The following is a 57,671-nucleotide window of genomic DNA, read 5'->3' as shown; positions in this document are numbered from 1 at the left end:
GTGACTTTGAAAGTATGTTAGTGGATGAATTGGCTAAAGAGGATACACCTGAAAAAGCTCCTCCTGTTATGGAAACATTATTAAACATAATTCCAACTAATCCAATTAAAGCAATGGCTGAAGGGGAAATGCTGCAGATCATTTCATTTTCCGTCTTACTTGGATTTGCCATTAATGCTTTAGGTGAAAAAGCAGGTAAAGTAAAAACTCTGCTTGAACAAGCGAATGACATCGTAATGCTGCTAGTAAATATCGTAATTAAAACAGCTCCTTATGGTGCATTCGGTTTAATCGCCTCAGCAGTTGGCGGACTTGGGTTAGATGCTATTAAAGCAATGGGAGCATACTTTTTAGTTGTCATTTTAGCTTTATTTATACATTTCTTTGTCACCTATGGACTTGCTTTATTTTTCCTAGGGAAAATCAATCCCATTATATTCTTTAAACGTTTTTCTCCAGCTATGAGTGTCGCTTTTAGTACATCAAGTAGTAATGCAACATTACCGATGTCCATGGATGTCGCACAAGAAAATCTTGGTGTGCCAAAGAGGATCAGTAGTTTCGTTCAACCTTTGGGAGCGACCATCAATATGGACGGCACCGCAATTATGCAAGGTGTTGCCACCGTGTTTATTGCTCAAGTATACGGCATTGATTTAACGTTGACACAACTTTTGACTGTCGTTGGTTTAGCCGTTGTGGCAAGTATCGGTACAGCTGGTGTTCCAGGGGTAGGGTTTATCCTGCTTGCCATGGTATTAGGACAGGTCGGCCTTCCAGTTGAAGGAATTGCCTTAATATTAGGGATAGACCGTTTACTAGATATGACTAGAACAGCTGTCAATATTACTGGAGATGCCGCTTGTGCTTATATTGTGGCAAGATCTGAAGATGGAGAAGTAAAGATACCAAAAGAACAAAAAATATAAATCAAAAGCCATTCCGGAGCGAAAATTTGGAATGGCTTTTTTTATTATGCTAACTTGAGACCAATAACACCGATTATGATTAATGAAAGCAAAAAAATACGAATCCTATCTTTTGATTCATGAAAGAAAATCATTCCAAGAATTACACTACCTGCCGAACCTATCCCTGTCCAGACAGCATAAGCAGTACCCATCGGTATTTCTTTCAAGGCAAGGGAAAGAAAGTAGAAGCTAGACATTCCAATTACAACAAAACTAATAGAAGGAATAAATCTTTTGAATCCTTCTGCTAATTTTAGTGATGCAACTGCTCCGATTTCACATATGCCGGCAATAGTAAGAAAAATCCATGCCATTTTATTTCCCCTCCTCTACAACTTCTTTTTCCGCTACATCATCAGAAGTAGTCATTTTTAATCCGATAATACCAAGTAACATAAGGCTTAGAAAGAAAAGTTTGGAGGGGCTTGCTGACTCTCCAAAATATAAAATTCCTACAATAGCAGTACCAGCTGCACCAAGTCCTGTGAATATGGCATATGCAGTTCCTATTGGCAAAAATTTTAAGGACTTAGAAAACAAGTAAAAACTTATTGCTAGTGTAATTAGGGTTATGATACTTGGTATTAGAACTGTGAACCCATCGGAATATCTTAGTCCTAATACCCAAATTATTTCGAGTATACCTGCGATAAAAATAAATATCCATTGCATGGCTACCTTCCTCCTATCTCGGTTGCTTTCCAAAAATGTTCAAAAGCATGCTCGACTTTCTTGTCGAATTCAGAACTTGAATATAAGAACCGTTGAAGAAACAATCCATCAATTAAGCAATAATATGCGTCAATTAGAGGGTCCAATGGTTGTGGAGGCACTTCACCATTGTGTTGTCCTTTTGAAAAGATTTTGGACAAAATTTCAGTTGTATAGATTTCTGTTTGGAGAAATTGTTCATGGATGGATGAACGAAATTTCTCTTCTGGAAAAAGAAGAGTTCGCTTATACAATAAACCCAACGTGTCATCCTTCCAGAAATCTACCATATTAGTTAGAAAGCGATACAACAATGCTCTTGTCGAACTCGATTCCAACTCGGCAGCATCAATTTTGACCCGTTCAATAAAATTGTCCATTAGGTCTTGCAGAATTGTTATATACAGATCATCTTTATTTTTGAAATGAGCATACAGAGATGGCTTTTTTATACCGACTAGAGATGCTACCTCATTTAAAGATGTACCAAAATATCCTTTTTGAGCAAAAAGCTGGAGTGCGTGCTGCTTTATGCGCTCGGCTGTGGAACTAGACATTATTCTTTCCCTCCTGACTCGCAACTACCTACCGTTCGTTAGGTTGACTGTAAAACACAGTATATAATAACTGACTTAAAAAATCAATGAGTTTTATATTGGACAAAGTGGGTATTTATTAGGTAAGAGATGAGGGAGGAATTGATGTGAATAAGAGGTTGAAGGCCAAGTTGGAGAAGAGGCAGGCTCTATTTAAATCCCAGACAGAGCATAGAGCCATTGGGAAAACAGAACGTTTAGCAGCCTCTCGACAAGGAGCTAATAGCAATACACATCGACTATCAACAAGAGAATCACAATAACAAAAACACACCGCAGTTGACTGTGGTGTGTTGCTATTTTTAGAAGTCTATCTATTTAGTTACATCACACGCATTGGAAAGAACGAATTCGATTTGAGTCTATTCCATAGTACATCCATGTAAAGAAGAACCAGCGGTAGCCAGCTACCGACCTTCTTCCAATAAAGGTAGGGTAGAACCAGAATTGCTCTCCATTATTTAACCGAACCCATGTATAGCGGTATAAACACCCATAAAATGCGCCAGGGTCCACTGCCAATGCTGTTGGTCCACCTGGTGCGCCTAAACTAGCAGTTTGAGGTGGAGGCGTGGATGGTGGAGGTCCTGGTGGCGGGCCACTTCCAGGACCTCCACCAGATCCTCCTCCAGGCGGCCCGAAACCAGGGCCTCCACTTGGTGGTCCAAATCCTGGTGGTCCACCAGAAGGCGGCCCAAAACCAGGTCCTTGCCCTCCACCGGGAGGCGGTCCGAATGGTGGAAAACTAAGTTGACGATAAGGATACATAGGATTGCTCCCTTCTAATAAATTCTCTATACGGTATGCAGGCGCCCAGAGGTTGGTGAATTTTAAATTTCCCAAAAAAACATCAGGTTCCAAAGCGGAACCTGATAGATAGAAAGCAATATATACATTTTTGTTATTTTGCAATTAGTACTGGACAATTAGCCGTATTGGTGACTTTATCACTTACACTTCCTAGTATTAATTTCTTTAATCCTCCAAGCCCTCTGCTTCCTATAATGATTAGGTCATTGTTATTTGTGTCGGCATAGTTGCAAATGGTTTTCGCAGGATCTCCTTGCATTACTTCAACGGGTGCTTCTACTCTTTCTTGAGCAAGTAAGGAATGCACTTCGCTAAGAGATTGAGAAATGTAATCTTCATCAGCAATAGCAACACGTTGCTGACTTGGCACCGTTTCTTTTACATTATTTGTATAAATATTCAATCCATCCACATTGCCCATTCCACCAGCAGGAAGTGTGTCAGGTCGTGTAGCAGGTATAGGGACATTTACAGATGTTTCTTCTAACACATGTAAAATGGTAAGGTGTGAGTGTAGCTTTTTTTTCATATCTATCCCCATTTGTACTGCTTTCAAACTGCTCTTGGAACCGTCGTAGGCAATTAAAATATTATTGAAAGTTTCCATTCTCCATCGTCTCCTTTTTAATTATTTTAAGTAAGCTTATTGTTGTAAATTAAGTACCCTCAGCAACAACTTTTAAAACTAGGAAGAAGTGATGGGAATCATGACATACTTGCTCTACTTAGCTTGAATAGGAATATGCTCAAACTTTCTTACATTAAAAAGCCCTGTGTCAGTTAACTTCAATTCTGGGATAACTGGAAGACTTAAAAAAGAGAGTGCAACAAAAGGGTTAAAGCTTTTTTGACTGCCGATAAGGTGAAGGGCATCGTGAAGCTCTTTTAAAGAAGAAAGAGTTTTTTCTGTAGTCATATTCGCCATCAAGCCCGAAATTTCTAAGGGCAATGAGGCTACTACCTTTTCATTACAAACCACCACTAATCCTCCACTAATCTGTTCTATTTCCTTGACTGCAACTAACATATCTTCATCACTGGTGCCAACTGTAACAATATTATGAGAGTCATGTGCTACGGTGGATGCTATTGCCCCATTCTTTATCTGAAACCCTTTAACGATTCCAAGACCAACATGGCCGAGACAATTATGTCTTTCAATTACTGCAAGTTTTAATTGATCCTTATCAATGCTGGAAACAAATTCCTTGTTATGGGCTGTTACAGATTCTGTTATGTGCTTGGTAACAAGGCTATTGGGAATGATTTCAATAATGTTGCATGGTTGATCGCTTCTCACACTTATTTTTAGATCATCTTTAATAATAGATTTCATATTTACAGAGTTCTGCAAAAGATCTGGAACAGGAATAGGTAATAGTTGGCCTTTCGCTTTTGCTCTTATGCCATTCTTATAGACATCTTTAATAGTGAAGTTTTCGAGGTCTTCAATGAATAATAGATCTGCACGATATCCTGGTGCCACCGCGCCTCTATCCGTTAATGAAAAACATTCTGCCGCATTCAGAGTCGCGATTTGAATAGCTAGCAGAGGGTCAAGTCCTTCCTGTATGGAGAGGCGGACGTTATAGTCAATGCTCCCTTCGTTTACTAAATCATCAAGGTGTTTATCGTCCGTACAGAATAGAAATCTTCTTGCATTTCGTTCGTTTACGAGAGGAATCAAGGCTCTAACGTCTTTCGCGACAGTTCCTTCCCGCATCATGACATACATTCCACGCTTAAGTCTTTCCTTTGCTTCTTGTGCCGTAACGCATTCATGATCAGTTTTTATGTTGGCGGATGCGTAAATATTTATGTCTTCAGGAGCAAGACCTGCGCCATGTCCATCGATTTTTTTATTATGCTTAGATGCTTGTGTCAATTTTGCTATCATGGCTGGGTTACCGTCACGGACTGCAGGGAAATCCATCACTTCGGCCAAACCAATGACTCTGTCATTTTCATAAAATGGAGCAAGGTCTTCTGCTTGAATGGTGGCTCCATTATGCTCTAAGGATGTAGCGGGAACACAAGAAGGCAGCATGAAGAATACATCAACTGGGGCTTTCTCTGTAGCATCTAACATGAACTGAATTCCGGCTGTTCCACTTACATTTGCAATTTCGTGAGGGTCTGTCACGATGGTTGTGACTCCATGTTCTAAAAGGGTCTTGGTGAAATGGTGGGGATGTATCATGGATGATTCCATATGAACATGACCATCAATAAGGCCGGGGCAAATAAATGCGCCTTTAGCATCTACCTCTTCGTTCCCCTCAAATTTACCTAACCCGATAATCATGTCATCTTTTATGGCAATGTCTTCTTCAATAATCTCTAAATTAAAAACATCTATTATTCTGCCATTTTTAATAACAAGATCTGCTTTTGTCTTTTTTGCTGCTGCCTTTATCATAGATTCTATGTTTAGTGTCATTTTATTCCCTCCAAAATAGATAAAACTCCAAGTTATAACTTGGAGTTTGACCATGGAGAATACCCCTCAATCTTCTTTTCACTATTTAAGCAGTTACAATTAAGAAGGGGGATTCTCGTAGTCAAACTCTTTACGGTAGTTTGGTAGAAACTTATGGACCATATCTCCAAGATTATACGAGTAGTTCAATTTGAGTATTTTTCCCATTATAGTGGGGTGGAGGAATCAACGTCAAGTCTCTATCTTTAGCCGGAAAATTTTGAATATGAGAATAGAGGTTCACTTTTGTTGAAAAAGGGTATGTAATAGTGTTTAAGTAGGAGGAATGGTATGATCTACAATGACGAAGGGCTCATACGTATTCTAATGTTGTCCAATCTTTAATATGCATATCACCCTAAAAAAGAGAGGGCGGCATCCGAATAACTATAATTAGTTTTGTTGCATATAGGGGGTTCTTATGGCTGAAAGAGCAAGAAAGTATAAACGAAAAATGAGCTTGAGGGCGGTATTTCTTATTGCTGGGTTACTGGCTCTCATCATATTGCTTGGCATGCAATTATATATTAATACAAGGGATGTCAGTGCCCTGACAGACCCACTTCCACAATCATCGGTGCTATATGACAGGCACGGGGAAGTGGCAAGCAGGATTACATCCAATCAAATTGAAGGTGTCCCTTCAGATGAAATTCCGGAAGTGATGAAACAAGCGGTTGTAGCGGTTGAGGATCAGCGGTTTTATGAGCATGATGGGTTTGATTTTGTAGGTACTTTGCGTGCACTTACCACAAATGTGAAAGCTGGAGGCTACGTGCAGGGCGGTAGTACGATTACGCAACAACTGGCAAAAAACGTCTTTTTATCACATGATAAGACCTTAAAACGAAAAGCGGACGAGTTCTTCTTAGCTAAAAAGGTGGAAAAATCTTATTCGAAGGACCAAATCATCAGTTTATATCTTAACCAAATTTACTTTGGTGAAGGAGCATGGGGAATTAAGCGTGCTGCAGCGGTCTATTTTGCAAAAGACCCGAAAGATCTGACACTAGCAGAATCTGCAACGTTAGCCGGATTAATTAAAGCTCCTTCTGCGCTTTCGCCATTAAATAATGAGGAACGCTCCATTCAACGAAGAAACTTGGTGCTGTCACTCATGCATCAACAAGGATTCATCACAGCAGAAGAAGTGGAAGCGGCAAAAGAAGAGGAATTAAAGCTAGAAACAAGACATGTAGATCCACATAAAGGGAAATACCCAAGTTTTACGGATTACATTATTGATGAGGCCGAAAGAATGTATGGCATCAGTGAGAGTGAACTGCTTGCTGGAGGATATCGCATCTATACTACACTTGAACCCAAGGTGCAGGAAGCACTGGAAAAAGTGTATGCAGATCCAGCAAACTTTCCTACCGGTATGTCAGGAGAAGTGGCGCAAAGCAGTGGCGTTCTGCTTGACCCTAAAACAGGCGGAATTCTAGGAATGATCGGTGGCCGGGATTATCAATTCCGTGATTTTAACCGGGCATCCAAGCTTAAGAAACCACCTGGATCAACAGCCAAGCCTTTACTTGTTTATACACCGGCCCTTGAAGAGGGATATGATGTGTATGATATGTTAAACGACTCACCAACTGATTTTGGAAACTATACCCCACAAAATCATACTTTGGATTACCGCGGAGAGGTTTCTATGTATGATGCCGTGTTGAATTCTTATAATATTCCTGCGGTTTCCCTGCTGTATGATATGGGAATTCAAAAAGGGATGGACGCAGCGAAAAAGCTATATTTACCAGTTGATGAAAAAGAAGACCGTACTTTAGGTAATATCGCTTTGGGTGGATTTCATGGTGTTTCCCCAAAACACATGGCAGAAGCGTATTCTGTCTATGCCAATAACGGTGAAATTATTGAATCCCACGGAATTGTTAAAATTGAAACGGTAACAGGAAAAGAAGTGGCTTCTTTTAAAGAGGAAAAAGAACGTGTATTCTCTGAAAAAGCTGTGCAAAAGATGAATTTTATGCTTAAAGGTGTTGTGGAAGAAGGCAGCGGGAAAAACGCCATCATTGATGGACGGGAAGTTGCCGGAAAAACAGGTTCTACCCAAACCGCTGATAATAATCACCGCGCCACTTCTAATCAATGGTTTGTTGGTTTCACTCCACAAATTGTTGGGGCGTTCTGGATAGGGTTCGATAAAGAATCCGCTGAAAACGTTCTTCCAATCATCTCTGGAGCGGGAAGTCCTTCCGCAAAAGTCTTCCAACAGGTTGTAAGTGAAGCACTTGAAGGGGAGCCGGTGGAATCCTTTAACTTGCCTGGAACTCTTCAGAAGAAGCAAGAACAAGCAAAGAAGGAACAGGAACAAGATAGAAAAAGAGAGGAATCCAAAAAAGAAGAGAAAAAGAGAGAGAAGAAAGAACGTAGCAAAAAGAAAGATCGAGATGATGATGACGAAGACGAAGATGATGACGACGATGATTAATAATGAACACCCTTCTCATGTGTGGAGAAGGGTGTTTTTTTGCAACATTAAACCTTTGTGTATAGTATGGTAATATAGGTAAATTACCAATACATAAAACAAAGAGGTGTCCCAATGAAAGCTTTAACGTTTAATAAATTTGGTGGTCCGGATGTATTACAGTATAGTGAAATCCCTCAACCATCCATCGGTGATCACGATGTGCTTGTACAAACAAAGGCGATAGGCCTCAACTTCGCTGATATTTACAGAAGAAAAGGTAATTATCATCTAGTGGGTGAGCCACCTTATATTCTTGGATATGAAGGCGCAGGATTGGTTGTGAAAGTTGGTACTTCCATAAAAGATATTAAGGTAGGAGACAGAATTGCTTTTGCGGATGTACCGCATGCCAATGCGGAACTGGTTTCTGTTCCATATGACAAAGCAATACCAATACCGGATGGAGTGACGTATGAACATGCAGCTTCTCTTTTGCTGCAAGGACTTACGGCACATTATCTTGTACATGACAGCTATCAAGTAAAAAATGGGGATACAGTTCTTGTGCACGCTGCTGCTGGTGGTGTAGGACAATTGCTGACACAACTAGTGACAATCCTTGGTGGAACTACCATCGGCCTTACTTCCACACCTGAGAAATCGGACGTTGCAAAAAAGGCAGGCGCAAAAGAGGTATTGCTTTATAAAACATCATGGGCAGAAAAAGTAAAAGAATTAACAGCTGGAGAAGGTGTAGAAGTCGTGTACGAATCGGTAGGTTCTACACTGATGGATAGTTTCCAAGCCACACGAATAGGAGGGACGGTTGTCTTTTACGGAATGGCTGGAGGAGATCCAGTACATGTTGATCCGCGTATGCTTATGGATACTTCGAAAACATTGACAGGTGGGGATTTATGGAACGTGTTAAAGACTCGAGAAATACGAATGGAAAGAGCCGCTCAACTATTTCAATGGTTACAGGAGGACAAGCTGCGTATTGAATCGCCTACATTGTTCTCATTAGAGGACGGAGCAAAAGCCCATGAATTGTTAGAGAGCAGGAAAAGTACCGGAAAAATTGTGCTGATTCCCTAACAAGTGTTCTTTCCGCTTTCCAAATACGGAATACGAATCCTACACGACCTCCATCTCCAGACGGAGAGAAAAAGACCCAAAAGTCTGTTACCAATCATTACTAATTAAAGTAAGATAACCTTAAATAATGATTGGTGGGGGAATGTAGATGAGAAATATGATGGAGATATTCAAAAAACCAAATTACAGTTTGCTGTTCTGGTCTTCTTTTACATCAACCATGGGGAGTATTGTTGGTATTGCTGCTTTGATGCTTTATTTGTTGGACCGGTATACCAATCAGCCATTTTATGCCGCTTTAACGGAATTAATGTACTCCTTGCCGACACTTGCAGTATTCTTTTTAGTAGGCGTACTAGCAGATAGAATGGATCGTCAAAAGATTGCTGTCTACAGTGATGTAATTTGTGCTGTGTTATCTCTTGCTCTCATGGGTGCGATTTACATTGATTGGATGCCGCTAGTTTTTGCACTGCTATTTTTAAGAAGTGCGGTATCTAAATTCTTCCACCCTGCGCAAGCAGCAATTATACAAGGGATACTGACAAAAGATGAGTACACGGTTGCAGCTGGCTTGAATCAGATGACAAGCAGCTTGTTCATGTTGTTTGGTAATGCCCTTGGGATCTTCATTTACTGGACGGTTGGTCTTCAGGGAGCGATATTTGTATGCTTTGTCACTTATATGGTCAGTGCGATACTAATCCATGCGTGTAAATTGGAGGAAAATGTCGTCCTTCCCAATGGACGCCACAAACTGACTCAACTAAATGTTAGGTTTGTAGCAAATGATTTTAAAGATGGAATGCTGTATATATTAAAAAATCCTTTGTTGGTCTACCTTATCATCGGCTTCTTTGTATTCGGAATTGTAAACGGTGGTCTCTCCGTTATGCCAGCTTATATACTTAAATATAAACTTGCTCCAACAGACTATGAGGAGCTGATGATGGTAATGGGAGTAGTATTTGGCATCTCGGTTATGGTCGGAAGCATTGTTGCCTCTATGTTGTCGAAAAAACTGAAACTATATCAAATGGTTCTCATAGGGTTAAGTATTTCTGGTGCATTTGTCGTGGCAAGTGGATATAGCCCAGACATATATTACTATTTGGCATTTACTGCATTAATTGGCCTAGGTCTTCCTTTTGTCAACATTGGAATTGGTGGATGGTTACCAAGGATTGTTGATCCTAAAATGATGGGCCGGGTACAGGGCTGGATTACTCCTTTGATGATGTTATCTCAATCTATTACTCTCGGAGTTATTGCGTTGACATTTCAAAAAATCCTTACAGTGGAAGGGCTTCATCTTCTTGTTGGTGGCTGTTTATTATTTGTTGGCTTTTTCTATATGTTTACTTTGCCTAAACATGCTACAGAAGAGGAAGAGACGACGGAAAGATTGGAAAATTCCGCTTCTGTGTAAAATTAATCTTTGACAAAATAGAAAAAGCAACTTAACATAGGTATCAGAAATCGCTTTCCGACAACTCTATACGAATTTACCACTAGGGGTGCCTTTATAAGGCTGAGATTGAAGTGTGACTTCAAGACTCTTAGAACCTGATCTGGTTAACACCAGCGTAGGGAAGTGGGGTCGAAACACTAAATTTTTTATCTTTAGCTATATTAGTGAATTCACCACCTTCTTTGCGCAAGCGAGGAAGGTGGTTTTTTGCATTTACAAACAATTTTAGGAGGAATCGAGAATGAAATTTTCACAGCTTGTAAGAGGAAAGGCGGATCATATTTGGGAGGCAAGCTTTCATCACCCATTTGTAAAAGGGATAGCAGATGGAAACTTATCTTTAGAGTCGTTCAAGTATTATGTATTGCAAGATGCCTATTATTTGAGCCATTTTGCAAAAGTGCAAGCTTACGCAGGTGCAAAAGCATATGACCTACATACAACGGCAAGGATGGCAGCACATGCACAAGGTACATACGAAGCAGAATTATCCTTACATGAAAACTTTTCCAAACGTCTTGGCGTGACAGAGGCGGAAAAGACAGCTTTCCAGGCAGCTCCTACAGCACACGCTTATACTTCCCACATGTATCGTGCCGTGTTGACGGGCGGTTTGGGAGAAGTGATTGCAGCCCTGCTTCCTTGCTACTGGTTATATTATGAAATCGGTGAAAGATTAAAAGATTGTACTCCAACTGAACCTATCTATCAGGAATGGATTGCAGCATATGGTGGCGAATGGTTCAGGGAGCTTGTAGAGGAGCAAATCAATAGATTGGATGAGTTGGCAGGCAAGGCGACAGAAGAAGAGAAAGCTAGGATGCTTGAATATTTTATCATCAGCAGCCAGTATGAATATTCTTTCTGGGAAATGGCCTACACCCTGGAGCAGTGGCCGGTTACAGAAACGGCAATAAAGGCATAGGAAGGGTATGCATATGAATAAAGGATTAAAACTTACAGACATATTGGTGACAGTCATTATTGCATTGGTATTTGGAATTGTATATAAAATCTGGGCTCCGGTTTATAACGTGTTGGCGCCATTTGGGTTGCAGCTTCAAGAGTTAACGTACGGGATGTGGTTTATTGCAGCCACTGTTGCTTATCTTTTGATCAGGAAAGCGGGTGTTGCTTTTCTTGCGGAAGTGGCAGCGGCATCCGGTGAATTTTTGGTCGGTTCAGAATATGGATTGATGGTTTTACTATATGGTGTGGTACAAGGCCTGTTTGCTGAGATGGTTTTCATGGCTTTCCGGTATAGAAAGTTTGATTTGCTTGTCGCATCTCTTGCAGGTGCGGCAGCAGGTGTCGGGTCGCTACTATTGGACCTTTTCAGAGGATACTTGTTTGATTATGTATGGTGGAATGTGGCATTGCTAATTTCTTTTCGATTAATCGGAGCGGTGCTTTTAGCCGGAGGTCTTGCTTATATTTTAGTAAAAGCGCTGGAGGCAACAGGAGTAACAAGTCTTCTTAGACCAGTTAACAAGGATGATTATGATTCCTTAAAGCAGTAAGGAGGCAGAAATGGAGCCGATCATACAATTAAACCATTTAAGACTGAAATATCCAGATGGAGAACGGTTATTTGATGACCTGTCCATAGAGATCAAAAAAGGAGAAAAGGTATTAATTCTAGGTCCCTCCGGAAGCGGTAAATCTACGCTTGTTCAAGTTTTGGCAGGGCTGATCCCGAATGTGGTGGAAGTGCCGATGGTTGTAGAGGAACAAACTTTACCAGAATCTTGGGGCTATGTCTTTCAAGACCCGGATACACAGTTTTGTATGCCGTATGTGGATGAAGAGTTAGCGTTTGTACTAGAAAATCTCGCTGTACCAAGAAAAAAGATGCAGAGCAAAATAGTGGAAGCTTTGAATTCGGTGGGATTACAGTTGTCTCATCCCCATACAAAAATACAACAACTCTCTGGAGGGATGAAGCAACGGCTTGCCATTGCTTCCATCCTCTCGATGGAGCCAGATGTACTGTTTTTGGATGAACCGACGGCGTTATTAGACCCAGAAGGTACCAAAGAAGTTTGGGACACCATTAAGAAAGTGGCAAATGATAAAACAGTCATCATCGTGGAGCATAAGGTGGAGCACCTACTTGGCTTTGTAGAGAGAATCATCGTATTAGATTCGCATGGGAAAATTGTTGCTGATGGCGCAAGTGCTGATATATTTCGCAATTCCACTACCTTACTGTACGAATATGGCATTTGGTACCCAGGAGCTTGGGAGAATTATTTGAACTCAAGAAAACACTTTACAAAGGTTAACATATCAATGGAACCGGTGTTAAAAGTGAAGGGACTATCAGGCTTTCGTGGTAAGGAAAAAAAGATATATGTGGATGAAGCAGAAATTCGTAAGGGCGAATGGATTTCCGTTATAGGAGAAAATGGGGCAGGGAAAAGCACCTTGCTCGAATCGTTCATGAAGTTGTTAAAGACAAAAGGTACTCTCGAAATCAATGGAGAAAAGGTGAAAAGCATTCCCTCTGACCTAATCACCTTCGTTTTTCAAAATCCTGAATTCCAGTTTGTTACTAAATCAGTGGAAGAGGAAGTAGCCTATACACTGCGGCTAAAGAAAATGAACGAAGATTTAATCATAGAAAAGTGTGAGGAAATGCTGAAACTTTTTCAACTAGAACACGTGCGTCATCACCATCCTTATCAACTCTCCCTCGGCCAAAAACGCAGGCTGAGCGTAGCGGCAGCTGTCATTCACCAGCCGAGTGTCCTTCTTTTGGATGAACCGACATTCGGACAGGACAGCAGCAATACGTTTGCCATGCTTGAATGGTTGGAAGGATTAAAAGAAGCAGGCGTTGCAATCTTAATGGTCACCCATGATGAACATATTGTCGCAGAGTTTTCGGACACGATTTGGACAGTGAAAAATGGAGTTCTAATAGATAAGAGGAGTAATGAGAGACTAAGAGGCAGGGGAGAAAAGGATGCAGTTGGAGCTATATAAAAACAAAACGTGGATGCATGAAATAAATCCAAGCTTCAAGCTGCTGGCAATGGTCCTTTTATTTATAGTTGTTCTATTCATTCATAACATCAATGTGATGCTGAACTTAACCACGATACTATTATTAGTCTATCTGTTAATGACGGGGCAAACTTATAAGCTGAAGCTTCTTTTACTTGTTCCGTTTGTCTTTTTATTTTTCACTTCGGCAATCTCCATGGTGCTGTTTGGAAAGGGTACTACAACCTGGTTAGAATTCGGATTAATAAACGTATCACAGGAAAGTTTCTACAGAGGAGTTCACTTAGGTTTACGTTCCCTTGCGTTTGCATTTTGCGGACTGATATTCGCCTTGACAACCCAGCCTGTTTTTTTATTCTATTCTTTAATGCAACAGTGGAAGCTACCCCCGAAATATGCTTATAGCTTTATGGCGGGGATTCGTCTCTTACCGTTAATCTTGGAGGAATTTCTTATCTTAAGGAAGGCGCTGATTGTTAGGGGAATAGAGCAAAAGGGCAGTTTGTTGAAAAAGGTTTATTTTTACAGCATCCCTTTACTTTCCCAGAGCATCAGACGAGCACATCGGATTGCAGTGGCTATGGAAGCGAAGCGTTTCAATAATCAAAAACATCGTACTTATTTTTATGAGTTGGGTTACTCCCGGATGGATTTGTGGTTTATGTTATTGATCCTCTTGATGATTGCTTTGTCCCTTTATCTTGGCATAAGTTTACCTTATTTACCGGTAGAAGATGTCAGGTTCAACGGATAGTATGCATTTCTTTTGAAAATTAGGAATTGTGTGCTATACTGAAGCCATCAATTGAATAACTCGTAACACTAGGGGAGTCAATAGTGACTGAGATGGAAAGAGTGATTTCCAGACCCTTTGAACCTGATCTAGTTTGTACTAGCGTAGGGAAGTGGAAATGCTCTATCATTGTTGGCTGTACTTACCACACATAGATGAGACCCACTCTTTACGTTAAAGAGTGGGTTTTTTGCTTTGAAAAATGTTTTACAAAAGGGTGAGGATCTTTGCAATTACATCTAATAACAGATGGTAAAAAAGCGAAGGAAGAGCTTGTTGCCATCTTGTGTAAAGTCAATGAGTCAGTGGATTTCATCCATATAAGAGAAAAACAACGAAGTGCAATGGAAGTCTTTGAACTAGTTGATGAGCTGATTAGATCTGGAGTCCGGCCGGAAAAAATTATTATAAACGACCGAGTTGATGTGGCCCATGTGCTTAATGTCGGCGGAGTAAATCTGGCCTATCACAGTCTTGGAGTATGTGAGATTTGCAGAAATTTCCCCAACTTAAGGATTGGTAAGTCTGTACATAGTTACGAAGAAGCAATACAAGCAGAGTTGGATGGCGCTGATTTTATCCTATATGGCCATATATATTCGACCTATTCCAAGAAGGGGATGATACCTAAAGGGCTGATGGAATTAAGAAAACTAACAAAATCTTTAAAGATACCCGTTATTGCTATAGGTGGAATAACCCCTGACAAACTTAAAGAGCTTAGGATTTCAGGTGCTGAAGGAATTGCCGTTATGTCCGGAATCATGGATGCAGAAGATATCGTTCATGCAGCGAATGCCTTTCAAACAGCATTGCTCGCCGAAAAGGAGGAGATTGGATGAATAAAAGCTATGAGGTAATTATTATCGGCGGCGGGGTAAACGGCTGTTCCATTGCATATAACCTTGCTCGTGAAGGCAAAAGTGTATTGCTTTTGGAAAGGGAAAAGCTGGCGGGGAAGGCATCGAGTGCTGCTGCCGGCATGCTTGGAGCACAGGTGGAAGTGACGGGAGAAGGAGCACTTTTTGATATTGCCAAGGAAAGCAGGGCGATGTTTCCCACTCTTCAGTGCGAATTGAAAGAGCACTCTGGTATTAACATAGAACTTGTGCAGAAAGGGATGCTGAAGATTGCAAGAAATGAGGAGGAGGCTCGGCATCTGAGAAGTATGATTGCCTTCCAACAAAAATTAGGGGAGAGGGCAGATTGGCTTGATACGGAACAACTAGCAGAAAGGGAAGGGCAACTTTCTGATGATTTGTTTGGGGCTATGGATATTCCGATGGATGGTCATGTCAATCCCGAACGGCTGACGCAAGCATTTGCGAAATCGGCTATTAACCTTGGAGCGGAAGTGAAAGAGTATGTAGAGGCGTACTCCCTAATCAAGGATGAACGTGCTGTTAGTGGTGTGGAAACTAACATCGGAATTTTTTATGGAGAAAATATAGTAGTAGCAGCAGGTGCCTGGAGTAAAAGGCTGCTTGAGGAGTGTGATGTGTATGTCCCTGCTTATCCAGTAAAGGGGGAGTGCTTTTCTGTCTTCACAGATCGACCATTGCTCACAAGTACTATATTTACTGAAAGCTGTTACGTTGTTCCGAAGAGTGGAAACAGACTGGTTATTGGAGCCACGATGATACCAGACACTTTTTCAGAAAATGTTACGGTAGGAGGGCTTTTTCAATTAATGGAAGAGGCTGCTTATGTTCTTCCGGCTTTGAAAAGTGCTACATTTGAACGTTCCTGGTCAGGGATACGACCTCAAACGGGGGATGGCCTCCCTTATCTCGGGCATCATCCGAATTATAAGAATCTCATAATCGCAACCGGTCACTACCGGAATGGGATCTTGCTTTCACCTATCACAGGAAAACTTGTAACAAAAATGATCAGCAATGACCCCATGCCTGTTTATATGGAAGCCTTCAAGATAGATAGATTAAAAGAATATGCAAAGGGTGAGTAAATTGAAACTGATTATTAATGGTGACGCTATCGAAATTCCAGCTTCAGTGAAAACCGTATCGGAACTGTTAGAACATTTTCAACTGGATCAGAAGGTAGTAATAGTGGAAAAGAATAAAGAGATTTTGCAAAAGGAACAACATGTGGCAGAGAACGTACAAGATGGAGATCAATTCGAATTAGTACATTTCGTAGGAGGCGGTTAATATGTTGAAAATTGGTTCATATTCATTTAATTCGAGGTTGTTGTTAGGAACAGGGAAGTATCCAAACTTTGATATCCAAAAGCAGGCGGTGGATGTTTCAGAATCAGAAATCCTGACATTTGCTGTCAGAAGAATGAACATCTTTGAAGCAAGCCAACCAAACTTTTTGGAAAAGCTAGATTTGGAGAAATATACGTTGTTGCCGAACACAGCAGGTGCTAAAACAGCCGAAGAAGCTGTAAGAATTGCCAAGCTTGCGAAGGCTTCGGGTCTTTGCGACATGATCAAGGTGGAAGTAATCGGTTGTTGGAAAACACTACTGCCAGATCCGGTAGAGACGTTGAAAGCCACCGAAGAACTATTAAAAGAAGGTTTTACGGTTCTACCATATACTTCAGATGATGTCGTCCTTGCTAGAAAACTAGAAGAGCTTGGTGCTCACGCCATTATGCCTGGCGCCTCCCCAATCGGCTCTGGACAAGGAATTATTAACGAGTTGAATTTGGGCTTTATTATTGAACAGTCCCATGTGCCGGTAATCGTGGATGCAGGGATAGGTTCCCCGGCAGATGCAGCGAAGGCTATGGAATTGGGGGCGGATGGAGTGCTATTGAACACAGCCGTATCAGCTGCAAAAGATCCTGTAAAAATGGCAGCGGCCATGAAACTTGCGATAGAAGCTGGGCGTCTAGGATATGAGGCTGGGAGAATGGAAAAGAAACGTTACGCAACAGCCAGCAGCCCAAGTGAAGGATTAAGTGTTGGGTAATGGACCGATATTCACGACAGACTCTGTTCGCACCGATTGGATTGGACGGCCAAAAAAACATCGGTGACAAACACGTGTTGCTCATCGGGGCAGGTGCGTTGGGAACAGGTAATGCAGAGGCACTAGTTAGAGCCGGAGTCGGAAAGCTCACAATAATAGACAGGGATTATGTGGAGTGGAGCAACCTGCAACGCCAACAGCTTTATTCGGAGCAGGATGCACAGGAAAAGCTACCGAAAGCAGTGGCAGCAAAAGAACGTCTGCTCCAAATCAATTCAGAAGTGGAAATAGAAGTTCAGGTTGCGGATGTGACGACAGAACTGTTGGATACGCTAGTGAAAAAAGATCGTTTTGACCTGTTGCTTGATGCGACCGATAACTTTGATATTCGCATGATTATGAATGATAGTAGTCAAAAGTATGCAATCCCGTGGATATATGGTGCCTGTGTGGGGAGCTATGGTATCACTTTTACCATTTTTCCAGGGGAAACTCCCTGCTTGCAGTGTTTGCTGAAAACTGTCCCATTAGGAGGAGCAACTTGCGACACAGTTGGAATCATTGCCCCTGCTGTGGGGATGGTTGTCGCTCATCAAGTTGCTGAGGCATTAAAAATATTATCCGGGAACCTTGGAGACTGCAATCGAAAGCTTGTTTCTTTTGATTTGTGGAAGAATCAGTATGTTTCCATGAATGTAGAAAAATTAAAGGACCCTGAGTGCCTAAGCTGTGGAGAAAACAGGATATATCCCCATCTATCTTTTGAAAACCAGACGAAAACCGCTGTCCTATGTGGAAGGGATTCTGTACAGATAAGGCCTGCGGAAACTATTTCAGGAGGCAGGAGTCTAAAGGGAGTAAAAGAACTATTGTCATCTCAAGGTATCAAGGTGGAAGCTAATCCATATTTGATAGCTTTTCAAGTAGAAGGCCATCGCTTGGTAGCTTTCCAGGACGGTAGAGTGCTAGTTCATGGAACAAAAGATATTGCAAGGGCAAAAACATTGTATCACCGATATTTAGGTTAGGGGTGGGAGAGGCTTATGGTAGCAAAAGTATTAACAATAGCTGGTTCCGATAGTGGCGGAGGGGCCGGCATCCAGGCAGACATTAAAACATTTCAGGAGTTGGATGTGTACGGGATGTCTGCCATCACCGCCCTTACAGCCCAAAACACATTAGGAGTACAAAACGTTTTTCCAATACCCGTCGACATGGTTATAGAGCAAATAAATTCCATTGCTGAGGACTTGCGTCCGGATGCTATTAAGACTGGAATGCTTTTCAGTGGTGACATCATAGAGGCTGTAGCCGGAAAAATTGCAGAACATGGCTGGGGGAATGTCGTGGTGGATCCCGTTATGATAGCCAAAGGCGGGGCAAGACTTCTACAAGAGGATGCTATTAGAGCCATTAGAGAAAACCTTTTACCGCTTGCAAGCGTCACGACCCCAAATATCCCTGAAGCAGAAGTGCTGACAGAAATGACGTTAGATACCATAGACAGGAGGAAGAAAGCGGCTCGAATGCTTCATAAACTTGGCTCTACCTATGTTGTCATCAAAGGAGGACATGGGAAAGAGGATGAGCTAGTCGACCTTGTTTATGATGGCAATAGATATTTTGAGATGAAAAGTATGCGAATTGATACAAGACACACTCATGGAACCGGGTGTACGTTTGCAGCAGCTATCGCAGCAGGGCTTGCGAAAGGGAGTGCTGCAGAGGATGCCATAATGACGGCAAAGCAATTTATTCATCGCGCCATTGAGGTAGAGCTTGGAATTGGTAATGGTCATGGTCCAACCAATCATTGGGCATACCGGAAAGCTGGTGTTGGGGTATGAATAGGGATGGATTGCGTATTTATTTTGTAATGGGCAGTGTAGATTGCAATGGTCGCGACCCAAGGGATGTGCTGAAGGAAGCGATCAGCGGAGGGATAACTTCATTTCAGTTTCGTGAAAAAGGGAATGGTGCCAAGGTAGGGATGGAAAAAAGGAAGCTTGCATCGGAGCTTATGGAAATCTGTAAGAGGCATAATATCGCTTTTATTGTGAATGATAACATTGATTTAGCTTTAGAGATTAGAGCGGATGGCGTGCATATTGGGCAAGAAGATACGCCATTTTCAGTGGTGAAGGATCGTCTAGCACCTGGGATGATTATCGGTGTTTCTTGTCATACTGTAGAAGAGGCTGCAGCTGCTATTAGTAGTGGCGCAGATTACATTGGAGTGGGTCCCATGTATTTTACTTCTACAAAAAAAGACATCAGGGAAGTAAAGGGCCCTGAGGTAATCAGTGAGATAAGGAACGCTGGTTTAACGGTTCCACTAGTGGGCATAGGCGGTGTAACTGTTGAAAATGCAGCAGAAGTGTTAGCCGCTGGAGCAGATGGAGTTGCAGTAATTTCTGCCATTTCAAAAGCAGAATCGGCTTTGGAAGCAGCGGCAGGATTTGGTCGTATTCACAACATTGTCAAAAATTAATCACTTATTCTACTAATCAATGATATAATAAACTTACCATTTACTTTATAACATGTTTGCATGTAGTCCCCAGCTCTTGAATTGGAGCAGGGGTATTTTTTTTTTTGTGCAAAAAAGTTAAACAAAAAAGTACTTGCTACCAAACGGCAGCAAGCACCCAATAATGATTATTTTATAGAGGCTTCTTCTTCCTTCTTCATATCGATGGAGGGCCCGAAAAATTCGAAATTAATGTTTTCCTCCGCTACACCAAGTATACCAAGCATGGTTATAATAAACTTCATGAATGGAACTGGTCCACATACATAATACAAAGCATCTTTATCTATGTTCATCGCTTTTAACATATTTTCTGTGATGTAACCTTGTTCATGGAAAGCTCCTAATCTTATATCCTCATCTGATGGATTTTCATAAACAAACAACTTTTTCGCGTTCTCCATCTTTTCAATGGATTCTCCGACTTCATCCTTGAATGCATGTACAGAGCCATTTTTGGCGGCGTGAATGAAAGTGGTCTGTCTTGATGGTTGTTCTTTGGCAATGGTCTTTAACATACTTAGCATTGGTGTGATTCCTACACCACCGCTTATTAAGTACACAGGTGTGTCTTGATTTGTTTTTAGAATGAAGTCACCAGCTGGCGCAGTCACGTCGACTGTATCTCCTATTTCCACATGCTCGTGAAGATAATTGGAAACAGCACCCGATGGATCTCCAAATTCTTTTTTTACAGAAATCCTAAATACTTCATCATTGAATGAATCAGACAAACTATACTGCCGGTTGAATAGATTCTTTTCACCAGGAATAGATAGTCTGATGGTAATGTATTGTCCAGGGAAAAAAGACGGGACTGCAGATCCGTCGGACGGCTTCAAATAGAAGGATGTAATAAGCTCGCTTTCCACGACCTTTTCCACTACTTCAAATTTTTTGAAATCCTCCCAGCCGTCCATTTGTTGCAATGCTGTCTCATACATTTCTTTCTCAACAGAGATGAATACATCCGCAATTACACCATAAGCTTCTCCCCAAGCTTCAATAATTTCACTTGTTGCCGCATCTCCAAGAACCTCTTTAATTGCTTTAAGTAAATGATCGCCAACAATAGGATAATGTTCTGGTTTAACTGCTAAGCTTCTATGTTTGTGGGCGATCTGTTTGACAGCTGGTAAAAGGACTTCCAATTGATCGATGTAAGCAGCTGCTGCGTATATCGTGTTTGCCAAAGCGGTTTGCTGGCGCCCTTTCTTTTGGTTGGCATGATTAAAAATATTTAATAACTCAGGGTGATTGGTAAATAGTGTTTTATAGAAATGCGTTGTGATCTCTTCGCCTTTTACGGCTAATACTGGAGCGGTTGATTTAACAATTTGAATAGTAGACGAGCTTAACAATGGAATGCCTCCCTTGTATAAAAGGTATATTTTATATACATCTTTAGTATAAAGTATGGTGGGGTTAAAAGTAATATATAAAATACACCTTTAACAAATTGGTCACAAGTCGGATCCAAATTCATGTACATCTTCTAATAAACGAATTTAAAGGCAAAATAAAAAGGCCCCCATAACTGGGAGCCTTTTATATGCTGTGCTATAAATTATGCTTTGTTAACGTTAGCAGCTTGGTCGCCACGGTTACCTTGAACGATTTCAAATGTAACTGATTGACCTTCTTCTAAAGATTTGAAACCTTCGCCTTGAATAGCTGAGAAGTGAACGAATACGTCGTCTCCGTCTTGGCGCTCGATGAATCCGAAACCTTTTTCTGCGTTAAACCATTTTACTGTACCTTGTAACATGTTGTTACCTCCTAGTGTGCTTACCACACAATGTATTACTATTCTTGCTCTTAGAAATATCAAGGCGAAAGTTAAATCTTAACTTTGAATCCTTACATACCGAACAAAAATAATTCCTCTTAAGAATAACAGTAAAATCCAAAAATAGCAACCCAATAGCACAAAACCTTGATCGTGCGTTAGCCTTCTATTTGGTAGGGGATTTTCCTGTGCGGGTCTGACCCCTTCTTTTAATTTAATAAATGTAACATTCGTGAAATATTTAAATTTTTTCAATTTTGGTAAATTTGGTGATTGACAATTGCTTGTCTAGGGTGGTAAGTTTAAAAAGTGGAAATTATATGAAACTAATTCAAATTTTAAGGAAAGGGAGGGTTCGATGATGATGATTAACTTTATGGCAATTGAGACGGTAGATCGTACATCCATTAATTTAATAAATCTCGTGACCTGTCCTGTCAGAAATTCGGTTATTGTATTCTAATCGAATGATCTATTCCTTTTAACGTATAGGCGTATTAGGATAACTTTGTAGGATACACAGGTCACCATTAGGGCGTGACGTGTGCTTTTTTTATGGAAAAAAAGGTGGCATACCGAGGAACGTTCGGTATGCCACCTTTTTGTTTTGATTAATTTCTATAATTTTCCAATATAAATTTTAATGGAAGGAACAACACTTCCATATAAAACAGGAGGAATACAAAATGGGAAATATTTATGTTCGGTTGATGATGTACAAAGTGGCTTCGGATGGAGGGTAGCAAGAAACTAGAAATCAGCATAGAAGGGAGAATTTATCATTATGTTTTCAGTACTAGGAAAATTGGGTTGGTTTTTTAAGGAACATTGGAAGAGGTACACAATTGCAATAGCGTTACTTATTTTTGCAGGGATTTTAGAGGTTATTCCACCAAAGATGATTGGAATGGCCATTGATGATATTCAAGTAGGCGCGTTTACGCCTGAAAAATTAATGCAATATGTAATTTTTCTAACCGTATTGGCGATAGTCATTTATGGGATCACATACACTTGGATGTATCAGCTTTTTGGAAGCTCCTTTTTGGTGGAAAGATCACTAAGATCGAAATTGATGGGCCATCTGTTAAAGATGACACCAACTTTTTATGAGAAAAACCGTACTGGTGATTTAATGGCCAGGGCAACGAATGACTTAAAAGCCATTTCCACTACAGCGGGGTTCGGGGTTTTAACGTTGATCGATTCTAGTGTGTTCATGTTGATCATCTTAGGGACGATGGGCTTTATGATTAGTTGGAAGCTAACTTTAGCAGCAATTATTCCATTACCATTAATGGCACTTGCCATGAATATTTATGGAAAGAAAATTCACCAGCGTTTTACAGAGGCACAAGATGCATTTGGTGATATGAATGACAAAGTACTCGAATCTATAGCCGGAGTTCGTGTTATACGCGCCTATGTGCAGGAACGTGCAGACCAGGGCAGATTTCACCAGATGACAGACGATGTGTATAAGAAGAATGTAAAAGTTGCCATCATCGATTCACTTTTTGAGCCGACCATTAAATTGCTTGTCGGCGCAAGTTACCTGATTGGACTTGGATATGGGGCATACTTGGTATTCCATAAATCCATCACTTTAGGGGAACTTGTGGCATTCAACGTTTATTTAGGAATGTTAATTTGGCCGATGTTTGCAATTGGTGAATTGATTAATGTCATGCAAAGGGGAAATGCATCGCTCGATCGTGTTAACGAGACACTAGCATACAAAGAGGATGTCTGCGACCACCATGAACCGATTGATGTTTCTGCACCTAAAATCATTGAATTTAATCAAGTTACATTTAAATACCCCTCCTCTACGGTGGACAATTTAAAGAATGTTTCTTTCCATTTAAAAGCAGGGCAAACACTTGGTATTGTAGGGAAAACAGGTAGTGGAAAAACAACATTGATTAAGCAGCTTTTAAGAGAGTACCCACTTGGTACAGGTTCCATCACTATTAATGGGGTAGAACTTCAAAGAATTCCATTGCACACCATTCAAGGCTGGATAGGGTATGTACCACAGGATCATGTCTTATTCTCGCGGTCTGTCAAAGAAAACATTTTATTTGGCAAAGAAGATGCAACCGATGAGGAAATTGCCCAAGCGATCAGATCGTCTGCTTTTGAAAAAGATCTAGAATTGCTTCCGGAAGGATTACAGACTTTGGTTGGAGAAAAGGGTGTTTCGTTATCAGGAGGACAAAAACAACGTATCTCCATTGCACGTGCCCTTATTGCTGATCCTGACATTTTAATACTTGATGATTCTCTATCAGCGGTAGATGCAAAAACGGAAGCAACCATCATTGAAAATATTAGAAATGAACGCGCTGGAAAAACAACCTTCATTACCACTCACCGCTTGTCAGGGGTACAGCATGCAGATTGGATCATTGTGTTGGAGGACGGAGAAATTGTAGAGTCGGGCATGCATGATCAGTTGATGGCCAATGGAGGCTGGTACAAAGAACAGTTTGAAAGACAGCAAGTTCAATCGCCAAAAGGAGGCGAGGTCTTAACATGAATGAAATGAAAAAAATAAGATCAGGCAAACGCCTGTTTCAATATGCGCTAACGCAAAAGAAAGTCATTATTATTGCATTGTTGATGCTGTCTGTTGCGGTTGCAGCTGAGTTGACAGGTCCTTTTATCGCAAAAAGGATGATTGACAATCACATTCTTGGAATTGAAAAAGCTTGGATTGAAACAGAGCAAGATGGAGAAAATCGAGTATATTTTCAAGGGAAGTACTATGGAAGAGAAGATAGGGAAGCAGTGGCTGCGACCCGTGAAAACAAGGCGAGGATTCTTCAAGTGGGAAGAGAATATTATTTCCTGGTATCTGACATCAGCTTTGATGGAGAAAGATCTGCTAAAAATGGAGAAGTAACCATTAAAAGAGGAGAAGAGGCGCAAAGCTACCCTGCTCAAAGGTTGACAAATAGGGAATTGATAAGCTTTTATCAGCCAGAAGTGAAATATATCATCTATCTTGTAGGAATATACTTTGGTTTACTTGTATTGGCCTCTTTCTTTCAATACGGGCAAAGTTATTACCTTCAGACATCTGCCAACCGCATCATTCAAAAAATGAGGGAGGATGTGTTCGGGCAGATACAGAAATTACCGATACAGTATTTTGATCATCTTCCTGCTGGGAAAGTAGTATCAAGAATCACTAATGACACAGAAACGATTAAGGAGTTATATGTAACAGTTCTTGCGACTTTCTTTTCAGGGCTGATTTATATAACGGGTATTTATATTGCTTTATTTTTACTTGACGTAAGATTGGCGTTAATTTGCTTGACTTTAATTCCAATTCTTATTGTCTGGTTTATCTTTTATCGAAAGTATGCGTCCGTTTATAACCACAAGATCCGCGCACTTCTTAGTGATATTAACGGTAATATCAATGAATCTATTCAAGGAATGACCATTATTCAAGCTTTTAGACGTCAAAAGAAAGCAACAGAAGAGTTCGAGGGATGGAATGAACAGCATTTCACTTTCCAGAATAAACTGTTAAGCCTGAATGCTTTAACCTCTCATAATCTTGTTGGAGTACTTAGAAATATTTCATTTGTCGTGGTGATTTGGTATTTCGGGGGTGCTTCATTAGGTATTGGCACTGTCGTTTCCTTAGGAGTGCTTTATGCTTTTGTCGACTACTTAGGTAGAATGTTCGGTCCGATTACCGGGATGGTGAATCAATTGGCAAATCTTGAACAGGCACGTGTGTCTGCGGTCCGTGTGTTTGAATTGATGGACGAAGCGGGAATTCAAGTATCCGACGTAAAACATCCACGCTACGAAGGAAATGTCTCCTTCGAGTCTGTATGGTTTGGCTACAAGGAAAATGAATATGTATTAAAGGATATCTCCTTTACAGCTTCAAAAGGCGAGACGGTGGCATTGGTCGGTCATACTGGATCAGGTAAAAGCTCCATCATGAATCTTTTGTTTCGTTTTTATGATATTGAAAAAGGTAAGATCATTATTGATGGGGAAAACATTCAGGAGCTTCCAAAACAGGCAATCAGGCAGCACATGGGAATTGTACTTCAAGATCCATTCTTGTTTACCGGTACCATTTCCTCCAATGTAAGCCTAGACGATCCAACTATTTCTGTTGATCGCGTGAAAAAGGCGCTTGAAGATGTAGGGGCAATGGACTTTATCGATGCATTACCAAAAGGGCTAGAGGAGCCAGTTATTGAAAAAGGGAGTACTCTATCTTCTGGACAACGTCAATTGATTTCCTTCGCACGTGCGTTGGCATTCGACCCGGCCATCTTAATTCTTGATGAAGCGACAGCAAGTATTGATACAGAAACAGAAGCGGTCATTCAGCAGGCATTGGAGGTCTTGAAGAAAGGAAGAACAACTTTCATCATTGCCCACCGACTTTCTACTATTAAGAACGCAGACCAAATTCTTGTTCTGGACCGAGGAGAAATAGTAGAGCGAGGGAATCATTTTGAACTGATGGAGAGAAAAGGAAAATATTATCAGATGTACGAATTACAGCAGGGTAGCAAGGACCTTGCTGTCTAAGATCATTTGGCTATGGGGGAAATTACCCTCGTAGCCTTTTTGTTATTTTTACGGATATTGGGAAAAAATAAAAAGGAAAACAAAGTCTTTGACAAGCTTCAAGACTTCTTATACTATACAGTATGTTGCTATAAAAATTAATTCATATAAGAATACTGGGGGTTTAACGGAATGAAGAAAATATTATCTATATTCACAATACTTTTACTATCTGCAGTAGTGTTAGCTGCATGTGGTACAACAAATAATAATGGTGCAACAGGAGAAGCTCCGAAAGAGGAAACGGACAATCTTCTAAGCAAGGTGGAAGAAGAAGGGGAACTTCTAGTTGGAACGGAAGGAACGTATCCTCCATTCACATTCCATGATGAGTCTGGAAAGTTGACAGGCTTTGATGTAGAAATTGCAGAAGCAATTGCTGAAAAAATGGGTGTAGAAGTAAAGTTCATGGAAACGCAATGGGATGCGATGTTTGCTGGTCTTGATTCAAAGCGTTTTGATATGATTGCCAACCAAGTGGGTATTCGTGAAGATCGCTTAGAGAAATATGATTTCTCCGACCACTATATTACATCAGCTGCAGTTCTTGTAACAAAAGAAGATAATGAAGAAATTAAAAGCTTTGAAGACATCGAAGGTAAAAAATCAGCACAATCTCTAACAAGCAACTATGCCGATATCGCTCGAGAATATAAAGCGGAAATAGAAGGGATAGAAGGGTTTAACCAAGCGATTGAATTAATTAACTCGAACCGTGTTGATGTTACAATCAATGATAAATTATCTGTTCTTGATTTCCAAAAAAATCGCCCAAATGCAGCAATAAAAATTGTTGATGAATCAGAAGATGCAGCACAAAGTGGTATGATGTTCCGAAAAGGCAGTGACGAATTGGTCGATGCTGTAAACAAAGCTTTGGCTGAAATTATTGAAGATGGAACGTATGAAGAAATTTCCGAGAAATGGTTTGGTGAAAATGTACTTAACTAGTATCCTGACAGATCCAGAACGTTTAGATAGATGGATGACAATCGCACAAAGCTCCCTTCTTCCTTTGTTGAAGGGAGCTTTGTCTAATACCATCCCTTTGACGCTACTTTCATTCAGTTTTGGACTGATGATTGCTATTTTAACGGCTTTGGCACGTATTTCTCCTATTAAACCATTACAAATTGTAGCTAGGATCTACGTATCGATTATTCGAGGAACCCCTCTTTTAGTGCAATTATTTATTATTTTCTATGGATTGCCTTCCATAGGGGTTACCATTGATTCATTTCCTGCAGCAGTTATTGCGTTTTCCTTAAATGTTGGGGCATATGCATCGGAAATAATCCGAGCAGCAATTCTTTCAACGCCAAAAGGACAATGGGAAGCGGCTTATTCCATGGGGATGAGTTATCCTCAAGCTCTGAGAAGAATTATTCTACCCCAGGCGGCACGAGTTTCTATTCCGCCATTGTCCAATTCATTCATTAGTTTGGTGAAGGATACCTCTCTTGCTTCCTTGATTCTTGTAACAGAGATGTTTAGGGTAGCACAACAAATTGCTGCAACCAACTATGAATTCTTGTTGCTATATGCACAAGCAGGAGCCATCTACTGGGTGATCTGTTTTTGCTTATCTCTTGTTCAAGGAAGAGTAGAACATCGTTTGGACAGGTATGTTGCGAAATGATTGTATTACGAAAACAGCCATTGATAAAGGAGCTCAAGATATGATTTCAGTACAGAGCTTATACAAGCAATTTGGAGAGTTAGAAGTTTTAAAGGGTATAGAGTTAAATGTGGAGCAGGGGAAGGTGGTAGTGGTAATCGGGCCATCTGGTTCAGGGAAAACCACCCTCCTGCGGTGCTTAAATATTTTGGAAACTCCTACTTCTGGTAAGGTGGAAATTGATCACCAATCGCTTGATTTCTCCGAAAAGGTGTCATCAAATAAGATTGCCAGTTTTAGAAGGCTAACAGGAATGGTATTTCAAAATTACAATCTATTTCCCCACATGACGGCACTTCAGAATGTCATGGAAGGTCCAATAACAGTGAAAAAAGAAGCAAAATCAAAGGTGGAAGAACGCGCCAAAAGACTACTTGATAAAGTAGGGCTTGGAGATAAACTGGACTTTTATCCTTTTCAGCTTTCCGGTGGTCAGCAACAACGTGTAGGAATAGCCCGTGCACTAGCTATGGAACCGAAAGTGATGCTATTTGATGAACCTACTTCCGCATTAGATCCCGAACTTGTCGGTGAAGTGCTAAGAGTAATGAAGGAACTGGCACAAGAAGGGATGACAATGGTGGTAGTTACCCATGAAATGAAGTTTGCCAAGGAAGTGGCTGATGAAGTGATTTTCATGGATGATGGAAAAATTGTAGAAAAAGGGACTCCTATTGAAATATTCGAGAACCCAAAGACAGATAGAACAAAGCAATTCCTGCGAATGATAGAAAGTGGAGTTTAATGGAACAAAGAATCCCCGTTACTTTTTTAAGTGACGGGGATTTTATTATTTAAACTTTTTCATATAGTCTGTATCAATCCTATTTTTAAGCTTCCATGCAAGCTTGTTGTGAGCGCTAAAGCATCCGTATTGGAGTAAGGCTTCTTTATCTCCTGTTGATAGTAACGATAGAAAATGACGTTGAGGAGTGAATGTAGAACATTCTTCTCCATTTAAGTAGCTTGTGATGTTTTTCCAAAGCAACTCAGCTTGCCTTACTGCATAAACCCCGTTTTTAGGAAGGTCAGGAAACGCTTCTATCGTTATACAATCACCTGCTCCAAAAATAAACGGCAACCCTTTAGCTTGAAGGGTCTTCTCCGTTAACAGGAAGCCATTTTGGTCACAAGGAAGCGAATTATTCTTAAAGATGCCACTAGAACTTGGACCAGTCAACCACAGCACTCGGGAGTGAGGGAGGCTTCTTCCTTTTTGTGTTATTACATAACTCCCATCCATTTCCGCTACATTATCATCCTCGATTATGGAAAGTTCTTTTCTTAAAGCAATTTCTCTTATTAAGGTGGAGGCTTTGCTGGAGGAAGAGGGCAACAGCTTAGAGGAAGTAATCAGCGAAACGTTAGTAGGAAAGCCGTTTTTCTTCCTCCAAGCAGTAATGGCTAAAGCAATTTCTATCCCAGAAGCTCCGCCCCCGACAACTACGGGATATTTAACATCTCGGTATTCCTTAAGATTGTCTGCAAAAAGGTAATTTGGCTTGATTGGAACAAGATATTCCTTAAAAGAGGGTGGTCCCTTTATGAGTGAGCCCGTATCAAATGAGGCCACACTGTAAGAAATTTTGGTCCCTGCCTTTGTATGAAGTGTTTTATCAGAAACAGAAACCTCCGTAACTTTATCTTCTATAAATGTTACGCCTGCTTTTTCAGCCATGTTTTTAATATCAATTCTTATTTCATCCATGGGGTACAAGCCTTCCGAATAACCTGAGAACATACCAGAGTAATATTGATACCGATCAGGTGATATTAATACAACGTTCTGATTAGGAGACTTGTGCATTTTTATATCTAATAAACATTTTAAATGGGCGTGGCCTCCACCAACTAGAACAATATTCAACCGCTATCCACACCTTCATATTCTTATTTTACTGATATTTTAACTTAGAGTGGTTCTAATAGCCAAAAATAAGCAAGGCACCCCAATACTGAGGTGCCTCAAGCCATACATATAAAATTATGTTGCTACTTAAAACGAAAACTTATCTTCCGCCTAGGGATTGCTCAGCCATTTGAACTAGACGCTTAGTGATTTCTCCACCAACAGATCCGTTAGCGCGAGCAGTTGTTTCTGGACCAAGATTTACACCAAACTCAGTTGCGATTTCGTACTTCATTTGGTCGATAGCTGCTTGAGCTCCAGGTGCTACTAATTGATTAGACGAATTGTTTCTGCTTGCCATGATGTGATTCATCTCCTCGTAATATAGTTTTGGCTGGACCAACTGGGATTGCACCAGTAAGTGCAGAGGTCTCTGCTGCCGTCTAGGCTTGGTCCATTGATTGATAAGTTGTTACTTGTATTATAGGAATTTCATAATATCTTTATCCATTTATTTTTAGGTAATTTATGGATTTTTTCTATTTCAGTATTCAGGCATATTTGAAGATAAGATGTAAAAATTAATGAAAAGCAGAAAATGCAAGGAAATGGAGGGGCTTTTATGGAGATTTGTCCGCTATGTAATGGGTTGGAAGATTATCAAGGCAATTGCGCGTCCTGTGGCAGCATGGTTGTAGATATGGGGAAGGTCACAGATTATTTGGATGACTATAGTGCGTATATGGAAATAAACTTGTTGAAGATGGTGGATGGAGATTTAAAGAGTTTGGAAAATCATGTATGCTTACATTTGTTGCATTGCCCCGTTTGTCAAAAAGAGCATATCATATCTATACAAGAATAAAAAAACAGGTCGGTTAGGACCTGTTTTCGAAAAGTATTATTTAGAACGTACACGAGATTCTGTTTCAATGTCGAAGAAGTGGCATTTGTTCATGTCTAACGCAAGTTGAAGCTTTTGTTGAGGCTTCACGTCTGTACGGGAATCAACACGTGCTACGAAATCTTGACCGTTAATTTGAGAATATAGCATAGATTCGGCACCAAGAAGCTCAGATACTTCAATAACAGCTGTAATGGTTGTTCCAACAGATGATTCAATGAAAACTGGCTCATCGTGGATATCTTCTGGACGAATTCCAAGAATGATTTCTTTTCCTACATAGCCTTGGTCACGTAGAACTTTCATTTTTCCTTCTGGTACAACAATTTTTTGTTCACCGATTAGGAATGTTCCATCTTCAAGTTTACCGTTGAAGAAGTTCATGGCAGGAGAACCAATGAATCCGCCTACGAATACGTTTTCAGGGTTTTCGTAAACTTCTTTTGGTGAACCAACTTGCTGGATGATCCCATCTTTCATTACAACAAGGCGTGTTGCCATTGTCATCGCTTCAGTTTGGTCATGCGTTACATAGATTGTTGTCGTTTGAAGGCGTTGGTGAAGCTTAGAGATTTCTGCGCGCATCGCTACACGTAGTTTTGCATCAAGATTGGATAACGGCTCATCCATTAAGAATACTTTTGCATCACGGACGATTGCACGACCTAATGCTACACGCTGACGCTGACCTCCGGATAATGCTTTTGGTTTTCGGTCAAGGTATTGTTCCAAGCCAAGGATTGCTGCAGCTTCTTTTACGCGGCGGTCAATCTCTTCTTTAGGGAACTTACGTAATTTTAATCCGAATGCCATGTTGTCATATACATTCATGTGTGGATATAGGGCATAGTTTTGGAATACCATTGCGATGTCGCGGTCTTTTGGTGCAACGTCGTTCATTCTTTTGCCATCGATTACGAAGTCACCTTTTGAAATTTCCTCAAGCCCTGCAATCATACGTAGAGTTGTGGATTTACCGCAACCTGATGGACCTACGAATACGATAAATTCTTTATCTTTGATGTGTAGGTTGAAGTCTTTAACTGCTGTTACGTCGCCTTCATATACTTTGTAGATATGGTCAAGTTGTAATTCTGCCATGTTTGTTTCCCCCTATGAAATCGTTTTCTTAATCTGTTATTAGTTTACCGAAAACGCATACATTTCGTAAATGTACAAGTTGCACAAAAAAAAGCAACGTCTTTGTGCAACGTTACTTAGAGGTGGTGGAGAACGGTTGGTATCCTTTCCTCGCGGTCCGTTAGTCCCTTTCTCCGTTGGAAGCCCTTGAAAAAGTCCACTCTTTGGTTTACCGCCGCTGTTGATTTCCGCAAATGGCTTCGCTTTCCTGGGGACGCTGCTGGAGCCTCCTCGGCAATGCCAGGCCACTGAAAAGCACATGGTTTTATTTTTCTCTTAAACACCGCTGTTGATTTCCGCAAAAGGCTTCGCTTTCCTAGGGGCACTGCTGGAGCCTCCTCGGCTACGCCTGCGGGGTCTCCACCTAGCGCTAGCTCCCTCAGGAGTCTTCGCCTTTTGCTCCAATCCACAGCTAGGATTCGTAAAAAACTTTACGATATCAGTTTTTAAGTGGTCTCGCTACGCCTGTGGGGTCTCCACCTAGCGCTACCTCCCTCAGGACAAGGAAGGCTTGGGCAGCGAAACAAAGTATAGCATTTTCAAGGAGTCTTCGCCTTTTGCTCCAATCACCAGCTAGAAGTCACCAAGTACTTTTTGAAATCAGTATTTCAGTACTCTCCTCCGTTGGTTTCTATCATGTCCCTCTATCGTGCGGGAGTCTGCGCGCCTACCACTTGAATCAACTAGATTTTGAATTGAAACGCACTACTTTCGATGATAATGATTGCTAGATAGGCGGCCATAGCGCCTTGGAAGTTTTTGATGTCTATGCCTGTCCGTTCTATAAATTTATCGATTCGGTATTGGAGACTGTTACGGTGCATGAATAGTTTCTTGGCTGTTAATGACACATTCATATTATTTTCTATAAAGACTTTTACGCTTTGCAAAAGTTCTTTTTCATCATCTATCATCGTGCCAAAGATCTTTTTGATATAAATGATTTGTTGGGCATCTATGTGTTCTGTCAGCATAAAAGGGAGAGCGTGTTGGAATGTATGTATGTTTGCCTGTTTCCTTGCTTTTAAGGACCGTACAAGGCAATTTTGCTCAAAGCGAAATAAGTCTGCCAGTTTTTCTTCTAAATTGGTGTATGCTCCGATATAAAACTTTACATTCGTATAGAAGTCAGAGGCAGTGATATCAATTATATCAGGGAGAGGAACCGTTTCCTCTTCTTTCACATCAGATAGAAAGTCCACAATTACCCCGGAAGTAAAGTTTTTCCATACAATCTCTAAGTCGCTATCAAAAAACGCAACCAGAGCTTCTTTCCATTCTTCCTTGTTCAATAGTGGTTCGGAGAATTCAAAATGAATGAAGCGGAAAGACCTTTGGAAGGTATAGGGTGACGTTTGGGGAGGGGTGCCAAATAATAGTTCATGCCACCACTGTTCCTTTTCACTCATGGATAGTTGATGTTCTTCTACCTTTTGCAAAAATGTTTCTAACAGCAAAATATCTTTTGTAGTCAATGCTTCTTTTTCTATTCCGTAATATTCATTTGCTGATGAAGTGAACCAAAGATAATGTGAAAAGCTGTGTGGGGAGGATGTCTGGATAAGAGCGTCCCTAAATATTTTTTTTAATTGGTTGTACATGTTTAATCCCTTTCCTTCTAAGCTATTCATTCTATTATATCGAAGAGAACACGGGAAACAAAGGAATAAAAAACTCCTCCGAAAAAGGGAAGAGTTTAATCGTTATTCTTTAGGTGGTTCTTCTTTTTCTAGATCACGTGCTTCTTCTATGTTCGTGTATTGGTCCCGTTCAAAGACAGTTCCACCAGCTAGCCCTTCATTGATATACCTGTCAATATCCATGAAATATTCATCTCTTCCTTCATATTGTGGGCCTTTATCGGTCTTTTTCTTATCTGTCATAAATAAATCCCTCCTTTTTCGTTAGTTTATCTAAAGGAGGGAAAATGATTCTTCAATCGTATACGTGAAAGAGCATCAGTTCATGAATCTGAGCTTCCACGGCTTGTTTTTCTTCTTCGGAAAAGGTCTGCGATTCTGGCCATTCTATGGAACCGTTTTTGTGATAGACGGCTTTTACAGAGTGACCTTTATAATAAAAGGAAAGGTGCCATCCAGGCAGTTGGTTATTTTGATGGAACGGTTTTAATTGAAAGTGTGAAATCATGCCTTTTCCTCCTCATGCGGTAATGACGACTTGTAACATTATTCGACATTAAGTGGAGGATTCCTGCAAAGAAAAGCCAGAACGTTCATAGAACACCTTGGTAATATTTTCAGTTGCTCGTTGCTTTATAGGTGGCTCATCAAAATCCATCGGCTTGGCATTCAATTCAAAGATGAAATGATTACCATCAGGTGTAACACCAATGTCAGCGGAAAATTCCCCAATATCATCATAAAAAGAAGAAAGCTGTTTCCCACATTGGTAAATAAGTTGTTCCATTATTTCATGATCTGTTTTAACTGGTAGCTCTTCCGTTCCCACAATTACTCCACCTGCAGGGACGTGGGTGGTTACCTGCTGTTTTTTTGCCATTCGAACACCTACTCCTGTAATAGCAAAGCGATTGCCGCTTGAATGGGCCAATACTCGGTAATCGAATTTCTTTCCTCTCATCGGCACTGTAGTGATGGCTTCTTGAATAATATAAGAATTTAAAGGTTCTTCTTTTTCAAAATAACGGGCAAGTTTACTAAGAGATGGAAAAAGGACGGTAGTAGTGGATGTTGACTTCATCAAGTACGTGTTTCCGTTTCTGGTTATAAGAAAAACTCCTTTTCCTCTCTTACTCTTTCTCTTTTTTATATATACTTCCGGATAGGTCGAGAGATACTCTGTTAATGTATCTTCCGATAAAATGTCCGTCTTGGGTACGTGATGTGCCAACATCTCGTTATCTTTAAGCTGTAAGTATAACTCCCACTTGTCAAAAAAATGTGGGTTGAAAACTGGAATATGATAAAGAGAAGTAAGCTTTTCTGTTTGCTCTAAGAAAAGTTTTTCATCCTCATATCGTGACAAACGATTATACAAAAGGTCAGGAAGTGGAGTTTGTAGCTTGATCCACTGGTCGTGCGTAGGCAGATAACAAAAACCATTAATTCCATCGTCTGTCAGTTGTTCTGGAGTAACGACTACTGATAATCCACCCGATTCTTGAAGAGTTCGTTGTATTCTTTTAAAAAGGCCAATATTCCCTATAAATCCATCCTGTTTCGGACTTGCCAAAATACCGATAAGCGGACCGGCTTTCATGTCCTTTAGCAAGAAGGGAAAGCTAATAGCTTTGCTAGTATGTTCCATTTTATATGGGACAGTAGAGTACTTTCCCAATGTCACTTTCTGCTCTGCGTCAAATCGCTGGTACCAAGTCTGGGAGGTAATCTCATAAAATAGTTCAATCATGAAAAAACACCTTCCGGATTTTTTATTGTATTCTCTGTCAAATACACGGCATACTCAATGGACAACTTACGAGTTAAGATATCTTCGTTCCTCAACTTTGGATGATAGAAAATGGAACGACCAGGCTTGGAGTTTGCTTCAAACATCCAAAGCTTGTGCTCTTTATCAAGCCCAAAATCAAAACCAATTTCTCCGATAAATCCCGGCATATGTGTATCAATGGCATTGCTGATTGTAAGGGAGGCTTGAGACAATTTATCAATGACTGCTTCTTGTTCATCTTTTTCTGGAAATATGTCCGAAATTGTCTTGATCACTCCACCGCTGTTGGCATGGGTGGTAATGCTCCCTTTGCCGCTAAGCTTGGCAGCCATCGCACTCACAACCCAATTCCCTTGTTCATCTTTATTCGTATGAACGCGAAAATCAACGAAGGAATCCTCTACTTTTAATAAAGAAATACCTTGTTGAATGAGATAAGAGGACAAGTCCTTGTTTTTAAGGACATGTGCCAACAGCGCTTCAAGAGAAGAGGAACGCTGCAGCTTATTAACAAAATCCTCATTTTTATAGCGAGCATAATAGGTTTCTTCTTCCCGGTTATAAATAATTTTGTAAACACCTAGTCCTAAACTGCCATTTGTAGGTTTTAGATATATGAAAGGATATTTAGATAATAATCTCTCCATTTTCTCAATGGACACGTTATTGTGTGTTTCTGGTAGGTAAGGGACAATATTTTCTTCAATCATAAGCTTTTGATGAATATCCCACTTGTTGAAGAAACCTGGGTTGAACCAGGGAATGGCATAATCCTTTTGCATCTTTTCTCGTGTATGTGCAAGAAGCCTATGTTTCTCTGTCCGCCTGTTAGGAAGGCGATCGTAAACAACGTGAGGAAAAGGGAGGGTCCTTTTTCTCCAACCGTGTTCTGTAAACATGAAACCTTCCATCGTTCCCTCTTCCCAATCAATATGATTAGCTCCGAAAAGAAACATATAAGCACCTACTTTTCGTTCCGTTGCCAGCAGTTTGGAGAAGAATAATGACCGTTCACCTATCGGCCTAATCATGGAACTAGTAAACCCTGCTGTGAAGATTCCAATTAGAGGGCCAAGATGAAGGGTGCCCTCATGCACAAATACATGGATATTCCCTTCATAAGGGACAAGCAACTTTTTAAACAATGATACAGAAAGATAGAGAGAATGCCCTCCATGTGAAATTCCATGACAGGCATACTGATGTGTTCCAAAAGCGATGGATTCTATGTGGTCATTGCTAATCTCATCCGGAACAAGAATTTGGTGTTCTTTTAAATCATCTCTGCATTTAACAGGTATGAGTGCTTTCAACATCATCAACTCCCGTTTGGTCACCTTTTTATTGACGACAAGTACATGCAGTACTTGCTCGGGGCTTCATAAATTTCTGTCTGAACAGAAGGAGAAGCCATTGTTACTATCTTATGACCGGGCTTTGAATTAATATCTAAAATCCATAAATTATAGTCAGGGTCGATCCCAATGTCTATCCCCAATTCAAAAAGAGGGGAAATTGTCTGGTCAATGGCAGAAGGAAGATGTTGTACAATAATCTGCAAATTTCTTTCTATTTCCTCTCTTTTTGCGCGGTGTAAGCCTTGAATAATCACTGAGAAAGGAAGCATTTCCCCACCACCTGCAAGATTGGAGGTGATATGATTCTTGGGGCCTGTCCGGATACACCGCACTCTTTCCACCCAATTGCCGGCTTCATTTTTTTGTAAAAATAACCTTAAATCAAAAGGAACATCCTTTTTATTCTGCAAAGGTAGAAATGGTTGAAAGATATACTCTGTGTCCTTCATGCGACTATGCAGCCACTTTTTCAGATGGTGATCAGTCCTAAATATATAGAGAGATTCTCCGGGCTGAATCACCTCTTTTACGATATATTGGCCATGGACCTTTTCTACCTTTATTAACCCTCTTCCTTGGGACCCATTAATGGGTTTAATGAGCCAACTATTTTTTTTTCGGAAGTGTGATAAGAAAAATGTGACGCTCGTAAGTTTTTTTGTGAGAGGAAAGAAGGGTTGAATTTCCTGTATGGGTGATAACGTGTTATAAACTTCCCATTTATTTGGTAGGCCGTATCCTAGGAACTGTATATTTTCCTGTAACTTCAAAGAGTCTGTTCCTGCTTTAAACAATTGCGCTTTCTTGGTTCCGTAATAGCAGCGGTCATAAATAAAGGAAGGAATGGGAAATGTGGAATCCAGCCATTCCTTCTTGTTGGAATTGTACGTGAGGCCTGATACGTGAGATGTCCTTTCTGCCAATTGAGTTGGTGAAAAAATGCATATCCTGACACCATTTTTAGCAGCTTGTTCAGCTATCTTTGTAAAGTAAAAAGTCGGTTGTGAAAATGAGAGGACACCTAGGGTGATCATATTATCTCTCCTTTAAGTGTTCATGTATAAGATATAAACAGTAGATTATGACGGCTTTGGCAGAAGGTCGGATGCTTCTTGCATTAATTGGTTGATCTAAATTCTTTGATGGTTTTGTATTGACCTCAATGATCCAAGGGTGGCCTGTGGTATCTATTGCAAGGTCAATCCCCAATTCTCCAAAAAGTCCATCTGAGGCAGCTCCGATTTCGCCTGCCGCTTCAAGTGCCAATTCCTTTAAAAGTTTTCGAATTTGCGTAAGTTCTCTTGTGTCAAATTTCGTTCGAAGTACTTGTTGGACGGAGAGCATTTCTCCTCCCTGAGCTAGGTTGGATACGAATGATCCGCTCTTTGAGGCCCTTGCGGTAGAGGAAGTGACCTGCCAACGATTGTTTTCAGTGCGATGACACAGATAGCGGAAGTCCACGGACCTCCCATCTATATGAAGAAGGTCTAACCCTTGCTGAAGGATATATTGCCTCTTCTTGACCTCAGGAGAAAGTCGCTTGTACAAATCCGTTATGCTGCTATATTTTTGAGATACTTGTTGTTGAAGGGAAGAGTAATCCAGTGTGTACCCATCTTGAGTTTTGCAAACTTTAAATATCTGTTTACCTTGACTGCCATTGATTGGTTTCAAAAAAAGAGTAGAATGAATTTCTAACCAAGACTCTAGCCGTTTAACAGAAAATAGTGCCGTCTCTGGCAAATAAGGAGCCAAGTGGTCTACATGGACAAGCTGTTCATGTACGGTCCACTTGTTCAGAAAGTGATCATTGAAGTAAGGAATCTCCCATTCTTGCAATTGAGCTGTAAATTCACGAAACATTTCACTCTTCTCGTTCGTACGTTTATGGAGGCGGTTGTGCACGACTTGGGGATATGGAAGCAGCGCTTTGTTCCAGTTGTTGTTCTCCAAGTAGTACCCCTCGATATGTTTTTCTTTGTATTGATCGTCAAGCGTGAATACATAGAAGATAACACCGATATCCTCCGAGTAGTTGGCAAGCTCCATGCAATACTCTTCAATAGACTTAAGATCGATACAATTTTCGCCCTTCATTCCGATTTCTGTGAGGAGAGCGATAACAGGGCCGATATGGAGTGTGTTTAATTCAGTGTTATATGTGATGAGGTAAGTTCGTTCCTCTTCAAAAAGTAACAAAGATTTCTGGATACTTCGGTCGAGTTTCAACACGTTTTCTTCTATATTGATAGTTACGATATTACATGTCATTGTATTCCGGCTACATTGAACCGTACATAAAGATATATGTTCAGGAAGCTTTAATTTTTTTGCTAAAGCTTCACTTACTTGTATAATTGGTACAGATGCATTCATTTCAATAGGTATCATTCTTGCAGCTGAAAAATTCATGTTTTTCCCTCATTTTTTGTCTAAGGTTAGGCTGTTTAGGAGAAACAGGGGAATTTGCCCCACAATCTATAGTATTGAAATGCAGATAAATCGGTGATAAGAAAGAGGTTGACGATAGATGGATATCTTGTTTGTTATTGTAATAATGATGGCGATTGGCGCCTTGATAGGAGGGGTTACCAATTCTCTTGCGATTCGAATGCTGTTCAGACCGTATAACCCAATCTTTATATTTAAAAAACGGGTCCCATTTACACCTGGATTGATACCAAAAAGAAGGTCTGAGCTTGCTGACCAATTGGGAAAATTAGTCATGGAACGCCTTTTGACGGCAGAAAGCATGAAAAGAAGATTAATGAACAGCTCTTTTAGGGAAAAGTCGGAGCTATGGATAAAAGAAGAAATGGCCCGATACCTTGAAAAAGGAGTCAGTGTCCAAGAAATACTAGAGAAGTTAGGAATAGAGGACGCACAAACCCTTTTTCAAAATAATTTACATCAGATCGTGGAAAGTAAATATGAAGAAGTAATGACACCATTGCGTTCAAAACCTATTCAACAGGTTTTTCCTGTAAACTTGTTGCACTCTGTTGAACGTAATATCCCGGCAGTTTCAGCATTCATCTTGGACAAAGCGATCTACCATTTTGAAAGTGAAGATGGGAAAAGACAGTTGTCAAAAATGATCAACGACTTTATTGCAACAAGAGGAAAATTGGGAAGTGTTGTACAAATGTTTATGGGGAACTATCCCTTAGTCGATAAGGTGCAACCTGAAATGATCAAATTCCTCAAGCACGATGGTACAAAGGATGTCCTAATCAATGTTTTGTATCGAGAATGGAACAAACTGAAGGAGATGGAGCTACAGGACCTTGAAAAAAGAGTTTCCAAAGAAGCAATTCTTACCTCTCTTCATACAGTAGTAGAACGCACAGTGAATGTTCCTAAATGGATGAACAAAACAATCAAGGAAGCGATAGAACCTATCTATCCATGGATGATGAATAAACTTATTCCTTCTGCATTTGCAACAGGAAGCGAACTCTTACTGGAGAAATTGGAAGAATTGCTTGTAAGATTAAAACTTGAAGAAGTGGTGCGAGATCAGGTTGAATCCTTTTCCCTTCAAGAAGTGGAAGAAATGGTTCTCTCCGTCTCCCGCCGAGAACTAAAACTAATCACCTACCTCGGAGCCCTACTTGGAGGCCTAATAGGACTACTACAAGGATTGCTTGTGCTGATTCTTTGAGATAGAGGATATTCCTGGAGATTGAAGTATAAGGTATGAGACTCCTTGAAAATGCTAACGCATTTTCTTCGTGCGAGGAATCGCTGCCGAAGCATTCCTTGTCCTGAGGGAGCTAACGCTAGGTGGAGACCCCGCAGGCGTAGCGAAGCCACTGAAAAAATGATAACGTGAAGTTTTTTATGATTCCTAGCTGTGGATTGGAGCAAAAGGCGAAGACTCCTGAGGGAGCTAAAGGTAGCTTGAGACCCCGCAGCGAAGCGAGGAGGCTCAAGCACCTTCCCTAGGAAAGCGAAGCCATTTGCGGAAATCAACAGCGGTGTTTAATAAAATTTCAAAATCAAGGTCTTTTTCAGTGGCTTCGAAGCGTTGTGAAGAGGCTCAAGCACCATCCCGGGGAAAGCGAATACCTGAAACGGAAATCTACAGGAGTTAGAAAAACTCTTCCCCCTTATGGTTTGAATGACTCTGTCATGTTTGTTATACTGGTCACTAGCATGCCTGAAAGATGGGCAAAAAAGGAAGGAATGACATACAAATGGCAAACAACGTATACGATGTAGCGTACAACCTAGAAACAGCAGTAAAAGAAAGTGATGAGTTCAAAAACCTTCAAACTTTATATAAAGAGGTATTCGCAGACGAAACAACCAAAAGAATGTTTGAGAACTTCCGCAACATTCAACTAGAACTTCAACAAAAACAAATGAGCGGCCAAGAGATTACACAAGAAGAAGTAGAGCAAGCACAAAAAACGGTTGCAGTCGTTCAACAAAACGAAGCGATTGCAAAACTTATGGAAGCAGAGCAACGCATGAGCATGATGGTAAGCGAATTAAACAAAATTATCATGAAGCCTCTAGAAGAATTATATAGCGACGTTGATTCCGCGAACTAATTCAAGGTAATAGCTAGAACTAAAACGCACTGTAACTAGTGCGTTTTTTTCTTGCCTGCAAACACGAAAAGTTCTAATTCCCCTAAACTCCTCATACTCATATCAATAAGTACAAACATCTTAGATAAGGAGGTCTCTCCATGATATACCGCCTGCTCGCCATCAATATAGATGGAACGCTATTGAAATCAAATGGAAGATTGGCTAAGGAAACGAAAGAAGCGATAGAGTATGTGAAAAACAAGGGAGTATATGTAACATTAGTGACCGGGCGAAACTTCGCTTTTGCCAAGAAAGTGGCTAAATCTCTTAAACTTGATACATTTTTAGTGACGCATGGAGGCTCTTTTATTGCCTCTAAACTGGAGCAACCTCTTCATGTAAAGCGGCTGTCAGAGGATAAAACATTCAATCTTGTTCAAGTGCTCGAAAATTATGATTGTACTGTAAGGATTTTGCACGAAAGATATTCCATTGGAAACAGATTGCGTGGTGCTAACAACTTGATGGCTAGAGCAGTACTTGGTTCTAGTGATCCATTAATTTACCCAATGCAATTTGTAGAATCCTTAGGGGATACGTTAATAGATAATCCAATTGCACCACCGAAAATAGAGGTTTATTTTACAGAGCCAGAAGAACGAGAAAGAGTGTTAACGACTTTGAAATCTGCGTTTGAGGGAATTGAAATTCTTGTTCATGCTGACGGGAAAGTGGATATTTTACCTGACGGTGGAACGAAGATGGATGGATTGTTAGCTCTTGGTGAAGTATTAAAAATTCCACCGCAGGAAATGGTGGTGATTGGGGATACGTTGGAAGACCTTCCTATCATTGAAGTCGCAGGACTGGGTGTAGCAATGGGGAATGCCCCAAAAGAAGTGAAACTTGCTGCTGACTGGATTACTCGGACCAATGATGAAAACGGTGTAGCCTATATGATTAAAGAACATTTCCGTAAACAGCAACGCATCGCGTTTTTAAATAAAATGAAAATATAAAAGGGAAAAGACAGACTCTTATAGTAGGGTTTGTCTTTTTTGTTTGTCATGTCTCCTTCTTTTCCAATGGTATTATCTTGATATGCATCCGCTTCATCCGTTACACTAGGGGAAGTGAAAAATTTTGCGGAAAACAAAGCAAGTGTGAAAGGTGATTAACTTGAAGATTGCTATAAAAGGATTACATGATGATAGATATCAGCGTCCGTTATCATTGATTGCGGATTTATTTTTTGAAGAAACAGAAGTGGTGCTTGGGGAAGAAGCTTCCTCAGATTTAGAGATAACATTCCAAGTTGAAGAAAGTAACACCACTTTTATTGTAAGTGGACACCTTGGCGAACTTTCTTGTTCTCATGAGAAAGACTTGAGCGAATCAGACGAAAAAGAGAGTTTTCGACGTAAAAAGCAAGCAGTGTCCTATGTTTATTTGACTCTCCTACAAGAGCATACGGGTATCATTCAGAAGTGGGGAATTTTAACGGGAATTCGACCAACGAAACTTTTACACTCAAAGCTTCAAAAGGGAGAACCAAAAGAAAAAGTACATCAACAGCTGCGAGAAGATTATTTAATTACAGACGAAAAGATAGAGTTAATGCAGCAGATTGTTGATCGCCAGCTAGATGTTGTGCCAGATTTACATGATTTGGGGAAAGAAGTCAGCATTTACATCGGGATTCCGTTTTGCCCGACTAAATGTGCGTATTGTACATTCCCCGCGTATGCGATTAATGGTAAGCAAGGAAAAGTGGATTCCTTCCTTGGAGGTCTCCACCATGAGATAGATGCCATCGGTGCCTGGTTAAAGGAAAAAGACATTAAAATAACCACTGTCTATTACGGTGGTGGTACCCCAACAAGCATAACAGCAGAAGAGATGGACATGCTTTATGAGCAGATGTATAAATCGTTTCCGGACATGCAAAAAGTCCGTGAAGTAACAGTAGAGGCCGGACGTCCTGATACGATAACGCCGGAAAAACTTGAAGTGTTGAAAAAGTGGAATATTGACCGTATCAGTATCAACCCCCAGTCTTACACGCAAGAAACATTGAAAGCAATCGGTCGTCATCATACCGTTGAGGAAACCATTGATAAATTTCACCTTGCGCGTGAAATGGGGATGAATAATATTAATATGGACCTGATCATCGGCCTGCCTGGAGAAGGAGTGGGAGAGTTCGCCCATACTCTTGAAGAGACGGAAAAGTTGATGCCTGAATCATTGACAGTCCATACATTGTCTTTTAAGCGAGCTTCAGAAATGACACAAAATAAGAACCGCTACAAAGTGGCAGATCGATATGAAATTGGCAAGATGATGGATATGGCCACAGAGTGGACGACAGCCCATAACTATGTCCCATATTATCTGTATCGCCAAAAAAATATACTTGGCAATTTGGAGAATGTCGGATATGCATTACCAGGACAAGACAGCATATATAATATCATGATTATGGAAGAAAAACAGACAATCATTGGATTAGGGTGTGGGGCATCAAGTAAGTTTGTTCATCCTGAAACAGGGAAGATAACTCGCTTTGCCAATCCGAAAGATCCTAAGTCTTACAATGATGGGTTTGAACATTATACAGATGAAAAAATTCGGATTTTGGAAGAGCTCTTTTCATCTAGAAACTAATAACAAAGCGGGGATTAAGATCCTCGCTTTTTATATTTTTAGATTCATGAGTGAATAATCATTCATTTTTAAGCGCTTTCATATTATACTAGTTATATAACTTAGAGGAGGGAATAGATGATGAAGGTTGAAACTGGTGAAGTTCTGACTTATTCCAGAACATTCACTGTCGAGGAAACACTTCAATTTGGAGAGGTTTCAGGAGACCAAGGAAGGCATCATGTTGAAAAGGATGAGCATGGTCGCTTAATGGTGCATGGCCTATTGACTGCAAGTATCGGTACCAAAATAGGGGGAGACCTAAATTACATCGCAAGAGAAATGAACATGGAATTCCTCCGTCCCGTCTTTACAGGCGACACTATCACCTGTGTAGCCACCCTCACCAATGTCCAACAACAAGAAGACTACAAACAAGTCAACGTAACATCCATCTACACCAACCAAAATGGCAAACAAGTCCTCATAGGCAACAGTAAAGGTATTATTCGAGATTAAGAGAGAAATTCCTGCGGGGGTCTGACCCCCGCACAGAACTTTAATATTTCAGAAAATTCAATCTAACAAAAGTCAAGAAAGGGTGTGCTTTCATGAGTACGGTTAATGTAGTGGATCAAGGTTCGGTTGTGGTTTTAGAGCTTAATAGACCTGAAGCATTAAATGCGATGAACGTGGAGATGTTAGGGGAATTAGAACAAGTTCTGGACGAGGTATCAAAAAATGAGAAGGTGAAAGTCCTGATTGTCAGAGGAAGTGGAAATGCGTTCAGTGCCGGCGGAGATATAAAAATGATGCTTCAGGACAATGTTGGAGGTGACTTTGATGAGGTGATGGATATGATTGGCTCCATTGTCACCAAGCTTTATACCATGCCGAAAGTGACCATCAGTGCCATTCATGGTGCAGCTGCAGGGCTTGGCCTTAGTTTTGCCCTTGCCAGCGACTTTGTGATTGCTCACACGTCCACAAAACTTGCGATGAATTTTATCAAGATTGGCTTAATCCCGGATGGTGGTGGACACTTCTTTATGGAAAAGCGTCTTGGAGAAGCGAAAGCTAAACAGATGATTTGGGAAGGTAGAACAATTTCCGCTGAAGAAGCTCAGGGACTAGGTTTAGTAGATAGCTTGGCAGGTGAACAGATGGAAGAAGAAATGTCCAAAAAGGTTGCAACCCTTCTTCAGTCACCTTTACAAGCGATGCTAGAAACGAAGATGATTTACGCGAAGCAATCCCTACCACGCCTAGAACAAATACTAGACTTGGAAAAGAATGCACAAAGTAGAATGAGACAATCAGCAGACCATAAGGAAGGAATCAAAGCTTTTGTAGAAAAAAGAAAACCACAATTCTCCGGAAAGTAAAACGGAAGAGTTGCTCCAATAATGGGGCAGCTCTTTTTTCCTTTGCCTCTTCAGCCCTTCCTCTTTACTAAGTCTACAGTCGTATAGTGAAATAATACTCCGGTACATTACCAACAAAAAGCACTCCACTTATACTAAGTTCATAAAAGAAAAACGGAGTGGTTTACGTGCAAATAATGGAAACAGGAAAAATTCCAAGAACAGGTCTAGGGATTATGGTTATTATTTTGCTAATCTATTATATAGGTGAGTTCATGGTAATTGTCGAAAATAAGGGATTGGAGAGCTTATTAGTAGAGTATGGTTCCATGGCTCAATTTCTTTTTTTCTTGCTGTGCTTGGCTCAACCGATTATTTTGCCGCTCCCCGAAGCCTTGACCATTCCTGCCGGTAGTATGGCATTTGGGGCATCCTCTTCGTTCTTTCTTGGTTTTTCAGGTACATTGACAGGAATAATCATTATGTTTTTTATTGCAAGGTCTGGCGGAGTGAAAGTGGCTTCAAAACTGGTAAAAGAAAAACATCTAAAAAGTTATCAAGAATATGTAAAGAAAAATGAGACGGTCATTTTGGCACTTCTATTCATTATTCCTGTTCTGCCTGATGAAATCATTTGTGTAGGGGCGGGGATAGGAGCTGTCTCCTTTAAAAAGTTTCTCGCTATAGCGTCCTTGTCCAAATTTTTGACTGCTTTTGTGTTGGCATATTCTGTTTCCTTGGCAAAATATCTGGACTTAACTTCTGCACAACTTATATTATCCTGTTCGGTTATGATAGGTATTGTTTTTTTTATAACGGTTGCTTTTAATCAATATTGGAACAAAAAACGCATGGAGATGTGATGCTTGTGTCTCCATGCGTTTTTCCATTATCGGTGAAACAAGACTAGTTTGCCGCTTGCGTTCGTGCAACGGTGTGTCGTGTCGAGATAGTTTAATTCTTCTAATCTCTTTTCTCCTACAGTTTTTGCTTCTTTTTCAGTTGCTGCTTCAAAACTTTCATCAAGTAGAGTTTCTCCGCTTTTACTAAAGACAGTTAACGTATATTTCCCCATTCTTTGTCCCCTCCGTGTCTTCAAAATGAATATCCATTCATTGTCTTTATTTTACTAAAAGTTTCTTTAAATGTAAAAGTTCTATGAAACTATTCCGCTTCTTAAACGTATAAGTTACTGTAGAACATAGGAGGGATAACGTAATGGCATTACAGATAGATGGTGTAACCAAAAGGTTTGGCAAGCAAGTGGCAGTCAATAACTTGACCCTTGAAATACCCGAAAGTGAAATGTTTGGCTTCTTGGGTGCAAATGGAGCAGGAAAAACGACCACTTTCCGAATGGTCCTAGGATTATTGGAGCCTACAGAAGGAAAGGTTTCATGGGCCGGGAAACCCATAACATATAAAGAGAGTCATTTGGTAGGGTATTTACCGGAGGAACGAGGTCTCTACCCAAAATTGACCGTAAAGGACCAAATGATTTATTTGGGAAGGTTGCGGGGAATGGAGAAGTCGGAAATCTTGAAACAGCTGGACTACTGGTTAGAGCGCTTCAAGGTACCACAGTACCTTAATAAAAAAGTAGAAGAGCTCTCCAAAGGAAATCAACAAAAAATCCAGTTTATTGCATCCACTATTCATAATCCGAAATTGCTTATTCTGGATGAACCTTTCAGTGGTTTAGATCCGCTAAATGTGGAACTCTTAAAAGAAGCGGTAGTGGACTTGAAAAAGCAAGGGACTTCCATCGTTTTTTCCAGTCACCGGATGGAACATGTTGAAGAGCTTTGTGAACATTTATGCATTATGCATCACGGGCAACCAGTTGTTCATGGGTCACTAAGGGATATTAAGCGTTCATTTGGAAAAAAGAATGTTATCATCCATGCTGATTTTGATTTAGGTTATTTAAACAATGTAGCAGGTGTGACCAAAACAAAGCAGACAGCAGAAGGCATCATACTCCAAGTGGAAGATGAAGATGTATCTCAGACCTTGTTGCAACAAATTACAGGTAAAGGCTATATCCGCAAGTTTATCTTGGAAGAGCCATCCTTGAATGATATTTTCATAGAAAAGGTAGGTGCTTCTTACCATGAATAAATTTTTTATTATCCTAATGCACACCTATATGAGTAAACTAAAATCTAAATCCTTTATTATCTCCACTTTGGTAACAACACTGCTTATCGTCGGTGTGACAAACATCCAGTCCATTATTGATATTTTTGATAAAGAGGAAGACAAAGTAGTGGCCGTCATAGATGAAGAAGGCGCTATAGCACCATTGTTAGAACAACAACTTGCAACAAACCCCAATACCAATTTGAAACTTGAAATGGTTTCAGATGAGGCTGATGCTGAAAGTAAAGTAACAGAAGGGGATTATGACGGACTTCTTGTCCTATCAAAGGATCCAAACGGCTTACCATCAGGGGTGTATAAAGCATCTTCTATCACTGATTCTGAAACAATGGCACAAGTGGAGGCGATGCTTCAACAAGTGAAAAATGAGCTGGCAACAAATCAGCTTGGATTATCACAAGACCAAATTGCGCAACTTTACACCCCCATTAATTTTGATGTTGTAGCTTTAGAAGAATCCGCCAAGTCTGAAGAAGAGTTAAATCAGGCACGTGGCTTAGTGTATGTTTTACTGTTTGTAATCTATTTCTCAGTCATTCTATATGCTAGCATGATTGCAACGGAAGTCGCAGTAGAGAAATCCTCCCGCGTTATGGAAATACTCATATCTTCTGCGTCTCCAATTATGCATATGTTCGGTAAAATTCTTGGTATTGCGCTGTTAAGTTTAACGCAACTGGCTTTTTGGATCATTATTGGATATTCTTCTTTAAGTAGAAATCTGGAAGGGATGACAGAAGCAGGGGGAGTATTTGAATTTTTCGGTGTAGGCGATTTGCCAATAGCAACGTTTGTGTACGCCATCGTCTTCTTCTTGCTAGGCTACTTCCTTTATGCAACATTTGCGGCATTCTTGGGGTCGCTTGTTAGCAGAATTGAAGAAATCCAGCAAATGATCATGCCAATGACATTATTGATAGTGGCTGGCTTTATGATTTCCATGTTCGGACTTGGAAATCCCGATAATTCATTCATTCAAGTAACGTCATTTATCCCATTTTTTGCACCTATGATTATGTTTTTACGAGTAGGGATGTTGAATGTTCCTATTTGGGAAATCAGTCTTGCCATCGGCCTTTTGGTAGGAACGATTGTGCTACTGGCCCTGTTTGGAGCGAAAGTGTACCGTGGAGGAGTCTTAATGTATGGGAAATCTTCTTCTTTGAAGGATATAAAGAAAGCATTGCAACTTACAAAAGACAAATAATCTTTTAACATGTGGGACCTGACATCAAAGTCCCGCATGTTTTTTTGTTTACACTGACACGAACGTGCATTCGTATTTTATTCATGATAAAATAAGGAAAAGACGTTTAGAGATGAGGGTAAATCTAGAATGAAAAAAATCCGTTTCCTGCATGCTGCAGATTTACATTTGGACAGTCCGTTCATGGGACTTAGCCATCTTCCCCAACAGCTATTTAAACAGATTAGAAAAAGCACCTTCCAATCTTTAACAACGCTCATAAACGCTGCTATCCATCACAAAGTGGATTTTGTTTTATTAGCAGGAGATCTCTTTGATTTAGAACAAAGAAGCCTAATAGCCCAAGCGACACTTAGAAAAGAATTCTTACGGTTAAATAATGCAGGAATTCAAGTGTATCTTATACACGGAAACCATGACTATCTTACTGAAGAACATACACTTTTTAACTATCCTGAAAATGTACATATTTTTACTGAACAAGTTGAACGAAAGGCATATATGAAAGACGAAGAAGAGTTTGCATGTATATATGGATTCAGCTATAAACAAAGACATTTAACGGAGAATATGACAAGTTATTACGAGAAAGAAGACAACATGATACCTTTTCACATCGGTATGCTACATGGGAATCTTTCTGGAAGAGAAGAGCATGATCCATATGCTCCGTTTACTTTACCTGATCTTCTCGATAAAGACTTTGATTACTGGGCGCTCGGGCATGTACATAAACGTGAGATACTGCACCATCATCCACCAATCGTCTATCCGGGAAATATCCAAGGTCGTCATAAAAAGGAACAGGGTGACAAAGGCTGTTATTTGGTTGACCTCTGGGAGGATGGTATTTCTGAGCTAACGTTTATAGAAACATCCTCTATACTATGGGAAGAACTCGAGATTTCCATCCATGAGTTACAAACGGTAGATCAACTGATGGAAAAAACGAAAGAAGCAGTGGATGCCATTAGGTTGGAAGGGAAGGGAAAATTACTTCGAATTACCTATACAGGGAGTGGTAACCTGCATGGTTTCCTCCAAGAAGAAACTCATAAGGAAGAACTTCAACTCCTTTTAAATGAGGGGGAAGAAAATAATATTTCGTTTGTATACATCTATACGTTGCGTGTGCGAACAGTCCTGTCCTATTCCAAAGAAGACTTGCAGGATAAAACATTTTACAAGGATTTCTACACGATGGTAGACCAAGTGGACATGAAAGAAGCATTGGCACCATTGTTACGTCACTCTGAAGCAAGCCGCTATTTAGAAACCTGGGATGAAGAAGAAATGAAAGAGATAGTGGAAGAAGCGGAACATTGGCTAATCAGTAAATTCTTAGAAAGTGAAAAGAGGTGATTAAGTTGAAAATTACGAGCTTACATATCTATGGATTTGGAAAACTAGAGAATGTGGTAATGGAAAATCTATCACCAACTATTCAAGTAATCTACGGTGGAAATGAAGCAGGGAAATCTACTGTGATGGCCTTTATTCAAGCCATTCTTTTTGGTTTTCCTGCAAAAAATCAACAAGACTTGCGTTATGTTCCTAAAAAAGGCTTTAAATATGGTGGTAAGTTGGTCGTAGAAACGAATGATGAGAGAAAGATAACGATTGAACGAGTGGCAGGGAGGTCTTCTGGAGATGTCACGGTTCAAGATGAGCAAGGCAACCCCTGTAAACTGAACGATGTGCTAGGCGGCCTTGATAAAACGATGTACAAGGGCATCTTCTCCTTTAATATCATGGACATTCAAAATCTACAGCTGATAGATTCTGAACAACTTGGCAGTTATTTGTTTTCTTCAGGTCTAATGGGAAGTGAACAGTTGCATAAATTATCTCGAGAATTAGCAAAAGACCAGGAAGAGCGCTTCAAGCCAAATGGCAGAAAGCCAGTAATCAATCAGTTGTTAACCTCCTTAAAAGAAGAAGAACGAGTGGTGCATCAATGGAAAGAAAAAATAGGACAGTATGATCGGTTGCAAAAGACCTTAAATCAATTTGATAAATCTTTGAAGGAATTACAAATAAATAAAGAGGATATAGAGCAAAAGATAAAAGAGACAGAAGCAATGCTCACTATTCAGCCATTGGTTAATAGATTAGAGATTCTTCAATATCAAATAGCGGAAGTAGGAAACGTTGAGTCATTTCCTCATGATGGTTTGGCAAGATTGGACAAATGGCAGACAGAGGTAGTTTTCTATCAATCAAAACTTGAAAAATTGAAAAAACAATTAGAGGAGAAAGAGCGAGAAATAGAACAGATAGGGGTGAATGAAGAAGTTCTTGAAAAAGAGGAAGGGATAAAAAGCCTAGTAACTTTACTTCCTACCTATCAACAGGCGAAAGATCAATTGTCTCTGTTAGCAACAGAAATATCTCAGTTAGAAAAGCGCATGGATGGGTGGAAAGAGGATCTTGAATGGTCTGAGAAAACAGATTATGAATTAGAAGCACTACATACCAGTTTAGCATCTAAGGGGTCATTGCGGGAGCTTTTAAAGAGTCATCATGAGATTCACATCCAGAAACAACGGTTGGATGAACAGTTCCAATTAGCAAAAGAGGAACTTGAGGCGCAGGAAGAACGGGTGAAAAGTCTTGAACAAGAACAACTTCCGAATCAAGAAGTCATAAAAATGAAGGAAAAGGTTGAACTAGAAGACAAGGACACTTTGCATAAAGAAATCCAGCTCACAGAGCAACTCCTTCATCAGTTAAATAAGCAGCTAGATGTTCAAAAAAGAAATAATCATAACGAAGAAAGAAAAGGTAAGCAAATCGCAGTTGTAACTCTATTGCTGGGGATTGCCGGTGCCACTTACTTTTTCATGCAAGACCAGCTTATCCCTTCACTGCTTTGTTTAATCCTATTCTCCTTGCTTTCTTTTACATTTGGTAGGAAAACTAAACATCAAAATAATCAAAATGAGCTGGTTAAAGAGAAGGATGTGCTAAATAGTAAGCTGGAATTATTAAAAGATAAGCTTTATTTTAATGATACAAACGAGAAGGTGGAAGAGTATCAAAAAGCTTTGGCAAAGAACGAACAAGTCATGCAGCTTCTGCAAAAGGAGAGGCTTCTCCTTTCCCAGTGCGATCGGACATATAATAGAATCATTCAGCAATTTGAAGAGTGGGAAGGAAAGAATTTTTCCTTTCAGGATCAATGGCATAAATGGACCTCTGCCCTTTCACTTGTCCAAATCTCACCTGCTTTTATGGAGGAGGCCTACGACAAAGTAGTACAATTGAAAGGTGCAATTTCAGATAAAAAAGAGCTAGTGGAACGGCAAAGCCACTATAAATTAGTAGTAGATAAATTTCAAAAGGAGCTAAATGCTCTGTTAAATGGAAACAATGAACCTTATCAAAGATTAATGACAGAAGATATGTTCACACAATTACGTCTTGATGTGGAAGAAAACGTTGAAAAACAGAAAAAGAAACAACGGCTTTTGGAACAAGTTGACGTCTTAACAGAAGAATTAGATGGGTTGTCCCAACATAAATCTGAGGCAAGTAAGCAAATTCAACGTCTTTACGAACAAGCAAAAGTAGAGAATGAGGAAGCGTTTCGACAAAAAAACCAACAAAATATTGAAAAAAAAGAGTACGAGAAGGAGTTAGCCCTCCTTAAAAATCAGTTAGTACAAATAGAGAATTCCTATCAATTAACCGTTAGGGAAAATAAACCGATCGATATATGGAAAGCAGAGAAGGTTGAACTAGAAGATACCCTTAAGACGATTAAAGAAAAACAGAGCCAGATTGTCGAAAATAGAACGGCAACAAAGGAAACCATTCGACTTTTGGAAGAAGCCGGTACTTACTCTGAAGCAGTACAACAATTCGAATTAACTAAAAGCAAGTTACAGGAGCATGCGAGAAATTGGGCAATCCATGCCACTGCATCCCATCTTATAGGGAAGACGATGGAATTTTACCGTACAGTCAAACTTCCAAAAGTACTTCAATTTGCATCTGATAACTTCCGCTTCCTCACAAAAGGGAACTATCATAGCATACTTGATGCGCAAAATGAACGAACGCTTCAGGTACAACATGCAGACGGGACGAAATTTGAACCAAAGGAATTAAGTCAGGCAACTGTAGAGCAGCTTTACATATCCTTACGTGTCGCTGTTGCCCAGGTATGGAGTGATGAACAGAAACTTCCATTCTTAATGGATGACAGTTTTGTTAATTTCGATGAACAAAGAACAGATCTAGCAATTAAGTTGATAAACAAACTTGCACTCCAAGGTTATCAATTCCTTTTCTTCACTTGTCATCACCATATTAAAGAAAAATTGGCGAATGATCCAAATAACGGGATATTTACTTTTTATCCTATGAAAGTAGAAGAACCAATCCTCAAAAGGTGAAAATGGTTCATCCATTGCCGAAAGGAATAGACAAGTGCTATGCTTAGAGAGGTAAAGAGAAGCAAGTTGAAAGGATAACGAAAATGAGTGAAAGTGTATTGAAAAATAATAGAGCATCACTGATACTATTAAGTTTTAATCTATTTATCGTGATGGTAGGAATAGGTTTGGTTATCCCAATTCTTCCATTTTACATCGATAAGTTTGGAGCGGACGCAAGAACATTAGGTTTGCTTGTTGCCGTGTTTGCGTTTATGCAGTTTCTATTTGCCCCTTTATGGGGAAGGCTGTCTGATAAAATTGGAAGAAAGCCTTTAATAACGATTGGGCTTTTCGGGTTTGCGATCGCTGAGTTTATTTTTGCCTATGCAAGCGGCTTATGGATGCTCTTTCTTTCTAGAATCCTAGCGGGAACATTTGGTTCCGCCCTTATGCCAACTGCAATGGCCTATGTTTCGGATGTTACTTCTTCTGAAAAAAGAGGCCAAGGAATGGGGATAATGGGTGCTGCAATGGGACTTGGTATCGTTGTTGGGCCCGGGTTGGGTGGCTGGCTTGCGGAGTATGACCTATCACTACCATTTTTAGTGGCAGGTATAGCAGCAACCATAGCGGGGATACTTTCCGTCATAATTTTACCGGAATCCTATCCAAAGCATAAAAGAGAAATGGATGCCAAAGCTTCTCAAGCTGACAAAAGAGACAATCAATTTGTAACGATGTATAAAGCTCTTAAAAGCCCTGTAGGATTTCTACTAATTCTTGTATTCATCATGAGTTTCGGATTGGCTAATTTTCAATCCATTTTCGGCTACTATACGATGGAGCGATATAACTATAACCCAAGTGAAGTGGGCTTAATCATTTTGATAGTCGGTTTGGTGGGAACAATAGTCCAAGGCGTACTGGTGGGAAGAATGACAAAGAAATTCGGGGAAGAAAGAGTAGTTACAACGGCTCTATTGATTAGTTCTTTCGGGTTTGTACTAATGACCCTCGCAACGAGCTTTTCAACAGTTCTATTAACTACCTGCATATTCTTCTTGGGAAATTCTCTGTTAAGGCCATCATTGAATTCATTTATATCTAAACTTGCAGGGAACAGACAAGGGCTTGTCATGGGGCTCAATAACTCATTCTTAAGCTTGGGAAATGTAGCAGGGCCAATATTGGCAGGTATTTTCTTTGAGATAAACATCCACATTCCATATTTATTCGGAGCGTGTATCATGCTATTCGGATTAATCGTCACCAAACTTTGGCTATCCAAAAGGGCCCATAAAATAGAAGTATCCTCATAAGGAAGATTGTGGTTCAAACCAGTTGATTGGAGGTAACTTCTGATGGAGATAGTGCTAGGTGGAGACCCCGCAGGCGTAGCGAGGCCACTGAATAACTGAAAACGTAAAGTTTTTATTGATTCCTAGCTGGTGATTGGAGAAAAGGCGAAGACTCCTTAGGGAGATAGCGCTAGGTGGAGACCCCACAGGCGTAGCCGAGGAGGCTCACGTCAGCCCCTAGGAAAGCGAAGCCTTTTGCGGAAATCAACAGCGGTAGCTAAAAAAAATTCTAAAATCAATGACTTTTTCAATGGCCCCGGCGCAGCCGAGGAGGCTCACATCAGCCCCTAGGAAAGCGAAGCCATTTCCGTAAATCAAATGCGTCGTCTAGGATAAAAAAGACAGGAGGAAGAAATAGATGAAAAAAGGTATCCTCCACTTTGAAGTGGGAGAACAAGTAGATGTTCATTTATTAATTAAAACAGCAACAAAAGGCATTGCAAGCAATGGAAAACCATTCTTAACACTAATCTTTCAAGACAAGAGCGGTGAGATAGAAGCAAAACTTTGGGATGCTTCTTCAGGTGATGAAGAGCTCTACACGCCACAGAGCATTGTTAGAGTGTTAGGGGACATTCATCATTACCGTGGTCGTAATCAACTGAAAATACGCAAAATTAAGCCAAAGGAAGAGCATGAGAATGTTAATGTCTCTGACCTAATCGAAACAGCACCACTAAGCCAAGAACAGATGATGGATAAAATAACACAGGCGATCTTTGAAATGAAAAACCCAAATATCCAAAGAATTACAAGACACCTGTTGAAAAAGCATCAAAATGAATTTTTGCAATACCCAGCAGCTACTAAAAATCACCACGAGTTTGTATCTGGTCTGGCTTATCATGTTGTTTCCATGCTAGACCTTGCAAAAGCCATAGCTAGTTTATATCCTTCATTAGACAAAGATCTTCTATATGCAGGAGTTATCCTTCATGACTTAGGAAAGGTAACGGAACTATCAGGCCCAGTGTCTACTAGTTATACAATTGAAGGGAACTTGATAGGCCATATTTCAATTATGGTAAATGAAATTGGAAAAGCAGCAGAAGAGCTAGGTATTGAAGGGGAAGAAATCATGGTTCTGCAACACTTGGTCCTAAGTCATCATGGAAAACTAGAATGGGGCAGTCCGAAACTTCCACTTATCAAAGAAGCAGAAATTCTCCACTATATTGATAATATCGATGCAAAAATGAATATGCTAGATCGTGCCCTAGAACGTGTTAAACCAGGAGAGTACACGGAAAGAATTTTTGCAATGGACAACAGAAACTTCTACAAACCTACTTTTCATAATTAAGTAATAGCCTCCCATACTCTATCATATGTATTTATTAGTAGCATATATGAAAGAGAAGGGGGGCTTTTCTATGCCATGGTGGATGCTGTTAATTGTTATCGGAATTGTTTTTAGTGCATATATGACGTTAAGGTCTGCAAAGGAAGAAAAGGAAGTAGAGGAAGCAATTATTGAAAAAGAAGGACAAGTATATATGGACAGGATACAAGAGGAAAGAGAGAAGAAGCAGGTAGTAAATGTATAGAAAAAAGGAAGCGGGGAGCCCGCTTCCTTTTTAGCTTTTTTCTTCGTTTTCGTTTTCTTTTTCTGTTTCGAATGTATCCTTAAGATTGGAATCTTTCACTTTGATATTAGCATTGTCAATTTCTTTTTGAACTACTGTATCCACAGCACCTTCTTGCTTCACCTTTGATAAGAGAACTTCTTCTTTTAACTCCGCTTTGATGTCCTCTAATGGTTGTTTTTCCTTTTTATCTGTTACTTTAATAATGTGGAAACCGTACATGCTTTCCACTGGCTCACTGATCTCGTTTACTTCGAGGCTGTAAGCTGCCTCTTCAAATTCAGGGAGCATGGCTCCAGCACCAAACCAGTCAAGGTCTCCGCCATTTTGAGCAGAACCAGTGTCTGTTGAATATTCTGTTGCAAGTTCGGCAAAGTCAGCACCCTCATCAAGCTTTTTCTTTACTTCATTCGCTGTTTCTTCATCTGCTACAAGGATGTGGCTTGCACGTATCTCCGGTTTCATTTGATCATAATATTCTTTAATTTCTTCATCGGTAACTTCTGCATTTTCCATAGCTGCTTTTTCCTGAAGCATGGAGATGCGCAAGGTTTGGCTTAATTGCTCTTCATTTTTGAAACCACTTTGAGCCATTGCTGAATCAAATTGAGGTCCAAGTTGCTGTTTTAACTCATCTAAGCGTTCTTGCAGTTCCTCATCTGTAACCTCATATTTCTCACTTAACACCTTTTCATATACCAATTCCCGAAGAACTTCTTCTCCGAAACGGTCCTTCATGGCTTCATAAAGCTCTTCCTGTGTAATGTTTCCAGCAGAGGTTTCAGCAATTACTTCCGTATTATCTGCTTTATCGTTGTTACAGGCAGACAGTGCAACAATTGAAGCGGTTGCACCTAAGGCAATTATCCATTTTTTCATTTAAGTCACTCCCATATGTAGTAAAACGTTCCAAACAATACTATAGCATATTCTTCAAATTTAATGAAATTATTTGACAACACTTTAAAGGCAGTAATTTAACTTATAAAAGTTAAGAATGTATATATCCCATTGATTTCCGTTCCAAGCGCTTTGCTTGCCTACTAGCGGTCCATTAACCTCCTCAGCTTTTGAGTGTGCGCCTGCGGAGGCTCACTTATCACTTCCTCCCGAGAGCGTCTGCGCGCCTCCTACTCCAATTAACAAAGTGACTTCATTCATTAAAAGAGTGTATGAGAAGCGCTCTAACTCAGTTAGCTGAATAAGTATTAACTTATCATTAATGGAATTTCTAGCTGTGTATTGGAGCATAAGGCGTAGACTCCAGCGGGGGAGAAACGGTAGGTTGAGACCCCGCAACGAAGAGAGGAGGCTCAAGCGCCGTCCCGCGGAAAGCGAAGCCATTTGCGGAAAGGAACAGCGGAGCATAACCAATTAACTTATAAGGTTCGGTTTTTTTAAAACTTAAGGTAAGAGCATTTTCTAAAAAAATGGGTAATGGTCCATTCCAATTTCTCTACTTTTACATATGATAAATGGAATCATGAAAACATCAACGCACTTTGTTGTTCCAGGATTTCATGTAAAAAACCTTAGAGGCAGGATAAACGCCTATGCCTCCTAAGAAATTGTTGCATAAGATATCGTAACAACTCATGAAGGAGGTGTTACTAAGATGAGTAATGCGTATGCAGGTGGCTTCGCGTTAATCGTAGTATTGTTTATCTTGTTGGTAATCGTAGGTGCAGCTTGGTTGTACTAAATACATCTTTAATTAAAAAGGAGGAACTATAATGTCAGGTGGACATTCCGGCGGATTTGCGTTAATCGTAGTATTATTTATCTTGTTAGTAATCGTAGGTGCAGCTTGGT

At 40.2% G+C, this 57,671-nt stretch carries 58 protein-coding genes, 1 pseudogene and 3 riboswitches (2 of these 62 running past the window's edge); of the genes and pseudogenes, 39 read left to right on the top strand and 20 right to left on the bottom strand.

Annotated elements, in window-relative coordinates:
• Nucleotides 1–929, top strand: partial view of a dicarboxylate/amino acid:cation symporter gene (locus tag AAV98_RS09695; protein ID WP_060665397.1) — the 3' portion only. It extends 322 nt beyond the left edge of the window; 929 of the gene's 1,251 nt are visible here — the last part of the coding sequence; the start codon falls outside the window, past its left edge; the stop codon is at nt 927–929.
• Between the two features lie 44 nt (nt 930–973).
• Here AAV98_RS09695 and AAV98_RS09690 read toward each other — a convergent pair whose 3' ends face one another.
• From AAV98_RS09690 to AAV98_RS09680, 3 genes are read right to left on the bottom strand one after another with little or no spacing between them, the layout of a single operon-like run.
• On the bottom strand, nt 974–1,285 hold the full coding sequence (locus AAV98_RS09690; protein ID WP_060665344.1) for a DMT family transporter: 312 nt from the start codon (nt 1,283–1,285) through the stop codon (nt 974–976).
• Nucleotide 1,286: 1 nt separating this feature from the next.
• Complete coding sequence (locus tag AAV98_RS09685) at nt 1,287–1,643, bottom strand: DMT family transporter (RefSeq protein WP_060665343.1); 357 nt, start codon at nt 1,641–1,643, stop codon at nt 1,287–1,289.
• A gap of 2 nt (nt 1,644–1,645) precedes the next feature.
• The gene (locus AAV98_RS09680; RefSeq protein ID WP_060665342.1) at nt 1,646–2,239 is read right to left on the bottom strand and encodes a TetR/AcrR family transcriptional regulator; all 594 of its coding nucleotides are present in this window, start codon (nt 2,237–2,239) and stop codon (nt 1,646–1,648) included.
• Nucleotides 2,240–2,385: 146 nt separating this feature from the next.
• Here AAV98_RS09680 and AAV98_RS20265 point away from each other — a divergent pair, with 146 nt between their 5' ends.
• Nucleotides 2,386–2,541 (top strand): hypothetical protein, encoded by a 156-nt coding sequence (locus AAV98_RS20265; protein ID WP_156317720.1) that lies wholly within the window; start codon nt 2,386–2,388, stop codon nt 2,539–2,541.
• Between the two features lie 64 nt (nt 2,542–2,605).
• Here the strand turns inward: AAV98_RS20265 and AAV98_RS09675 are convergent, their stop codons facing one another.
• The 3 genes from AAV98_RS09675 to ade form a co-directional block, all read right to left on the bottom strand.
• Nucleotides 2,606–3,046 (bottom strand): hypothetical protein, encoded by a 441-nt coding sequence (locus tag AAV98_RS09675; protein ID WP_060665341.1) that lies wholly within the window; start codon nt 3,044–3,046, stop codon nt 2,606–2,608.
• A gap of 133 nt (nt 3,047–3,179) precedes the next feature.
• Nucleotides 3,180–3,695 (bottom strand): universal stress protein, encoded by a 516-nt coding sequence (locus AAV98_RS09670; RefSeq protein WP_060665340.1) that lies wholly within the window; start codon nt 3,693–3,695, stop codon nt 3,180–3,182.
• Nucleotides 3,696–3,809: 114 nt separating this feature from the next.
• On the bottom strand, nt 3,810–5,582 hold the full coding sequence (gene ade, locus AAV98_RS09665; protein WP_082380852.1) for an adenine deaminase: 1,773 nt from the start codon (nt 5,580–5,582) through the stop codon (nt 3,810–3,812).
• 44 nt (nt 5,583–5,626) lie between these two features.
• Nucleotides 5,627–5,728: riboswitch (purine riboswitch) on the bottom strand.
• 260 nt (nt 5,729–5,988) lie between these two features.
• Here ade and AAV98_RS09660 point away from each other — a divergent pair.
• The 14 genes from AAV98_RS09660 to thiE all read left to right on the top strand — a co-directional run bounded on the left by AAV98_RS09660 (nt 5,989) and on the right by thiE (nt 19,809).
• Nucleotides 5,989–8,022 carry a transglycosylase domain-containing protein gene (locus AAV98_RS09660; RefSeq protein ID WP_060665339.1) on the top strand — a complete coding sequence of 678 codons (2,034 nt, stop codon included), beginning with the start codon at nt 5,989–5,991 and terminating at the stop codon, nt 8,020–8,022.
• A 114-nt stretch (nt 8,023–8,136) separates the two neighbouring features.
• The gene (locus AAV98_RS09655) at nt 8,137–9,102 is read left to right on the top strand and encodes a quinone oxidoreductase family protein (protein ID WP_060665338.1); all 966 of its coding nucleotides are present in this window, start codon (nt 8,137–8,139) and stop codon (nt 9,100–9,102) included.
• A gap of 148 nt (nt 9,103–9,250) precedes the next feature.
• Nucleotides 9,251–10,531, top strand: a complete 1,281-nt coding sequence (locus AAV98_RS09650) for an MFS transporter (protein WP_060665337.1) — start codon at nt 9,251–9,253, stop codon at nt 10,529–10,531.
• 74 nt (nt 10,532–10,605) lie between these two features.
• A riboswitch (TPP riboswitch) is annotated at nt 10,606–10,712 on the top strand.
• 102 nt (nt 10,713–10,814) lie between these two features.
• Nucleotides 10,815–11,498: a thiaminase II gene (gene tenA, locus AAV98_RS09645; RefSeq protein ID WP_060665336.1), complete on the top strand. Its 684-nt coding sequence runs from the start codon at nt 10,815–10,817 to the stop codon at nt 11,496–11,498.
• Nucleotides 11,499–11,511: 13 nt separating this feature from the next.
• Entirely contained in the window at nt 11,512–12,093 is a 582-nt protein-coding gene (locus AAV98_RS09640) for an ECF transporter S component (RefSeq protein WP_442853680.1), read from the top strand.
• A gap of 10 nt (nt 12,094–12,103) precedes the next feature.
• Nucleotides 12,104–13,561 (top strand): ABC transporter ATP-binding protein, encoded by a 1,458-nt coding sequence (locus AAV98_RS09635; protein WP_060665334.1) that lies wholly within the window; start codon nt 12,104–12,106, stop codon nt 13,559–13,561.
• Nucleotides 13,542–14,336: an energy-coupling factor transporter transmembrane component T family protein gene (locus tag AAV98_RS09630; protein WP_060665333.1), complete on the top strand. Its 795-nt coding sequence runs from the start codon at nt 13,542–13,544 to the stop codon at nt 14,334–14,336. Before AAV98_RS09635 ends, AAV98_RS09630 begins: the two co-directional genes overlap by 20 nt.
• 60 nt (nt 14,337–14,396) lie before the next feature.
• Nucleotides 14,397–14,503: riboswitch (TPP riboswitch) on the top strand.
• A gap of 99 nt (nt 14,504–14,602) precedes the next feature.
• Nucleotides 14,603–15,217, top strand: a complete 615-nt coding sequence (gene tenI, locus AAV98_RS09625) for a thiazole tautomerase TenI (protein WP_060665332.1) — start codon at nt 14,603–14,605, stop codon at nt 15,215–15,217.
• Nucleotides 15,214–16,344 (top strand): glycine oxidase ThiO, encoded by a 1,131-nt coding sequence (gene thiO, locus AAV98_RS09620; protein WP_060665331.1) that lies wholly within the window; start codon nt 15,214–15,216, stop codon nt 16,342–16,344. The genes tenI and thiO overlap by 4 nt, the downstream gene beginning before the upstream one ends.
• Nucleotide 16,345: 1 nt before the next feature.
• Entirely contained in the window at nt 16,346–16,549 is a 204-nt protein-coding gene (gene thiS, locus AAV98_RS09615) for a sulfur carrier protein ThiS (protein ID WP_060665330.1), read from the top strand.
• Between the two features lies 1 nt (nt 16,550).
• The gene (locus tag AAV98_RS09610; protein WP_060665329.1) at nt 16,551–17,318 is read left to right on the top strand and encodes a thiazole synthase; all 768 of its coding nucleotides are present in this window, start codon (nt 16,551–16,553) and stop codon (nt 17,316–17,318) included.
• Nucleotides 17,318–18,346, top strand: coding sequence for a thiazole biosynthesis adenylyltransferase ThiF (locus tag AAV98_RS09605; protein ID WP_060665328.1), 1,029 nt, complete (start codon nt 17,318–17,320; stop codon nt 18,344–18,346). The genes AAV98_RS09610 and AAV98_RS09605 overlap by 1 nt, the downstream gene beginning before the upstream one ends.
• Before the next feature lie 15 nt (nt 18,347–18,361).
• Nucleotides 18,362–19,165, top strand: a complete 804-nt coding sequence (thiD, locus tag AAV98_RS09600) for a bifunctional hydroxymethylpyrimidine kinase/phosphomethylpyrimidine kinase (RefSeq protein WP_060665327.1) — start codon at nt 18,362–18,364, stop codon at nt 19,163–19,165.
• Nucleotides 19,162–19,809, top strand: a complete 648-nt coding sequence (thiE, locus tag AAV98_RS09595; RefSeq protein ID WP_060665326.1) for a thiamine phosphate synthase — start codon at nt 19,162–19,164, stop codon at nt 19,807–19,809. The genes thiD and thiE overlap by 4 nt, the downstream gene beginning before the upstream one ends.
• 167 nt (nt 19,810–19,976) lie before the next feature.
• Here the strand turns inward: thiE and hmpA are convergent, their stop codons facing one another.
• Complete coding sequence (gene hmpA, locus AAV98_RS09590) at nt 19,977–21,209, bottom strand: NO-inducible flavohemoprotein (protein WP_060665325.1); 1,233 nt, start codon at nt 21,207–21,209, stop codon at nt 19,977–19,979.
• Nucleotides 21,210–21,415: 206 nt separating this feature from the next.
• The gene (locus AAV98_RS09585; protein ID WP_010198513.1) at nt 21,416–21,616 is read right to left on the bottom strand and encodes a cold-shock protein; all 201 of its coding nucleotides are present in this window, start codon (nt 21,614–21,616) and stop codon (nt 21,416–21,418) included.
• An 805-nt stretch (nt 21,617–22,421) separates the two neighbouring features.
• On the opposite strand from AAV98_RS09585, the gene AAV98_RS09580 reads away from it, so the two are divergent.
• The 6 genes and pseudogenes from AAV98_RS09580 to AAV98_RS09560 all read left to right on the top strand — a co-directional run bounded on the left by AAV98_RS09580 (nt 22,422) and on the right by AAV98_RS09560 (nt 28,674).
• Nucleotides 22,422–24,179: an ABC transporter ATP-binding protein gene (locus AAV98_RS09580; RefSeq protein WP_060665324.1), complete on the top strand. Its 1,758-nt coding sequence runs from the start codon at nt 22,422–22,424 to the stop codon at nt 24,177–24,179.
• A pseudogene (locus tag AAV98_RS20930) lies at nt 24,176–25,336 on the top strand (ABC transporter ATP-binding protein); the annotation flags it as partial. The gene AAV98_RS09580 and the pseudogene AAV98_RS20930, both read left to right, overlap by 4 nt.
• Complete coding sequence (locus AAV98_RS20925; RefSeq protein WP_442853682.1) at nt 25,337–26,212, top strand: ABC transporter ATP-binding protein; 876 nt, start codon at nt 25,337–25,339, stop codon at nt 26,210–26,212. It abuts the pseudogene before it with no gap.
• A gap of 171 nt (nt 26,213–26,383) precedes the next feature.
• Complete coding sequence (locus AAV98_RS09570) at nt 26,384–27,202, top strand: amino acid ABC transporter substrate-binding protein (RefSeq protein ID WP_060665323.1); 819 nt, start codon at nt 26,384–26,386, stop codon at nt 27,200–27,202.
• Nucleotides 27,189–27,890, top strand: coding sequence for an amino acid ABC transporter permease (locus AAV98_RS09565; protein WP_060665394.1), 702 nt, complete (start codon nt 27,189–27,191; stop codon nt 27,888–27,890). The genes AAV98_RS09570 and AAV98_RS09565 overlap by 14 nt, the downstream gene beginning before the upstream one ends.
• Before the next feature lie 40 nt (nt 27,891–27,930).
• Complete coding sequence (locus AAV98_RS09560) at nt 27,931–28,674, top strand: amino acid ABC transporter ATP-binding protein (RefSeq protein WP_060665393.1); 744 nt, start codon at nt 27,931–27,933, stop codon at nt 28,672–28,674.
• Between the two features lie 45 nt (nt 28,675–28,719).
• Here AAV98_RS09560 and AAV98_RS09555 read toward each other — a convergent pair whose 3' ends face one another.
• Together AAV98_RS09555 and AAV98_RS09550 are read right to left on the bottom strand one after the other, a co-directional pair.
• On the bottom strand, nt 28,720–29,796 hold the full coding sequence (locus AAV98_RS09555; RefSeq protein ID WP_156317718.1) for an FAD-dependent oxidoreductase: 1,077 nt from the start codon (nt 29,794–29,796) through the stop codon (nt 28,720–28,722).
• Nucleotides 29,797–29,938: 142 nt separating this feature from the next.
• Nucleotides 29,939–30,139 (bottom strand): alpha/beta-type small acid-soluble spore protein, encoded by a 201-nt coding sequence (locus AAV98_RS09550; RefSeq protein ID WP_156317716.1) that lies wholly within the window; start codon nt 30,137–30,139, stop codon nt 29,939–29,941.
• A gap of 261 nt (nt 30,140–30,400) precedes the next feature.
• On the opposite strand from AAV98_RS09550, the gene AAV98_RS09545 reads away from it, so the two are divergent.
• Nucleotides 30,401–30,643, top strand: a complete 243-nt coding sequence (locus tag AAV98_RS09545; protein WP_060665321.1) for a hypothetical protein — start codon at nt 30,401–30,403, stop codon at nt 30,641–30,643.
• A 36-nt stretch (nt 30,644–30,679) separates the two neighbouring features.
• Here the strand turns inward: AAV98_RS09545 and AAV98_RS09540 are convergent, their stop codons facing one another.
• The 8 genes from AAV98_RS09540 to AAV98_RS09500 form a co-directional block, all read right to left on the bottom strand.
• A complete protein-coding gene (locus AAV98_RS09540; RefSeq protein ID WP_060665320.1) occupies nt 30,680–31,783 on the bottom strand; it encodes an ABC transporter ATP-binding protein in 1,104 nt (367 codons plus the stop codon).
• Between the two features lie 722 nt (nt 31,784–32,505).
• Nucleotides 32,506–33,423: a PucR family transcriptional regulator gene (locus AAV98_RS09530; RefSeq protein ID WP_060665318.1), complete on the bottom strand. Its 918-nt coding sequence runs from the start codon at nt 33,421–33,423 to the stop codon at nt 32,506–32,508.
• A 102-nt stretch (nt 33,424–33,525) separates the two neighbouring features.
• Nucleotides 33,526–33,705, bottom strand: a complete 180-nt coding sequence (locus AAV98_RS09525) for a hypothetical protein (RefSeq protein ID WP_060665317.1) — start codon at nt 33,703–33,705, stop codon at nt 33,526–33,528.
• A 52-nt stretch (nt 33,706–33,757) separates the two neighbouring features.
• Nucleotides 33,758–33,970, bottom strand: a complete 213-nt coding sequence (locus AAV98_RS09520; protein ID WP_060665316.1) for a YheE family protein — start codon at nt 33,968–33,970, stop codon at nt 33,758–33,760.
• Nucleotides 33,971–34,018: 48 nt separating this feature from the next.
• The gene (locus AAV98_RS09515; RefSeq protein WP_060665315.1) at nt 34,019–35,212 is read right to left on the bottom strand and encodes a YheC/YheD family protein; all 1,194 of its coding nucleotides are present in this window, start codon (nt 35,210–35,212) and stop codon (nt 34,019–34,021) included.
• Nucleotides 35,209–36,573 (bottom strand): YheC/YheD family endospore coat-associated protein, encoded by a 1,365-nt coding sequence (locus tag AAV98_RS09510; protein ID WP_231687730.1) that lies wholly within the window; start codon nt 36,571–36,573, stop codon nt 35,209–35,211. The genes AAV98_RS09515 and AAV98_RS09510 overlap by 4 nt, the downstream gene beginning before the upstream one ends.
• Before the next feature lie 14 nt (nt 36,574–36,587).
• Nucleotides 36,588–37,646 carry a YheC/YheD family endospore coat-associated protein gene (locus tag AAV98_RS09505; protein WP_060665314.1) on the bottom strand — a complete coding sequence of 353 codons (1,059 nt, stop codon included), beginning with the start codon at nt 37,644–37,646 and terminating at the stop codon, nt 36,588–36,590.
• 1 nt (nt 37,647) lies between these two features.
• On the bottom strand, nt 37,648–39,024 hold the full coding sequence (locus tag AAV98_RS09500) for a YheC/YheD family endospore coat-associated protein (RefSeq protein WP_060665313.1): 1,377 nt from the start codon (nt 39,022–39,024) through the stop codon (nt 37,648–37,650).
• Between the two features lie 118 nt (nt 39,025–39,142).
• Between AAV98_RS09500 and AAV98_RS09495 the strand changes: the two genes are divergently transcribed.
• From AAV98_RS09495 to AAV98_RS09465, 7 genes are all read left to right on the top strand, one after another.
• On the top strand, nt 39,143–40,276 hold the full coding sequence (locus tag AAV98_RS09495) for a DUF445 domain-containing protein (protein ID WP_060665312.1): 1,134 nt from the start codon (nt 39,143–39,145) through the stop codon (nt 40,274–40,276).
• A 535-nt stretch (nt 40,277–40,811) separates the two neighbouring features.
• On the top strand, nt 40,812–41,171 hold the full coding sequence (locus AAV98_RS09490) for a YlbF family regulator (protein ID WP_060665311.1): 360 nt from the start codon (nt 40,812–40,814) through the stop codon (nt 41,169–41,171).
• Between the two features lie 140 nt (nt 41,172–41,311).
• The gene (locus AAV98_RS09485; protein ID WP_060665310.1) at nt 41,312–42,172 is read left to right on the top strand and encodes a Cof-type HAD-IIB family hydrolase; all 861 of its coding nucleotides are present in this window, start codon (nt 41,312–41,314) and stop codon (nt 42,170–42,172) included.
• 160 nt (nt 42,173–42,332) lie between these two features.
• Nucleotides 42,333–43,820 (top strand): coproporphyrinogen III oxidase, encoded by a 1,488-nt coding sequence (locus tag AAV98_RS09480; RefSeq protein WP_060665309.1) that lies wholly within the window; start codon nt 42,333–42,335, stop codon nt 43,818–43,820.
• Nucleotides 43,821–43,940: 120 nt separating this feature from the next.
• A complete protein-coding gene (locus AAV98_RS09475; protein WP_060665390.1) occupies nt 43,941–44,318 on the top strand; it encodes a MaoC/PaaZ C-terminal domain-containing protein in 378 nt (125 codons plus the stop codon).
• A 92-nt stretch (nt 44,319–44,410) separates the two neighbouring features.
• On the top strand, nt 44,411–45,184 hold the full coding sequence (locus AAV98_RS09470) for an enoyl-CoA hydratase (protein ID WP_060665308.1): 774 nt from the start codon (nt 44,411–44,413) through the stop codon (nt 45,182–45,184).
• A 176-nt stretch (nt 45,185–45,360) separates the two neighbouring features.
• Nucleotides 45,361–46,026, top strand: coding sequence for a TVP38/TMEM64 family protein (locus AAV98_RS09465; RefSeq protein WP_231687729.1), 666 nt, complete (start codon nt 45,361–45,363; stop codon nt 46,024–46,026).
• Between the two features lie 26 nt (nt 46,027–46,052).
• On the opposite strand, the gene AAV98_RS09460 is transcribed toward AAV98_RS09465, so the two are convergent.
• Complete coding sequence (locus AAV98_RS09460; RefSeq protein WP_060665306.1) at nt 46,053–46,238, bottom strand: YhzD family protein; 186 nt, start codon at nt 46,236–46,238, stop codon at nt 46,053–46,055.
• Between the two features lie 143 nt (nt 46,239–46,381).
• Between AAV98_RS09460 and AAV98_RS09455 the strand changes: the two genes are divergently transcribed.
• The 7 genes from AAV98_RS09455 (at nt 46,382) to AAV98_RS09425 (ending at nt 55,820) form a co-directional block, all read left to right on the top strand.
• Nucleotides 46,382–47,284: an ABC transporter ATP-binding protein gene (locus AAV98_RS09455; RefSeq protein ID WP_060665305.1), complete on the top strand. Its 903-nt coding sequence runs from the start codon at nt 46,382–46,384 to the stop codon at nt 47,282–47,284.
• Complete coding sequence (locus AAV98_RS09450; RefSeq protein ID WP_060665304.1) at nt 47,277–48,533, top strand: ABC transporter permease; 1,257 nt, start codon at nt 47,277–47,279, stop codon at nt 48,531–48,533. Before AAV98_RS09455 ends, AAV98_RS09450 begins: the two co-directional genes overlap by 8 nt.
• A 129-nt stretch (nt 48,534–48,662) precedes the next feature.
• Nucleotides 48,663–49,895, top strand: a complete 1,233-nt coding sequence (locus AAV98_RS09445; RefSeq protein ID WP_060665303.1) for a metallophosphoesterase family protein — start codon at nt 48,663–48,665, stop codon at nt 49,893–49,895.
• 5 nt (nt 49,896–49,900) lie between these two features.
• The gene (locus AAV98_RS09440) at nt 49,901–52,933 is read left to right on the top strand and encodes an ATP-binding protein (protein ID WP_060665302.1); all 3,033 of its coding nucleotides are present in this window, start codon (nt 49,901–49,903) and stop codon (nt 52,931–52,933) included.
• A gap of 83 nt (nt 52,934–53,016) precedes the next feature.
• The gene (locus AAV98_RS09435; RefSeq protein ID WP_060665301.1) at nt 53,017–54,234 is read left to right on the top strand and encodes an MFS transporter; all 1,218 of its coding nucleotides are present in this window, start codon (nt 53,017–53,019) and stop codon (nt 54,232–54,234) included.
• A gap of 397 nt (nt 54,235–54,631) precedes the next feature.
• Nucleotides 54,632–55,576 carry a 3'-5' exoribonuclease YhaM gene (gene yhaM, locus AAV98_RS09430; RefSeq protein WP_060665300.1) on the top strand — a complete coding sequence of 315 codons (945 nt, stop codon included), beginning with the start codon at nt 54,632–54,634 and terminating at the stop codon, nt 55,574–55,576.
• Nucleotides 55,577–55,646: 70 nt separating this feature from the next.
• On the top strand, nt 55,647–55,820 hold the full coding sequence (locus tag AAV98_RS09425; protein WP_010198295.1) for a sporulation YhaL family protein: 174 nt from the start codon (nt 55,647–55,649) through the stop codon (nt 55,818–55,820).
• A 30-nt stretch (nt 55,821–55,850) separates the two neighbouring features.
• Here AAV98_RS09425 and AAV98_RS09420 read toward each other — a convergent pair whose 3' ends face one another.
• On the bottom strand, nt 55,851–56,738 hold the full coding sequence (locus tag AAV98_RS09420) for a peptidylprolyl isomerase (protein ID WP_060665298.1): 888 nt from the start codon (nt 56,736–56,738) through the stop codon (nt 55,851–55,853).
• A 736-nt stretch (nt 56,739–57,474) separates the two neighbouring features.
• Between AAV98_RS09420 and AAV98_RS09415 the strand changes: the two genes are divergently transcribed.
• Both AAV98_RS09415 and AAV98_RS19955 read left to right on the top strand, forming a co-directional pair.
• Entirely contained in the window at nt 57,475–57,561 is an 87-nt protein-coding gene (locus AAV98_RS09415) for a YjcZ family sporulation protein (RefSeq protein WP_060665297.1), read from the top strand.
• Nucleotides 57,562–57,592: 31 nt separating this feature from the next.
• Nucleotides 57,593–57,671, top strand: the 5' portion of a protein-coding gene (locus AAV98_RS19955; RefSeq protein ID WP_082380849.1) for a YjcZ family sporulation protein. 8 nt of this gene lie beyond the right edge of the window; 79 of the gene's 87 nt are visible here — the first part of the coding sequence; the start codon lies at nt 57,593–57,595; its stop codon lies beyond the right edge, outside the window.

The organism is Bacillus sp. CHD6a, assembly GCF_001293645.1.
In the GTDB taxonomy this organism is placed as follows: domain Bacteria; phylum Bacillota; class Bacilli; order Bacillales; family Bacillaceae_I; genus Sutcliffiella_A.
The sequence above is the reverse complement of the archived record's forward strand: the minus strand, read 5'-3'. Positions and strand labels throughout refer to the sequence as shown.

Bases quoted from the DNA above. Each gene is read 5' to 3' on its own strand.
- AAV98_RS09690 (WP_060665344.1), bottom strand. From the start codon at position 1,285: ATGGCATGGATTTTTCTTACTATTGCCGGCATATGTGAAATCGGAGCA.
- AAV98_RS09685 (WP_060665343.1), bottom strand. From the start codon at position 1,643: ATGCAATGGATATTTATTTTTATCGCAGGTATACTCGAAATAATTTGG.
- AAV98_RS09680 (WP_060665342.1), bottom strand. From the start codon at position 2,239: ATGTCTAGTTCCACAGCCGAGCGCATAAAGCAGCACGCACTCCAGCTT.
- AAV98_RS09675 (WP_060665341.1), bottom strand. From the start codon at position 3,046: ATGTATCCTTATCGTCAACTTAGTTTTCCACCATTCGGACCGCCTCCC.
- AAV98_RS09670 (WP_060665340.1), bottom strand. From the start codon at position 3,695: ATGGAAACTTTCAATAATATTTTAATTGCCTACGACGGTTCCAAGAGC.
- ade (WP_082380852.1), bottom strand. From the start codon at position 5,582: ATGGTCAAACTCCAAGTTATAACTTGGAGTTTTATCTATTTTGGAGGG.
- AAV98_RS09660 (WP_060665339.1), top strand. From the start codon at position 5,989: ATGGCTGAAAGAGCAAGAAAGTATAAACGAAAAATGAGCTTGAGGGCG.
- AAV98_RS09655 (WP_060665338.1), top strand. From the start codon at position 8,137: ATGAAAGCTTTAACGTTTAATAAATTTGGTGGTCCGGATGTATTACAG.
- AAV98_RS09650 (WP_060665337.1), top strand. From the start codon at position 9,251: ATGAGAAATATGATGGAGATATTCAAAAAACCAAATTACAGTTTGCTG.
- tenA (WP_060665336.1), top strand. From the start codon at position 10,815: ATGAAATTTTCACAGCTTGTAAGAGGAAAGGCGGATCATATTTGGGAG.
- AAV98_RS09640 (WP_442853680.1), top strand. From the start codon at position 11,512: ATGAATAAAGGATTAAAACTTACAGACATATTGGTGACAGTCATTATT.
- AAV98_RS09635 (WP_060665334.1), top strand. From the start codon at position 12,104: ATGGAGCCGATCATACAATTAAACCATTTAAGACTGAAATATCCAGAT.
- AAV98_RS09630 (WP_060665333.1), top strand. From the start codon at position 13,542: ATGCAGTTGGAGCTATATAAAAACAAAACGTGGATGCATGAAATAAAT.
- thiO (WP_060665331.1), top strand. From the start codon at position 15,214: ATGAATAAAAGCTATGAGGTAATTATTATCGGCGGCGGGGTAAACGGC.
- AAV98_RS09610 (WP_060665329.1), top strand. From the start codon at position 16,551: ATGTTGAAAATTGGTTCATATTCATTTAATTCGAGGTTGTTGTTAGGA.
- AAV98_RS09605 (WP_060665328.1), top strand. From the start codon at position 17,318: ATGGACCGATATTCACGACAGACTCTGTTCGCACCGATTGGATTGGAC.
- thiD (WP_060665327.1), top strand. From the start codon at position 18,362: ATGGTAGCAAAAGTATTAACAATAGCTGGTTCCGATAGTGGCGGAGGG.
- thiE (WP_060665326.1), top strand. From the start codon at position 19,162: ATGAATAGGGATGGATTGCGTATTTATTTTGTAATGGGCAGTGTAGAT.
- AAV98_RS09585 (WP_010198513.1), bottom strand. From the start codon at position 21,616: ATGTTACAAGGTACAGTAAAATGGTTTAACGCAGAAAAAGGTTTCGGA.
- AAV98_RS09580 (WP_060665324.1), top strand. From the start codon at position 22,422: ATGTTTTCAGTACTAGGAAAATTGGGTTGGTTTTTTAAGGAACATTGG.
- AAV98_RS20925 (WP_442853682.1), top strand. From the start codon at position 25,337: ATGTTCGGTCCGATTACCGGGATGGTGAATCAATTGGCAAATCTTGAA.
- AAV98_RS09570 (WP_060665323.1), top strand. From the start codon at position 26,384: ATGAAGAAAATATTATCTATATTCACAATACTTTTACTATCTGCAGTA.
- AAV98_RS09565 (WP_060665394.1), top strand. From the start codon at position 27,189: ATGTACTTAACTAGTATCCTGACAGATCCAGAACGTTTAGATAGATGG.
- AAV98_RS09560 (WP_060665393.1), top strand. From the start codon at position 27,931: ATGATTTCAGTACAGAGCTTATACAAGCAATTTGGAGAGTTAGAAGTT.
- AAV98_RS09550 (WP_156317716.1), bottom strand. From the start codon at position 30,139: ATGGCAAGCAGAAACAATTCGTCTAATCAATTAGTAGCACCTGGAGCT.
- AAV98_RS09545 (WP_060665321.1), top strand. From the start codon at position 30,401: ATGGAGATTTGTCCGCTATGTAATGGGTTGGAAGATTATCAAGGCAAT.
- AAV98_RS09540 (WP_060665320.1), bottom strand. From the start codon at position 31,783: ATGGCAGAATTACAACTTGACCATATCTACAAAGTATATGAAGGCGAC.
- AAV98_RS09530 (WP_060665318.1), bottom strand. From the start codon at position 33,423: ATGTACAACCAATTAAAAAAAATATTTAGGGACGCTCTTATCCAGACA.
- AAV98_RS09525 (WP_060665317.1), bottom strand. From the start codon at position 33,705: ATGACAGATAAGAAAAAGACCGATAAAGGCCCACAATATGAAGGAAGA.
- AAV98_RS09520 (WP_060665316.1), bottom strand. From the start codon at position 33,970: ATGATTTCACACTTTCAATTAAAACCGTTCCATCAAAATAACCAACTG.
- AAV98_RS09515 (WP_060665315.1), bottom strand. From the start codon at position 35,212: ATGATTGAACTATTTTATGAGATTACCTCCCAGACTTGGTACCAGCGA.
- AAV98_RS09510 (WP_231687730.1), bottom strand. From the start codon at position 36,573: ATGATGTTGAAAGCACTCATACCTGTTAAATGCAGAGATGATTTAAAA.
- AAV98_RS09505 (WP_060665314.1), bottom strand. From the start codon at position 37,646: ATGATCACCCTAGGTGTCCTCTCATTTTCACAACCGACTTTTTACTTT.
- AAV98_RS09500 (WP_060665313.1), bottom strand. From the start codon at position 39,024: ATGAATTTTTCAGCTGCAAGAATGATACCTATTGAAATGAATGCATCT.
- AAV98_RS09495 (WP_060665312.1), top strand. From the start codon at position 39,143: ATGGATATCTTGTTTGTTATTGTAATAATGATGGCGATTGGCGCCTTG.
- AAV98_RS09490 (WP_060665311.1), top strand. From the start codon at position 40,812: ATGGCAAACAACGTATACGATGTAGCGTACAACCTAGAAACAGCAGTA.
- AAV98_RS09485 (WP_060665310.1), top strand. From the start codon at position 41,312: ATGATATACCGCCTGCTCGCCATCAATATAGATGGAACGCTATTGAAA.
- AAV98_RS09475 (WP_060665390.1), top strand. From the start codon at position 43,941: ATGAAGGTTGAAACTGGTGAAGTTCTGACTTATTCCAGAACATTCACT.
- AAV98_RS09470 (WP_060665308.1), top strand. From the start codon at position 44,411: ATGAGTACGGTTAATGTAGTGGATCAAGGTTCGGTTGTGGTTTTAGAG.
- AAV98_RS09465 (WP_231687729.1), top strand. From the start codon at position 45,361: ATGGAAACAGGAAAAATTCCAAGAACAGGTCTAGGGATTATGGTTATT.
- AAV98_RS09460 (WP_060665306.1), bottom strand. From the start codon at position 46,238: ATGGGGAAATATACGTTAACTGTCTTTAGTAAAAGCGGAGAAACTCTA.
- AAV98_RS09455 (WP_060665305.1), top strand. From the start codon at position 46,382: ATGGCATTACAGATAGATGGTGTAACCAAAAGGTTTGGCAAGCAAGTG.
- AAV98_RS09450 (WP_060665304.1), top strand. From the start codon at position 47,277: ATGAATAAATTTTTTATTATCCTAATGCACACCTATATGAGTAAACTA.
- AAV98_RS09445 (WP_060665303.1), top strand. From the start codon at position 48,663: ATGAAAAAAATCCGTTTCCTGCATGCTGCAGATTTACATTTGGACAGT.
- AAV98_RS09435 (WP_060665301.1), top strand. From the start codon at position 53,017: ATGAGTGAAAGTGTATTGAAAAATAATAGAGCATCACTGATACTATTA.
- yhaM (WP_060665300.1), top strand. From the start codon at position 54,632: ATGAAAAAAGGTATCCTCCACTTTGAAGTGGGAGAACAAGTAGATGTT.
- AAV98_RS09425 (WP_010198295.1), top strand. From the start codon at position 55,647: ATGCCATGGTGGATGCTGTTAATTGTTATCGGAATTGTTTTTAGTGCA.
- AAV98_RS09420 (WP_060665298.1), bottom strand. From the start codon at position 56,738: ATGAAAAAATGGATAATTGCCTTAGGTGCAACCGCTTCAATTGTTGCA.
- AAV98_RS09415 (WP_060665297.1), top strand. From the start codon at position 57,475: ATGAGTAATGCGTATGCAGGTGGCTTCGCGTTAATCGTAGTATTGTTT.